Raw genomic sequence first — 57,671 nt, 5'->3', positions numbered from 1 at the left:
CCAGGATTAAATACCACAGAACAAAGCCAATTATTAGATTTTGGTATTAGTACAACTGGGGCATTATTTCAACACGGAAAAACGCCAGAAACAAGGTTAGCTTTGGCGAGTAAATTGCAGGTACATCTTCAATATGTGAATAAATGGATTGCTTTGGCAGATTTAGCACGTATTCCCAGCGTAGGTACACAATATTGTGGTTTATTACTTCATGCAGGTGTGATTTCTGTGGCACAATTAGCGCAAATTCCTACTCATAGATTACACCAACAAATTCTGCGTTTGCAGGTAGCAACTTTACAGCGACGTGATTTGTGTCCAGCTATAGAATTGGTAAAACAGTGGAGTCACCAAGCGCAACACCTGACTAGGGTTGATTAAATTTCTGTTTTTACGTTCTGCACTGCAATCTGATAAGTTAAATTTATTACAATATTATTGCCATCTAAGCTCATTCAGATTAATTTTATTATGTGTTTAGCAATGCTAAACCCTATTTTTCCTACAGTAAAACACCATACTTCGTTACCAGGTGCAAAAGTAATAACTATGTTGAACAATCTTTTGCTTAATCAAACCTCTAGCATTGTTTTTATTGATTACGCTGTTGATGACTACCAAACTCTACAGACAGGTGTTATTAAAGGTGTAGAAACAGTTATTCTGTCCCAAAATAAAGACGGAATTAAGGAAATTACCGAATTTTTACAACATAATCCCCACATTACCACTATTCACATCGTTTCCCACGGTTCTCCGGGATGTTTGTATTTAGGAAATGGTCAACTGAATTTAGATAATCTCAATAAATATACTGAGTTTTTGCAGCTTTGGCAAAGCAAAAGTATCTTACTCTATGGTTGTAACGTCGCTGCGGGAGATGCTGGGGAAGAATTTATTAGCAAGTTACATGAAATTACCAACGCAACCATTAGCGCAACCGCAACAAAAACGGGAAATGCAGCTTTAGGAGGAAATTGGGAGTTAGAAATTAATATTCCCGTTACAGATTTAGAGACGTTCCATGGAACGTCTCTACCTTATTTGTCGGAGACTATTTTTGATGCAGATACCCTCAACACCTATCAAGGAGTATTTTCACCCACATTAGTCGGTGTGTGGGATAGTTTAAGGTATGCCAATGATGTGACAATCGTCGGTAAGTACGCCTACGCAGTAGGGGATGAACTGAATATCATTGATATTAGTGACCCCAACAACCCTGTATTCAAGGGTAGCTATGATATTTCTAATGGTGAGAGTATACAAATAGTAGGCAGCTACGCTTATGTTGCTGATAGTGGTTCAGGACTCTCTATCATCAACATCAGCAACCCAGCCGCACCCACCCTCATCGGCAATTATGATACTATTTACCCTGCTTCCGATGTGGAAATAGTAGGCAGCTACGCTTATGTGGCTTATAATTTTTCAGGACTCTCTATCATCAACATCAGCAACCCAGCCGCACCCACACTCATCGGCAATTATGATACTTCTGGCTTGGCTAGGAATGTGCAAATAGTAGGCAACTACGCTTATGTAGCTGATGATTCTTCAGGACTCTCTATCATTAATATCAGCAACCCAGCAGCACCCACACTCATCGGCAATTATGATACTTCTGGCTCTGCTGTAGATGTACAAGTAGTAGGCAACTACGCTTATGTTGCTGATTGGGATAAAGGACTCTCTATCATCAATATCAGCAACCCAGCCGCACCCACACTCGTCAGCAATTATGATACTTCTGGCTTTGCTTTCGATGTGCAAATAGTAGGCAACTACGCTTATGTTGCTGATGGGGATTCAGGACTGCAAATCATCAATATCAGCAACCCAGCCGCACCCACACTCGTCGGCAATTATGATACTTCTGGCTTTGCTTACGATGTGGAAATAGTAAGCAACTACGCTTATGTTGCTGGTAGTTCAGGAGTCTCTACCATCAACGTCAGCAACCCATCCGCACCCACACTCATCAGCAATTATAATACTTCTGGCTATGCTCAGAATGTAGAAATAGTAGGCAACTACGCTTATGTGGCTGATGGGGATAAAGGACTGCAAATCATCAATATCAGCAACCCAGCCGCACCCACCCTCGTCGGCAATTATGATACTTCTCGCGATGCTTTAGATGTAGAAATAGTAGGCAACTACGCTTATGTGGCTAATAGTTTGTCAGGACTCTCTATCATCAATGTCAGCAACCCATCTGCACCCACCCTCGTCGGCAATTATGATACTTCTGGCTATGCTCAGAATGTAGAAATAGTAGGCAACTACGCTTATGTGGCTGATAGTTTTTCAGGACTGCAAATCATCAACATCAGCAACCCAGCCGCACCCACCCTCATTGGCAATTATGATACTTCTGGCTCTGCTTTGGATGTAGAAATAGTAGGCAACTACGCTTATGTGGCTGATAGTGGTTCAGGACTGCAAATCATCAACATTAGCAACCCAGCCGCACCCACACTCATCGGCAATTATGATACTTCTGGCGGGGCTGGTGATGTAACAATAGTAGGCAACTACGCTTATGTGGCTGATAGTGGTTCAGGACTCTCTATCATCAACATCAGCAACCCAGCCGCACCCACACTCATCGGCAATTATGATACTTCTGGCGGGGTTGGTGATGTAAAAATAGTAGGCAACTACGCTTATGTGGCTGATGGGAGTTCAGGACTGCAAATCATCAATATCAGCAACCCAGCCGCACCCACCCTCGTCGGTAATTATGATACTTCTGGCATTGCTTTCGATGTGGAAATAGTAGGCAACTATGCTTATGTGGCTGATTATGAGGGCGGCTTAAAGATTATTGATGTGAGTGAAATAGCACAGTACACTATCACAGGTACAGCAGCGAACGAAAACTTCACTACCACAGTCCAAATAGACATCATAGATGCTCAAGGTGGCAATGATAACATCACCAGCACGTTTGACAACCTCAAGCAAAACGACACCATAAAAGGTAACACAGGCACAGATACCCTCATCATTACCGGGGGAACTGCGGATGATACTATTGCCATTGATACCACTATCACCACCAATCAATTAAACATCCCTGGTACAACCATCACCGGATTTGAACGCTTTGATTTAAGTGCATTTGCAGGTACAGTCAGCTTTTTAGGTTCTGCTGCTAATGATTGGATTAAAGCAGGTGCAGGAGATGATGATTTAACTGGTGGAAATGGTAATGATTACTTGAATGGGGGAACAGGTGCAGACTTCTTAATTGGGGGAGCAGGTAATGATACGTTTGTAGTAGACAATATTGGCGATATCATCGGTGAAGGTTTGAATGGGGGAATTGATACTGTTGAATCTTCTATCACTTGGACATTAAAAACCAATCTGGAAAAGTTAACTTTAACCGGCACAGCGGCCATTAAAGGTACTGGTAACACTCTCAATAACACCCTCACTGGTAACAGTGGTAATAATATCCTGGATGGTAAAAATGGTGCGGATTCCATGATAGGTGGTTTAGGTAATGATTCCTACTATGTTGATAATGTAGGAGATATCATCACCGAGGCTGCTAATGCAGGAACTGATACTGTTTTCAGCACTGTTAGTTATACATTAGTCAATAATGTAGAAAACCTGACTTTACAAGGAACATCTGCGATTAATGGTACTGGGAATACCTTAAATAATGTCCTCACGGGTAATGCAGCAGCTAATATTCTCACAGGTGGTGCTGGTGTCGATACCCTGACTGGTAATGCAGGTGCAGATATTTTGATTGGTGGACTAGGTAACGATAAACTCAATTTGGGTTTAAATGATGGTGCTGTAGATATCGTCAATTATGCTTTGAATGATGGTGCAGATACTATTACTCAGTTTGTGCGTGGTTTCGGTAGTGATAAAATCCAGTTTACAGGTATTGCTAATATTGATGTAGTCACATCTGGTAGTAATACTTTACTACGTTTGAGTGATGGAACAATTGGTAATTCTGGTTTTGGAACTGGTACGTTATTAGTTACTTTATCGGGTACAACTGGTTTCAACAGTACAAATTTTAGTGATAACTTGTTTGGTGCTAATTTCTTGTTTAGTTAAGAGGATGTTTTAAAAGTCCCTCTTTAAAAGGGGGACTTTGAGAAAAATTTCCCCCCTTTTTAAGGGTAGAGTTGAGATTTTATTTTGTCTGAATCAGGATGTCCAGGATTACAGGATTTATGGCTAACGCCACGCTGCGCGAACAGGATGTTGTTGCAGGATTGTTTGTGATAGTTGAAATTTTATTTTGTCTGAATCAGGATGTCCAGGATTTAAGGATTTATGGCTAACGCCACGCTGCGCGAACAGGATGTTGTTGCAGGATTGTTTGTGATGGTTGAAATTTTATCTTGTCAGCATCAGGATTTTGTGTCCAGCGATAGAATTGGTAAAACAGTGGAGTCACCAAGCGCAAAATCTGGCTAGGGTTGATTAAATTTCTGTTTTTACGTTCTGCACTATCACCTTATAAGTTAAATCTATTACTAGATTATTGCCATTTAAGCTCATTTAGATTAATTTTATTAAGTGTTTAGCAATGCTAAACCCTATTTTTCATGCAATGAAACACCATACTTCGTTACCAGGTGCAAAAGTAACAACTATGTTGAACAATCTTTTACTCAATCAAACTTCTACCGTTGTTTTTATTGATGCTGCTGTTGATGACTACCAAACTCTACAGACAGGTGTTGTTGCAGGTGTAGAAACAGTTATTCTGTCCCAAAATAAAGACGGAATTGAAGAAATTACCGAATTTTTACGACAGCATACCCAAATTACCGCTATTCATATCGTTTCCCACGGTTCTCCGGGATGTTTGTATTTAGGAAATGGTCAACTGAATTTAGATAATATCAATAAATATACTGATTTCTTGCAGCTTTGGCAAAGCAAAAGTATCTTACTCTATGGTTGTAACGTCGCTGCGGGGGATGCTGGGGAAGAATTCATTCGCAAGTTGCATGAGATTACCAACGCAACCATTAGCGCAACCGCAACAAAAACGGGAAATGCAGCTTTAGGAGGAAATTGGGAGTTAGAAATTAATATTCCTGAAAATAATTGGACATCTCTTGTTTTTCATGCAGACACCCTCAACACCTATCAGGGAGTATTTACACCCACGTTAGTCGGAGAATGGGATCATTTAGCCTTTGCAAAATATGTAGTTGTTATTGGTAACTATGCTTATGCAGTTGGACCTGAACTAAATATCATTGATATCACCGACCCTAATAACCCTGTATTAAAGGGAAGTGGTTATTTTCCTACTAATCCTTTTGTCTCTGATCATACAACAGGGTTACAAGTAGTAGGCAACTACGCTTATGTAACTAATTACAATTCAGGACTAAAAATCTTTGATATCAGCAACCCTAATTCCCCTACCCTCAAAAGCATTTATTATCATACTTCAGGCTATACTTTTTCTGCTGGTTATTGGGGTATCAAAGTAGTTGGCAATTATGCTTATGCTTTGTTTGAACAAGGACTAGAAATCCTTGATATCAGTGATCCGACTAATCCCACTCTTATCTTTAAAAACAATTATTCTCAGTATCCAGATTATCATACTACTATTGGCTGGGGTGCTAGTAGTGTAGAAGTAGTAAATAATTACGCTTACCTACTTGGTTCTTCACGACTGCAAATTGTTGATGTTAGCAACCCTACTTCTCCAATCTTTAAGGGCGTTTATACTTCTAACTTTAATTATCGTATTGACATAACTGGTAATGTGCAAATAGTAGGCAACTACGCTTTCGTTGCTGCTGGTTCATCAGGTCTGCAAATCATTGACATTAGCAATCCCAGTAACCCCACTCTCAAGGGTAGTTATGATACTTCTGGCTATGCTAATCATGTGGAAATAGTAGGCAACTATGCTTATGTAGCTGATGATATCTCAGGATTACAAATCATTAACATTAGCAATCCTAGCGCACCCATATTTGTGGGTAATTATGACACTTCTGGTTATGCTTTAAATGTAAAAGTGGCAGGTAATTATGCTTATGTGGCTGATGGGGATTCAGGAGTAGAAATATTAGACATCAGCAACCCTATTGTTCCTACTTTAAAAAGCAACTATGCTGCTTCTGGTCGTTCTTATAGTGTGGAAGTAGTAGGTAACTACGCTTATTTGGCTGATGAGAATTTAGGTCTGCAAATTATTGACATCCGTACCCCCACTAATCCCATCCTCACTGGCAGTTATGATACTCGTGGATATGCTTATGGTGTACAAATAGTGGGCAACTACGCTTATGTAGCAGATTCGTCTAAAGGACTGCAAATAATCAACATCAGTAATCCTAACACTCCCATCCTCACTGGCAGTTATGATACTCCTGGATCTGCTTATGGTGTACAAGTAGTGGGCAACTACGCTTATGTAGCTGATTGGGATAAGGGACTGCAAATAATCAACATCAGCAATCCTAACACTCCCGTCCTCACTGGTAATTATGATACTGCTGGTCTAGCTTGGGATGTAGAAATATTAAACAATTATGCTTACCTGGCTAATGGTGGTTCAGGACTGCAAATAATAGATATCAGCAATCCTAGTAATCCCACTCTCAAAGGCAGTTATGATACTTCTGGTAATGCTTTCAGTGTGCAAGTAGTAGGAAATTACGCTTATGTGGCTGATGCGGATAAAGGACTGCAAATAATAGATATCAGCAATCCCAGTAATCCCACTCTCAAAGGCAGTTATGATACTTCGGGTGAGGCTTATGGCCTAAATGTAGTAGGAAATCACGCTTACCTCGCTGATGGGATTTCAGGACTACAAATCATAGATATCACTAATTCTAGTACCCCTATCCTTGTAGGTAATTATGATACAAATGGTAGTGCTTGGGATGTACAAGTAATAGGCAACTACGCTTATGTGGCTGATGAAACTGGTGGTTTAAAGATTATTGATGTGAGTGAAATAGCACAGTACACTATCACAGGTACAGCAGCGAACGAAAACTTCATTACCACACCCCAAAAAGATATCATAGACGCTCAAGGGGGTCATGATACCATCACCAGCACCTTTGACAACCTCAAGCAAAATGACATCCTTAACGGTAACACAGGCACAGATACCCTAATCATTACCGGAGGAACTACAACCGATACCATTACCATCAATACCACTAACGCGACTAATCAATTAAATATCCCTGGTACAACCATCACCAGCTTTGAACGCTTTGATTTAAGTGGGTTTACTGGTACTGTCAGCTTTTTAGGTAACGCTGCTAATGATTGGATCATAGCAGGTGCAGGAAAAGATAATTTAGATGGTGGAAGTGGTGATGATACTCTCAATGGTGGTATAGGTGCAGATTCATCAAGTGGTGGTGCTGGCAATGATACTTATGTGGTAGATAATGTTGGTGATGTCATTGTTGAAGCTTTAAATCAAGGTATTGATACCGTTGAATCTTCTGTTACTTGGACATTAAAAGCCAACTTAGAAAACCTGATTTTAACTGGTACATCTGCCCTTAAAGGTACAGGTAACACTCTCAATAATACGCTCACTGGTAACACTGGTAACAACGTCCTCGATGGTAAACAAGGTACAGATACCATGATTGGTGGTGCTGGTAACGATTCCTACTATGTTGATAATGCAGGAGATAGCATTACCGAAGTTTCTGGTCAAGGAACTGATACAGTGTTCAGCACTCTTAGTTATACATTAGGAAGCAACCTAGAAAATCTGACCTTACAAGGTACATCTGCCATTAATGGTACTGGTAACGACCTGATTAATAAAATCACAGGTAACGCCGCAGCTAATATCCTAATAGGTTTTGCTGGCAATGATATCCTTGATGGTAAAGCAGGTGCTGATACTTTTATTGGTGGACTAGGTAACGATAAACTCAATTTGGGTTTAAATGATGGTGCTGTAGATATCGTTAATTATGCCTCTGGAGATGGTGCGGATACTATTACTCAGTTTGTCCGTGGTTTGGGTGGTGATAAAATCCAGTTTACAGGCATTACTAATATTGATGTGGTGACATCAGGTAGTAATACTTTACTGCGTTTGAGTGATGGTATTGCTGGTAATACTGGTTTTGGCACTGGTACGTTATTAGTTACTATATCCGGTACAGTTGGATTCACCAGTACAAATTTCAGTGATAACTTGTTTGGTGCTAATTTCTTGTTTAGTTAAGAGGATGTTTTAAAAGTTCCTCTTTAAAAGGGGGACTTTGAGAAAAATTCCCCCCCTTTTTAAGGGTAGAGTTGAGATTTTATTTTGTCTGAATCATTATCCTGTAAATCCTTAAATCCTGGACATCCTAATTCAGACTTGATTATTGATGATGTTAGTGGGTTAAGCTAGATTTAACCCATCTTATGGTTTAGCAATTACCACTAAAAAATCTACCATGCAAACAGTAGCTGTTACTGACACTATTAGCACCATTGCTGAAGCTGAAAAAAGATTTGGGTTAACCCGCACTGCGGCTCAAGATTTTTTTACAGAATGGTATGATCAATTACCAGAAGTTAATTCTCATGATATCTCTAACTTAGAAATTTTATGGCAACGTTATATTTATCATCGTTCCGGTGGACATTTATTAGAAAGTACAGTAATTTTATTACTTGTTTCTCCATTACTCACCATTGCTGGTTTATATGATCCACCTTTTAGAATTAAAGCAGAAGAATCTGTACAGATCATAGTAGCCGATAGTGAAGAAACTTTACAGGGTAGGATAGATATTTTAGTATTACGGGAACGACTATGGATAATAGTTGTAGAGTCTAAAAAAACTATGTTATCAGTTTGGTCAGCATTACCACAAACTCTAGCTTATTTAATGGCTAACCCGAATCAAAATTATCCTACTTTTGCTATGTTAACTAATGGCGATGATATTGTTTTTGTAAAAGTAGAAAATCAAAAATATGCAATATCCAGAGTTTTTGCACCTTTAACTAATAAAAGTGAATTAGCAGTTGCTTGTCAAGTTTTGCGGAAGATAGCGGAAAGATGTAAAGAAAATTAGGTAGTACAAAGACATGAAAACTGCTGTAAAAATCCTAATTAAAGCTGGTGAGTACACACAAAAATAGAGCTTCAGTCCACTCGACTACTGCGCCATAGGTATCTCCTGTATGTCCACCTAGTTTATGATTAAACCACGCTGGCGTTAAAGTTGCGATCGCACTCCCAGCTAAAATCATCCCCACAGATAACACTAGATTTTGGGGATTGATGAACCATATCACACTACTCAACCCCAGTAGTAGCAATAAACTTGGGAATAAATCTCCCACAGAACGAATAGCCTGTTTATGAAATGCACCTTTACCTGTAGGTTTCAGGTAAGGATATCGACAAATAGCCACCTGTTGTCCCCACCTTCCCCAGCCACAAGCAGCCATTAATACCAAATAGCGGTTCTCTGGCATATCTGTTAAAGCAGTTATTTTTAATATTACTATAGCGATCGCACTCATCGCTCCAAACGCACCCGTAGCACTATCAGCCATTACCTGTAACCGTCGTTCAGGATTCGTCACCGCTAACCCATCAGCAGTATCCATTGCTCCATCTAAATGGAGTCCACCCGTAATAAAGATCCAAATAATTACTACCAGCGCACTACGAGTTAATACTGGTAAGCTCAGATAATTAAATGTCGTATCCAATAAACCTAAAATCCCTCCCATCATCAATCCTACAAGTGGCGCAAAACAGGCAACTCTGGCAAATTCCAGGTTTTTGATATACGGTAGAGGAATAGCCGTATAGAATACTATAGTTGCCATCAAATCTAACAGTTGCTGTTTGCACCAGTGCAACATTTTAGTCATTTTACTTAAGAGTATAATTACGATAATTTTTATGTAAACACTAAGTAATATTTACATTAAGAAGATCCACATATATTTCAGATTTTTGTAAAGCTTCAGCGATAATTAGAGACTTACACCACAAAGTTTGTTATGCTAATTTAGTTAGTATACAAAAAATAATGTCAAACTTAATACAAAGTTATTACTGGCAAAACCAGCCAACATTAATCATAGGTAGATGCGGATGCTGTACCTGTACCTATCTAAATTAAATAGTTGACTTCGGATTGTTGGACGATCGCCCTACTAAGTTGATATTTTGGAAATGTAGGGGTCAAAAAGCTAGGCAATTGACTTTTTAGCTGTGTTGTCATTCACCTTCCCTCAATAGCCATTTCTCTATGAGTCATCATCTACCCGACACCAGGATACCCGCTCCGTGTATTGTTAACACTGGCATTATAGTCAATAAGCTCGACATCAGACGATTACTGACTGATTTAGGTCGAGTCCACTACATCTACACCCAAGACAACAAGCTACTGAGCGAAGGTAACGGGGATGTAATGGAAGTATTTGTTCATCATCAAAGGTCTACAATCGTTGCTAATAATGCCTTGTATCTGAACATTAATAGTTTTGACTACCTGGAATTAAAGCAGCCATCCGAAAAAGAATCTTTCTTCGATTTAATCCAAGAAGATATCTGTTTGCGTTTAATTCCCCTGTCTACACCATTACAAGAACGATGCGATCGCCACTTTCACGCTACCACCATAGAAGCAATGATGGATCAAGTGCTATCAGCAAGATGGGACGCAGAAATTGATGATGATTGTTCGGATTGCTTTTAAGAAACAAGAAGTTCAGGAGTATGGCTTGCGCCACGCTGCGCTATCTGGAGGTAGAAGGTAGAAGGTAGGAAGGAAGCTTTATATTAATTACTCTTCCCATATTTCCATCTCCTTGCTCTATCCCCTACACCCCACATACACCCTTCTTACTAATCTAATGCCCAATTTTTCTTTTGAACTTCTATCTACCTGTAGTCAGACGAAAGCTAGAGCCGGAGTATTTTCCACTCCTCACGGACTTGTAGAAACTCCCAGATTTATGCCTGTGGGAACACTGGCAAATGTTAAAACCATTACCCCTGCTCAACTCAAGGATACTGGGGCGCAAATGGTTTTATCTAATACCTATCATTTGCATCTTCAACCAGGAGAAGCAATTGTCGCCGCAGGTGGTGGACTGCACAAGTTTATGGGCTGGAATGGTCCCATGCTCACCGATTCCGGTGGTTTTCAAGTTTTCAGTCTCAGCGAAATGCGGAAAATTACAGAAGAAGGTGTAACTTTTCGCTCCCCCCATGACGGGCAAATTATTAAATTAACACCAGAACGCTCCATAGAAATTCAAAATATTTTAGGGGCAGATGTCATCATGGCTTTTGATGAATGTCCTCCCTATCCCGCAACTCGTCAAGAGGTGGAAGCAGCCACAGACCGCACTTACCGCTGGTTAGAACGTTGTATAGTGGCACATCAGCGCACTGATCAAGCATTGTTTCCCATCGTTCAAGGTGGTGTGTATTTGGATTTACGCGCCCGTGCAGCGTCAGCTTTAGCAAAATTAGATATGCCAGGATACGCTATTGGTGGGGTAAGCGTGGGTGAACCAACGGAATTAATGGCAGAAATTGTCAAGACCACAGCTCCACTTTTACCACATAATAAACCCCGTTATTTGATGGGTGTGGGTACCTATCGAGAAATGGCCATTGCGATCGCTTCTGGTGTAGATTTATTTGATTGCGTCATCCCTACCAGATGGGCGCGACACGGAACAGCAATCGTCTCAGGTGAAAGATGGAACTTAAAAAATGCTAAGTTTCGTGAAGATTTTACACCATTAGATGAAACTTGCCCTTGTTATGCTTGTCAAAATTTCAGTCGTGCTTATATATCTCATTTAGTGCGATCGCAGGAAATATTAGCTTATACCTTATTGAGTATTCACAACATTACCGAACTAGTTCGCTTTACCCAAAAGATTAGAGAGTCAATTTTGAGCGATCGTTTTGTGACAGACTTCGGCCACTGGCTCAAAGAGGATGGGGAGCAGGGGAGCAGGGGAGCAGGGGAGCAGGGGAGCAGAGGAGCAGAGGAGCAGGGGAGCAGGGGAGCAGGGGAGCAGAGGAGCAGAGGAGAAATATAATCTTTCTTTTGCCTATTGCTTTTTCCCAATCACCAATCACCAATCACCAATCACCAATCACCAATCACCAATCCCCAATTACCAATTACCAATTACCAAACCATGTTAAGATACTTCTCAATTATGAAAGATGTGTTGGATTAGTTGGATTTAAACAAACATGGAAGCCGCACTATTATTAGCAAAACTGCCTGAAGCTTACCAAATCTTCGACCCCTTGGTAGATGTACTCCCTGTAATTCCTGTTTTCTTCTTGTTACTTGCTTTTGTTTGGCAAGCAGCCGTTGGTTTCAGGTAAATTAATTTATCATCAATTTTGTGGACAGGTGTATTGTTGTACCTGTCCTATTTTTTGTCGCGTCATCTTCTATAAACTTGATAATTCTTAATCTTTTGCAATAAATTATTTAGAATTTAAGTAAAATATTGTAACGAGCTTGACCAAGAATTCAGCCACAAACCACACTTATCACTCAGAGAGGAATTAGCTATGGGAAACATCAAATTTGTCAAAGAAAATAAAGAAATAGTAGCAGCAGATGGTGCCAACCTCCGACTCAAAGCCGTGGAGAATGGTATTGATATCTATAAATTCTTGGGAAAAATGACAAACTGCGGTGGTTACGGCCAGTGTGCTACCTGCATTGTCGAAGTTGTCGAAGGACTAGAAAACCTCTCACCCCGTACCGATTTTGAAAACCGCAAATTCAAGAACAAGCCTGATAACTATCGTTTAGCCTGTCAAACCATGGTTAATGGACCTGTCAGCGTTATTACCAAACCTTAAATTTCTCTATTAACTGGAGAGTAGTATTTGCAGAAACAGAAAATTTGGGATAACTCTGTCATCTAAGGTGCTATTCTAAAATTACTGACTGAAAATTAATTTAAAGAGAGGCTATCTTGCTATGCAAGTTAATGACCTGGGGTTTGTAGCAAGCATTTTGTTTGTGCTTGTTCCCTCCGTTTTTTTAATCATTCTTTACATCCAAACTGCCAGCCGTGAAGGTGGAAAAAACTAAGAGTTTGGAGAAAAAATAAAAACCTCTGCACCATTGGTGGAGAGGGTTTTTAATTTTGAGGAGACAGAAGGTAGAAATTAAGTTTTTACCCTACAGTTCTCGCCAACAATACCGGACAAGCGGCATTAACTCGCACATAATCAGATAAAGAAGCGCCAATAAGCCGATCTAAATCGACAAAATTCTTAGCAATAGATGGACGACGGTCTGGAGAACCCAGCAGCAATAAGTCCACATTCAGTTCTTCAGCCAAACGGCAAATTTCTTCACCAGGTTTACCACTACTGGTTACACAACGGACAGGAATATTTTGTTTTTCAGCTTCTGCAACAGCATTTCCCAAAACTGAATTTCTTTCTGGCTTGATATCAGTAATTCCTGACAATTTCCCGCCTAAATCTGTATTGATATGGGACAGAATCAACTGACCACCTTCAACACCTTGCAACAAAAATAAAGCTATTTTTAAGCAATTTGTTGATGCTTCTGAGTTATCTGAAGCAACCATGATGCGTTTAATTCTTTTGACATAAATGTCATCTTTAACCAACAACATGGGACGAGAAGACAACTGGAATACATACTGGCTGACAGAGTTAGCTAAAATTGATTGTAGTCGCTTCAGTCCTCTAGAACCCATAATTATCAAGTCAGCATCCATTTCTTCAGCTACTTGACAAACCACATCTTTAGGATCACCTTGTCTCAAAATAGAAGAAACCTGACTAGGGTCTAAATTCAAAGACTGTATCGCATTAGCCAGAATCTTGCCACCTTCTTCCCATTTATCCGTCATTGCAGCCGCAGTGCTTTGTGGGGGTACAACGTGCAGAACTGTGACTTTTGCAGATTGGATAGATGGCATTTCTTTCAATGTCTTCATCATTTCTTCTGCGTGTCCCAGTCCAGAGACAGCTAGCAAAATTTTTTGTATCATCTTCCGTAATTGTTCTTAAGGGTTCTTTGGGTTTCGCTGCTAGTACTGAGCATCAGAACTGATGTTCTCCACTTCGCTCAAAAACCTAGTCAGTAAATAGGCGCAAATAAAGCTTAGTCTTTAGTTATTGGTCATTGGTAATCAGTCTTTAATCATAAAAAATGAAACTGACCAATGAGCAAAAAACTAATAAAATGTTAAGTTTGTTTACGCTTAGTTACTTAAAATTGCAACTAGACTTTCGATAGATTAAGCATACTCTCAATTTAGCCTAATAAATTTTACGAAATATGATGTTAGTTATTATTTTTAATCTAAATTAATCTTTTTTAATTAGAATTGGTTAAGTTTCTATAAGAAAAATCATCAAAAAATTAAAACAATCTATATTCTGTCCTGTAATTCTTTGATGCTACAAGCTTCTGGGTTACGGTTGGGTATAGCAGCAATTTGTACTACTTCCTCTAAGATACAACCCTACAAAAATTCTTAACCGAACAGTATAGCGTCGCTGTCTACGTAACCAAGATATAGAACTCTTATTTGATTTTTGATAGCTTGCGTGGCGTAGCCATACAAACTCAGTACACCTTTATTCCTTCTTTTCCCTGTTCCCTACCTATCGCATTTTGTCGAGATACAGAGATTCCTTGATATATTGCTGCCATTACCCTAACCCTTAATAGTCTTTTTACCAAAATGATAAGCATAAAACTTCCTTTAACTGCTGCAACTATATTGATTTCTTTAGCTTCTCCATATTTGATTTTTTCTCATTCCCAACCGATTCTAGCACAAGCACTAAAAACAACATCTGAAGAAGAAATTGTCAAAGCAGTCAATCTCAATGTGAGAGGGCAAGAAATAGTTTATACAGACTTAGTTTCCATAGAGGGATTAAACACTAGTTTAGAAATGTTCCAACAGGCATTAGCTATTTTTAGAAAATACAAAGCCACAGATGGAGAAGCCAGCAGTCTGGTCAATATTGGTTATGTGTATTTGCAAAAAGGAGAATATCAAAAAGCCTTAGAATTTTTCCAACCTGCTTTAGATATTTATCGTAAAAACCGTAATCGAGAAAATGAATGGATACCTCTCTCTTACATGGGAAAAACTTACGTTAATTTGAGCAATTATGCAAAAGCATTGGCAGTATATCAACCAGCTTTAGTTATTCTCCAAGAACTAAAAACTGCAAATCCCAAAACATACAGCTATGGTAACAGTGAAAAAAATATGCTGTCTGATATTGGTGCGGTTTATTTTCGGTTAGGACAGTATCAAAAGGCGCTGGGATTTTATCAACAGCATTTAGCAATGGAGAAAGCAGATAATAATCGCATTAATAGCGCCGAAATTACTAATAATATTGGTGTTATTTACCTAAATTTGGGTAATTATGCTCAAGCAATAGATAATTATCAACAAGCATTAAATACTGTTCAAGACTATTGTTACAAAGAAAAATTGACTTGCTTTTATGGTTTAGAAGCAGCAATTTGGAATAACTTAGGAAGTGTTTATTTTAGCTTGGGTCAATATCAAAAAGCCTTAGAATCATCGGAAAAGTCTTCAGCTATTTATACAAGACTTAACAGCAGTGAATATAAAAATGCAACTAAAAGAGATATAGAATTACTTTATAGTGCTTTAGGAAATAATCCCCAAGCCATCCAACAAATTACCAGTCGTGCCAATGTTGGCGATGCCTTTGGTAATGATTCTTTTCAGTTTCAAGGTAAAGCTTTAAATCTTAATAATATTGGGCAAATCTATTTAAGTTTAGGTAAATATAATCAAGCTTTAAATGTATATCAACAAGCTTTAAATATATACAAAGACAATAACTATAAATCAGGAATTGCTTTCACCTTAAATAATATAGGACGTATTTATCAAAATCAAGGGAAATATGACCAAGCCAAAGAATTAAATCAACAGGCTTTAAAAAATTATCAAGAACTTGGGGATAGAACAGGTGAAGGTGTAACAATTAGTAATTTAGGACAAATATATCAACAACAAAATCAGGATCAAAAAGCTTTTGAATTGTATCAACAAGCATTAATAATACATCGAGAAATTGGGGATAAAGTAAGTGAATCTGCAACTCTGAAATTTCTCGGTGATGTTCTATTTAATCAAAAACAATCACAACTGGCGATCGCATTCTATAAACAATCAGTAAATCTCACAGAAAACATCCGTCAAAACTTGCGTTTTATTCCTATAAATATCCAGAAATCTTATACAGAAACTGTCTCAGAAAGATATCGCCGACTTGCGGATGTATTACTGCAACAAAATCGTCCCGCAGAAGCACAAGAAGTTTTAGATTTACTGAAAATCCAAGAAGTAGTAGATTTTATTGGTGACAGCCAAAGGAGTCCTACAAAAACCAATATTACCTCTAATAACAACCAAAGAAGTCCCGATAAAATCACAACTTCTTCTACAGCAATAGTCCCCTTCCAACCTCAAGAACAAGAAATTACTCAAAAATATAGTGCTATTCAAGATAAAGCCATATCTTTGGGTAAAGAACTAACAGACCTGCGGAAAATTCCTCAAAAAAATCGTACTGCGACCCAAGCGAAACGCATTGCTGAATTAGTAAAATCAGAACAACAAATTACAGCCGAATTTAATAAATTTATCAAAAGTCCTGCTGTAGTTTCTCTAGTACAACAATTATCTGTCACCACCAGACAGGAAAATCTTAATTTACGTCAACTTAATTCTATTCGGGATAATTTAAAGCAATTAAATCAAAAAGCCGTATTACTTTATCCCTTAGTTTTGGATGATAGACTAGAATTAGTGATAGTCAGTGCTGACGCACCACCTATACATCGGACAGTACAAATTAAAAAAACAGAATTAGATCAACTAGTTACACAATTTAGACAAGAACTAACTAGACTCAATCCTCCAAAGGATGTGAAAGGAATAGCAAATAAATTATATAATTATCTGATTAAGCCCATTGAAAATGACCTCAAACAAGCTGATGCAAAAGCGATCATTTATGCACCTGATGACCGACTCAGATATATTCCTTTAGCAGCATTATATGATGGACAGAATTGGTTAGTACAGAGATTTATTATCAATAATATCACGGCTGCAAGTTTGACCAAATTAGATAATAAACCTCAAAAAAATCTGCAAACCTTAGCAGCAGCTTTTACCAAAGGCAAATATACAGTCAAGTTAAACAATGAACGTCAAGCAGAATTTAGTGGTTTAGAATACGCCAAAGTAGAAGTAGAAAACATAGCTAAAACAATTCCAGGGACAAAAATACTATTAGATAATCAATTTACTCCGCAAATGACAATTCCCCAAATGAATGATTATAAAATTGTGCATTTGGCAACTCATGGATTACTTGTTAGTGGTGAACCAGAAAATTCATTTATTCTTTTTGGAAATGGAGAAAAAGTAACTCTGGGAGATATTGAAAATTGGTCTTTACCAAATGTAGATTTAGTAGTTTTGAGTGCTTGTGAAACAGGTTTAGGTGAAAAGTTAGGTAATGGACAAGAAATTTTGGGTTTAGGATATCAAATCCAACTTACAGGTGCAAAAGCTTCTATAGCTTCTTTATGGAGTGTTTATGATGGAGGAACACAAGCTTTAATGAATGAATTTTATAAAGTCTTAAAAGTAGGAAATGTTACTAAAGCAGAAGCATTACATAAAGCGCAAATTACCTTATTAACTGACAAAAATAATAATGAATTTCAGCGTCCTTATTATTGGGCAGCATTTATTTTGATTGGTAATGGGTTGTAAGTTAGTTTTGCTATTTTGCTCTAAAAAGTTGCAATAATTACCTTATTAACGCAATTTATCAGGCTGATATTGGTATAATGATGAGAAAATTTGCAATAAAAGCCTGGTGGTATGTCGGACGCATCCAACTTAAAGATTACCATTGCCTTCACTGATACAGACTTAGACGACGAAGACAAGAATCAGGAAGTGCAGAAGCTACTGAGTCAAATGCAGAAGCTAGATGAAATAGAAGACGTTAACCGCGTTGTTGACCCCAACCCCCCAGAACTCAACAAAGCAGGAGGAGGTTTTTTACCCGGACTGCTAACAGCGCAAGTGAACCCAGCCAACTTTTTGAAATTATTTGGATTTTTGACAGAACGTTTGGGTAACAAACCAATTAAACTCAATGTTAAAGCCCCAGATGGTCGAGAAATCAACGTCGAAGCCAGCAGTAAAGAAGAATTTGAATTTGCTTGGCAAAAAGCCCAAGATTTTATTAATAACAAATAATATGAAAAATGGCGAGAATTGCACTATTGATAGGGGTAAGTGAATATCAACCAGGCTTAAATAAACTGGCTGGGGCTGTAAAAGATATCGAAGCAATGCGTCGAGTTCTACAGCATCCAGAAATGGGCGGTTTTTCTGAAAGTGAAATTATAGTTATGCCAAATCCTCAAAGACAGGATATGGAAAATGCGATTGAAAAGCTTTTTGATAACCGGAAAAAAGATGATTTATTATTGCTTTATTTCTCCGGTCATGGGATTACAGATGATACTGGGAAGTTATATCTAACTAATAGCCAAACTCGCAAATATGACAATGGCAATTTAATCAAAACCACTGCTACTCCTGCCAGTTTAATACATGAATTCATGGAAAATAGTCGTTCTCAGCGACAGGTAATTATTCTGGATGCTTGCTTTAGTGGTGCTTTTGCCGAAGGGATGAAAGCAAAAGATGATAGTAATGTAGATATTAATCGGCAATTAGGAGGAAAAGGTCGGGTAGTTTTGACTTCTTCTTCTTCTAGTCAATATTCCTTTGAACAAACAGGAGAAGAACTATCAGTTTATACCCGTTACATTGTTAATGGTATTGAAACTGGGGCGGCTGACACTGATAATGATGGTGTGATTTCTGTTGATGAATTGCATGAATTTGCACGAAAAAAAGTGCAGGAAGCAGCACCAGCAATGAGTCCAAAGATTTATGCTGTAGAAGAAGGATTCAAAATCACGGTAGCAAAAGCACCTGTTGGCAATCCCAAATTAAAATATCGCAAGGAATTAGAAAAATATTTACGAGATGGTAAAATTTCACCTATTGGTAATCGAATTTTAAAACGTTATCAAAATGAATTGGGTTTATCAGATGATGAAGTTAAGCAAATACAGGATGAAGTTTTAGAACCTATTCGTAGATATCAAGCTAATCTCAAAGAGTATGAAGAAGCTTTGCGAGAGGCTTTAGAATATGAAAAAAGTCTTAGCCAAGAGACACAAAATGAGTTAAAACACTTTCAGCAACTTTTACAACTTAGAGATGAAGATGTAGAACCAATTAACAAGAAATTAATATCATTTTCATCACTTCTTGGTGAGGAAGTTAAGGAAAGTGAAAATAAATTCTCCCAAGAAAAGCAAACATTAATTGTAGAAAATACAATTATTCCCAGTAGTGAAGATGACCTTAGTTCAGAAAAAGGCATAGACTATACTAAACTGCGTGACTTACTCAAGGCAGGTAACTGGAAAGATGCAGACTATGAAACATATCTGGTAATGTTAAAGGCTATAGGGCGTGAGAACGGTGACTGGATTAGGCACGAAGAACTATTAAACTTTCCTTGTACTGATCTTCGCACAATTGACAAACTATGGGTAAAATATAGCAATGGTCAATTTGGCTTCAGCGTCCAAAAGGAAATTTACTTAAGCGTCGGTGGTATAGCTGACGGCAAGTATTACGAAGAAGCCTGGATAAAATTTAAAGAAAAGGTGGGATGGACAGTGAAAGGAAAGTGGGTAGATATAGTTTATACAAAGAAGTCACCCAAAGGTCACTTACCCGAATGTCGTAGAGGGTGGGGAGGTTTAGTAGTATTTAAAGTAATAAAAGAGTAGGATGTCTTCTCTCGCATCGAGACTTGTAAACTGTAACATTTAAAGCTTTCCAAGATTTATAAACATTTATTACAGACTCTTTTCCCACGCTAGAATCAACATTTGCGAATTTCGTTACCTGGCGCTGCGGCAAAAAAGCCATTTGCGTGGATAAATTTTTCTGCTACCTCCTGTACCTCCGTACTTTCCGTTACCTTTTGCTTATCCCACGGTAAACTTATCTGTCCCGGTGACTTCTTACCTTTACCGCTTTTCTTCATAGACGGCAAAAACCGACTTCCCCAATAGTCCGCCTGGGAATGAATTCCCAGTCTAATAGCTGAAGTCATCTAAAGATGACTAAATCAAGAGAAAGTTTTTTAGTAAACTTTAGTTTACTTTGATTATTAGCCCGGAAATTCATTTCTGGGCGGGTGTGGAAACCAACAGATAAGAAATTTATGGTTCAAGTTTCGACAAATTTGACATATTCATGTTTATCACCATCAAGCATGGTTTTTTGTAGTGTATTTCGAGTTGATTACCTTTAAAATAAGTAGATACAGGAAAACTATCTAAAAATATGAGTAACCAAATCACAATTACTCTACCAGATGACGTTTATCAAAAAGCTGAACACTTTGCACGTTTAGCAAACCGTGATTTAGCCAGCGTCCTAGTTGATACTATCCAGTTTTCTATCCCACCTATTAGCCAAGAAGCAGCAATCCTTGAACCCATATCAAAACTTTCTGATCAGCAAGTTTTAGAGTTGACAGAATTACAAATAGAATCTGAAGAAGATAGTCGTTTGAGTGAGTTGTTAGACAGACAACAAGCTGGTATTCTCACAGAGTCAGAACATTCTGAATTGCAAGCACTAATGCAAATTTACCAGGAAGGTTTATTGCGAAAAGCGACTGCATTAAGTGAAGCTGTAAAACGTGGATTAATTAATAAGCTAATTTATAGCATTTCCTAGTCTAATGAAATGTAAGTATTCAGCATAAACAATACTGCAAGTCAGGAGAATAAAGGCTTTTTTAGTCAAGTTTGATGATATTGAGAAAATCTCACTACTCTCTATTCTTGATTTCATAAGCATTCTGACTCCTGACTCCTGACTCCTGAATTCTTACAATGAAATAGGGCTTGCTTAATAAACTATAAACCTAGATAAATCAAGTGTTTCAGGTGGGAAAAAGGTAAATCAGGTGCAAGGAATTAGCCTACAAACCATCAAAAACCGCTCACTTTCTCAGCTTCGAGATTATTCTTTCTTCTTTCTTCTTTCTTCTTCCTCCTGAACTCCTGAACTCCTGAACTCCTGAACTCCTAGCCCTTACAAATAACTTTTTCAGCAAACCCGAAATACAAAATTATCTGCGTTTATCTGCGTCCATCTGCGTTTAATTTATTGCGTAAATCCTAGATTTTAAAGATTTTGTTGGGTTAGCAACAGTGTAACCCAACCTCTTAATTCTACACAGTAGCTAACAAACCATTATGTTTGAGTAAAGCTGTGGTACTTGGTTCTCGATGTCGGAAGGCTTGAAACACTTCCATTGGGTGCATACTACCACCCAGTGCTAATACTGTATCTCTGTAGCGCCTACCAGTATCGTGAATTGCTTCTTCATCTTCTAGTCCAGCTTCTTCAAAAGCGGCGAAAGCATCAGCACTAAGAACTTCAGCCCACTTGTAGCTGTAGTATCCTGCTGCATAACCACCTTCAAAAATGTGACCGAATGCACATAAAAATCCGTCTTCAGGTAGTGGTGGTAAAACGGTAGTTGTTTTAGCGATGCGTTGACGTACATCTATGGGTGTTTCGTCACCACTAGGATGATAGCGGTAGTGTAGTTCTAAATCCACGCTGCTGAGGTGAATTTGGCGTAACATTGCCGAACCACTCATATAATTACGTGATGCTAAGAGCTTTTGATAATAATGTTCTGGTAGAGGTTCTCCTGTTTCATAGTGTTTAGCCATACCAAATAAAGTGGGACGGTCATAACACCAGTTTTCCATAAATTGGCTAGGTAATTCTACTGCATCCCATTCAACATTATTAATACCTGCCGCTCCAGTATAATCAACCTTGGTGAGCATATGGTGTAAACCATGTCCAAATTCGTGGAATAAGGTTTCAACTTCATCAAAAGTCATTAAACTGGGCTTGTCATCAACTGGAGGAGTTTGGTTGCAAATCAAATAAGCTACAGGTAAGCGGATACTTGTTATACCGCGTTCTGTGATTTTGCGGCGATGAATACAGGCATCCATCCAAGCACCACCACGTTTTTCAGCGGGACGGCTGTAGGGGTCTAGATAAAAGTAGGCGATCGCATTACTGTATTTATCAGAGATTTTAAAATAGCGGACATCTTCATGCCAAACAGGGGCTTGACCATCAGCTGGTGTCACAGTTACACCAAACAGGCGTTTAATTAGCCCAAATAAACCATCTAGCACCTGGGGAAGAGGGAAATAAGGACGTAATTCCTCTTCAGTAAAAGCAAATTTTTCTTCTCTTTGACGTTCAGCCCAAAAGCTAATATCCCAATGTTGTAAGTTATCTGCTTCTGCTGCTTCCTTAGATTGAGCAAAAGCTTTAAGTGCTTCTAAATCTTTAACAGCCGCATCATAACTAGCTTGGCGTAATTCTTCTAACAGCTTTTCCACTGCTGGGACATTCTTCGCCATCTTACTAGCCAAACTCAATTCAGCAAAATTATCAAAGCCAAGTAACTCTGACAATTCTTGCCGCAGTTCTAAAATACGTTCAATCAAAGGATTATTATCCAATTCCCCAGAAGAAGCACGGGTAATATAAGCCTTGTAAAGTTTTTCGCGCAAATCCCGCCTGGTACTGTGCTGCATAAACGGGAAATAACTGGGAAAATCTAATGTAATATGCCAAGGACCCTTTTCAGGAGTCGCATATTCTTCTCCAGCAATCCGAGCAGCTTGGGCAGCTAAACTGAGTAAGCTACTGGGTAAACCCTCTATTTCAGCTTTGGTAGTGAGAATTAAGCTAAAAGCTGTAGTCGCATCCAAAAGATGGTTAGAAAACTTGGTAGCCAATTCCGCTAACTCCATCTGAATAGCATTAAAACGCTCTCTTGCTTCTCCTTCTAAACCCACACCAGACAATTTTGCATCTCGAATCGCTGCTTCAACAATGCGCTGCTGGGCTGATTCTAAAGTTTCCCAAGTATCGCTAGCGCGGAGTGATTTAAAAGCTTTATATATAGGCTTGCTTTGTCCAAGCGTGTTAATAAACTGTACTACTAGTGGCTGAACCTTTTGATAAGCTATCCGTAGCTCTGGGCTATTTTTAACACCCATCAGATGATTCAGGATGCCCCAACTCCAATGCAGCCTTTCTGTGAGCCTTTCTAGAGGTTCTACTAAACCATCCCAAGTAGGTTGGACATTAGCTTCTAAAATATTTAGCTGCTGTTCCAAATCTGCTAACAGATGTCTGAAGGCAGGTTCTACTTGTTCTGGTGTAATCTCTGCAAATGCAGGTAAACCAAAGCCTTGGAGTAGAGGATTTTGAGAAATAATAGCAGTTGCACTCATGGTTTTGTGTTAGTAGCCGATTAATAAGCGGAACAATGATTTTTATTTATATAACTAATAATGTACCGCTACTAAACAATTTAACCTTGCTAGAATGGCAGTCTTATGAATTGATGAAAATCAGCCATAAAGCAGAAGTAAAATTTTTGAAGTAGGAGGTATGAGATTGCGGCCGTTTTGGTAGGCTTTACGGGGATAATCAAGGGTAATGAGTGTCTTAGTATTTACAGCATCATGAAAATTCTGCTTTCTGTTTTGTTTACACCTGTGGTTATATTATTTACCACAATTGATGTATTAGCAGCTATTAAAACCAAGACAATTGAATACAAGCAAGGTGATACAGTATTAGAAGGGTATTTGGCTTATGATGACGCGATCAAGGGAAAGCGTCCTGGTGTGTTAGTGGTTCACGACTGGACTGGCTTACAGTCTTTTGCAAAAAAAAGAACTGAGCAACTAGCCAAACTGGGTTATGTTGCCTTTGCGGCTGATATTTATGGTAAAGGGATCAGACCAAAAAATATCCAAGAATCAGGAGCGCAATCAAAAATTTACCGTGATAATAGATCATTAATGCGCGATCGCGTCAATGCTGGAGTACAAGTTTTAAAAAAATATCAACTAACTGATCCCAAACGGATTGCTGCCATTGGTTACTGTTTCGGTGGTGGTACAGTCTTAGAATTAGCACGTAGCGGTGCCAATATTCAAGGTGTAGTCAGTTTTCATGGCAACCTCGATACCCCAAACCCTGAAGATGCCAAAAATATCAAATCCAAGGTTTTAGTATTACATGGAGCCGATGATCCCTTTGTCCCACAAGAACAAGTCCAAGGCTTTGAAAGAGAAATGCGACAAGCCAATGTAGATTGGCAATTAATATCCTATGGTGGTGCGGTTCATTCCTTTACTAATCCAGAAGCAAAAAACGATCCCAAAGGCGCACTTTATAACCCAACCGTAGAACAGCGTTCTTGGAAAGCAATGCGACAATTTTTTGCAGAAATATTTCGTTAACGAGACAGCAAAATGTAAGGAGTCAGGAGTCAGGAGTCAGAATTCTGATGAAATGTAAGTATTCATCTGTAGAACTCTTTCATACCCAGATCCCCGACTTCTTTTGTTTATTGTGTCCACAAATTATCAATTGATGTCATAGGATATTTGATATTTATGAAAATCTCCTGGGCTTTGATTGAAAAACTCCCTACACCCCTACCTCTTCTCTTCCCACGCCAGCTATCAAAAATCACATCAAATTGCTATAATAAAAACCCCTTAGTAAAAACTCATCCAAAAACCAATAAAATGCACAAAAATTTATCAGACTGTGAAAAAGTCTTACTTGGCAATTTTGAAGTGCGCCAATATTTGGTAAAAATGTCAGAAATTGTCAGCAAGTATTTCCCGGAAAATACAAGTGAAGCAGAAATATGGTGCGAAAAAATGTTTGAAGGATTTAAAATATTCATACCTAATGCAGAGTCATTGATAGATGGGATGTTGAAAGTATGTTTTTGGCAACAATCATCTGAAGATGGCACCTTTAGTTTTAGCGCCCCCTACAAATTAGACCACATCGAATTTCATTCAATTTGGGACGAAGCAACTCAAGTAGATGCTTATTATAGCTATTGTGGAAATTGGGCTTACAGCGGCTGGGCAACAGAATATAAAATAGCGCCTGATCTAGTCAAAGATATTTGTGTAGAGCTTTTTACTTTGTTTCAGGATTTAACGATATCTGTATAGGCTAAAATCTATTCTTATCAGCCTATTTTATACACCATTCATACCAATAGGTTATAAAAGAGTTAAATATTGAAAATATTACAATCAAAATAGCCAATCTTTGCACTGGTGTCATCCCATCTCCAGACCATTGAGGAATTGCAATCATGTTGAAAATTTTTGCAGACAGAGGTGGCACATTTACAGACATAGTTGCTGTCACCAATAATCAGACAATCATAGACAGACTTTCCAATTGTACAGAACGTTTTTTAATTGTCCCTCTGCCTAACCAGGAATGGGTAATAGTCTATAAATTATTATCAGAAAATCCTGAACAATATGAAGATGCCGTTATTCAAGGAATTCGGGATATTATCGGAATTTCAGGTAATGAACCTATTCCCTATCAAACCATAGAAGTAGTAAAAATGGGAACAACAGTAGCTACCAATGCGCTGTTAGAAAGACATGGAGACAGAGTTGTTTTGCTCATTACTAAAGGCTTTAAAGATGCCTTGAGAATTGGCTATCAAAATCGCCCCAACATATTTGCCAGACAGATTATTTTACCTACCATGCTTTATGAACAAGTAATAGAGGTAGATGAGAGATATGATGCTCATGGCAATGAATTAATTTCAGTAAATACCGAACAAACTAAACAGGATTTACAAACAGTTTACAACACAGGAATTAGAAGTTGTGCCATTGTATTGATGCACAGCGATCGCTATCCTAAACATGAACAACAAATATCTAAAATTGCCCAAGAAATCGGATTTACACAAATCTCCATATCCCATCAAATAAGTCCATTAATGAAACTCATCAGCAGAGGAGATACAACCGTTGTCGATGCTTATTTAACTCCTATACTCCATCGCTATGTTAACCAAGTAGCTAATCACTTACCCAACGTCAAATTAATGTTTATGAAATCAGATGGAGGGTTGACTGATGCAGAAAAATTTCAAGGTAAAGATAGCATTTTAAGTGGTCCTGCTGGTGGTATTGTCGGTGCAGTTCAAACCAGTAAAAGAGCAGGTTTTGATTTAGTTATTACCTTTGATATGGGAGGAACAAGTACAGATGTTGCTCACTTTAAAGGAGAATATGAAAGACAAATAGATTCAGAAATTGCAGGCGTGCGGATGCGAGTTCCCGTATTAGCAATTAACACCATTGCAGCGGGTGGCGGTTCAATTTTACATTTTGATGGTTCTAGTTATCGTGTCGGACCAGAATCTGCTGGTTCAAATCCTGGACCAGCTTCCTATCGACGTGGTGGCAAATTAACCGTCACAGATGCTAATGTCATGTTAGGCAAAATTCAGCCTCAATATTTCCCCGCAGTTTTTGGTATTGAAGGTAATTTACCCCTAGATAAAGAAATTGTTATTCACAAATTTACCCAATTAGCTGAAGATATCGCATCTGCGACAGGCAATTATCGTACTCCCGAACAAGTAGCATCAGGTTTTATTAGCATTGCTGTTGAAAATATGGCAAATGCTATTAAAAAAATCAGCCTTCAACGTGGTTATGATGTCAGTCAATATGTACTGTGTTGTTTTGGTGGTGCAGGTGGACAAGTTGCTTGTTTAATTGCTGATACTCTAGGAATAAAAAAGATATTTCTGCACCCTTTTGCTGGGGTTCTTTCTGCCTATGGAATGGGGTTAGCTGACGTGAGATCTACCAGATTAATCGGAGTAGAACAGCCTTTAAAGCCAGCAATAATTCCTCAATTACAGCAATTAATGGCATCTTTACAAATCCAAGCTCAAAGCGAATTAAACCACCAAGAAGAAATCAAATTCCAAGAAGAAGTAATTAAAAAAATTAATTTAAAATATGAGGGTACTAATTCAATTATTACAGTTGATTTTACCTCAGATGTGACATTAATGCAACATCTGTTTGAAACAGAACATAAATCAAGATATGGTTTTATTCAAACTGAAAAACTATTAATTATTGAATCTATTTCTGTAGAAGTAATCCAAAAAATGGATACGCCTGAAGAACCAGTCATTATTCGCAAACTTCCTGGAGAAGAAACGCCTCAGCCTGTTGAAATTGTCAAAATGTTTACTGGTGAAAAATGGCATGATACACCAATTTATCTCCGAGAAAATTTACAACCAGAAGATTCTATAAAAGGTGCTGCAATCATTGTTGAAAAAATCAGCACCATTGTAATTGAACCTAACTGGCAAGCCATATTAACTAAGCGTAATCATTTAATTTTGCAACGTATTATTTAATTAGATTTATAGCTCCTGTAATTAATGCTAAAATCAACACATAACTACTTGGTATCATATCATGATGATTACTCAATAATTAGTAGATGAACAAAGCTTTTATGGAGTGAATAACTGAGTTTATATTTAGGAATATATGAGGGTTTATTACGTTATTTCACACCAGAAGGAAATTTAGTACCCACACCAGAGGAAACCGCAGAACATGAAACTCAAAGAGCAGAACGTTTAGCAGCAAAATTACGGGAATTAAATATTAACCCAGATACGATTTAAAAAATCCCTGAAAATGTAGATTGGGTTTCATTGAATTAACCCAATCTTATTTATTTTGAACTTAATAATAGATAAAAAATGTACATCACATCTCAACCAGATCCAGTCCGTTTAGAAATATTTAAAAATCTCTATCAATTCATCGCCGAACAAATGGGAATTATTCTGCAAAATACAGCAGCATCAGTCAATATTAAAGAACGGCTAGATTTTTCCTGTGCTATTTTTGATGCTTCTGGTTTATTAGTTGCTAATGCTCCTCATATTCCTGTACACTTAGGCTCAATGAGTGAAAGTGTACGCAGTTTAATAAATGCTCAAAGCGATCATATCAAACCAGGAAATGTCTACTTATCAAATAACCCTTATAACGGTGGAACACATTTACCTGATGTCACAGCCATTACTCCTGTCTTTCTAGAGAGTAGCAACAATCTTTCTAGTCCCTTATTTTTCGTTGCTTCCCGTGGACACCAAGCAGATATTGGTGGTATTACTCCCGGTTCTATGCCTCCTCACAGTACCACAATTGAAGAAGAAGGAATTATTTTTGATAATTTCCTCTTAGTTGCACAGGGAGATTTTCAAGAAGCAACAGTAAAAGAATTTTTATTAAATCATCCTTATCCTAGTCGTAATCCTGACCAAAACATTGCCGATTTTAAAGCTCAAATTGCTGCTAATGAAAGGGGTGTTCAAGAACTGCTTAAAATGGTCAATCAATATGGACTAGAAACAGTTAAAGTTTATATGCAATTTGTCCAAAATAATGCGGAGGAATCAGTCAGACGAGCAATTAATGTTTTGAAAGATGGTTCATTTATTTATGAAATGGATAGCGGTGCAAAAATCCAAGTATCAGTAACAATTGATCGGGATAATCGTCGTGCCAAAATTGATTTTACAGGCACGTCTGCACAATTAAATAGTAACTTTAACGCTCCCAAAGCTGTAACTCAAGCTGCGGTTTTATATGTATTTCGGACTTTAGTTGATGATAATATTCCTCTCAACGCAGGTTGTCTCAAGCCTTTAGAAATTATTATTCCTGAAGGTTGTATGTTAAACCCAATTTATCCAGCAGCAGTAGTAGCAGGTAATGTAGAAACTTCGCAAACTATTGTTGATGCTTTATATGGTGCTTTGGGTGTGATGGCTGCTTCCCAAGGAACAATGAATAATTTTACTTTTGGTAATCAACAATATCAATATTATGAAACTATTTGTGGGGGTTCTGGTGCAGGAATTAATTTTGATGGTACTGATGCGGTTCATACCCACATGACTAATTCTCGTTTGACTGATCCTGAAGTTTTAGAAACCCGTTATCCTGTGCAGGTGGAAAGTTTTAGTTTACGTCCTCATAGTGGAGGAAAAGGAAAATATTCGGGTGGAAATGGGGTAATTCGTCGTATTAAATTTTTAGAAAAGATGACTGCAAATATTCTCTCTAGCCATCGTTTAGTTCCTCCCTTTGGATTAAATGGTGCAGCAGGGGGACAGGTAGGACGCAACTGGGTACAACGTCAAAATGGTACTAAGGAAATTTTAGGTAGTACAGCAACTGTAGAGATGCAACCAGGGGATATTTTTGTGATTGAAACTCCAGGAGGTGGTGGTTGTGATTGATTAGTGGAAAAAAAGCAAAGTTTAGCTTTTTCTGGTTCTGTTTTTTCTATTGGTTGTAACCAATAAATCTTTTAGCATATTTCTAAAACGATACAATCAAGCCTGTCTTTATAAATCTATCTAGGGTGTAAAATTGTTTTTTGCTTTTATGCAATTAGTTAACAACTGATCACTGACAAACTTTAACTTGCTTATGTCTAACCTACCACCACTCAACACAGAAACAATTTGGGCTATCATCAATGATACAATTGATGACTCTACTGTCAACCAATTAGTATGGCATTACTTAGGCTATCGCTACGATTCCGTATCTGAAAGATGGGATACTAGTTCCGTAGCGGTAGAATGGCAAGATGAATACCCAGAACCACCTAATTTTCTAGAATCTCGACCTGCAACCATGAAATTAACTCGCTCCATTCCTCAAGAAAATAAACAAATGCTCAAACAAAAGTTAGGTTTTAAAGGTTACAAAATTGGTGAATTTGGACCTCGACAAACTCGCAGAGCAACAGCAGCAAATTGGTTATTAAGTTATATGCAATTAAATTCATTATTCAGCTAATAACTTAGATTGCTAGTTACAGCAGATCAATGAGGTACAGGAGCTAAATTGAAACCTAGACAGCAAGAAAATTTTACTCCTGAATACTGTATATACCCAGTTCATAAGAGGTTGCACAGAATCATGAAATTAATTCATCTATCTTAATCTGCATTTATCTGCGGTAATTGTCATGAAAATATGATTTTATGATTCTATGCAACTTCATCTAAATTTTGAATTTACGATGTTACTAAAAATGGAGGCTAATAATTTATATCCAATGATAAATTTACTAGCGTGACCGATTAATTTTATTATTTAAATACACTGATTATTGGCTTACTGGTATTTTTCCTTTATACTGTATATAGTATTCATCTACACACAAAATAAGATTACACAAGACTAGAGATTTACACCATGATCAACAAATTAATTAACACTAACATTAAAAGTTCGCACGTTCTCTTAACTCCCAATGAAGTCAAAGCAAAATTACCTTTAACGAAATCTGCTGAAAACACAATTTTGCAATTTAGACAAGAAATAGAAAATATTCTTGATTTTCAAGACAGTAGAAAATTTATTGTAGTTGGGCCTTGTTCAATCCACGATCCCAAAGCTGCTATAGAATATGCTGAAAAATTGAAAGTTCTAGCAGAAAAAGTTCAAGATAAACTGCTGCTGATTATGCGGGTTTATTTTGAAAAACCAAGAACAACTGTTGGCTGGAAGGGTTTAATTAATGATCCAGAGATGGATGATTCTTTCCATGTAGAACGCGGTATATTAATCGCCAGAAATCTGTTATTAAAATTAGCAGAATTAGGTTTACCAACTGCGACAGAAGCACTTGATCCCATCATCCCTCAATATATTAGTGAATTGGTTGCTTGGTCAGCAATTGGAGCTAGGACAACTGAATCACAAACTCACAGAGAAATGGCTAGTGGTCTTTCTATGCCAGTGGGGTTTAAAAATGGTACTGATGGGAATATTCATGTAGCTTTGAATGCTTTAAAATCAGCCAAAACTCCACATAATTTTTTAGGAATTAATCAAAAAGGACAGGTAAGTGTATTTCAAACTAGAGGAAATGCTCACGGTCATGTAATTTTGCGTGGTGGAAATCAGCCTAACTTTGATCCAGAAAATATCAGACTAGTTGAGGAACAATTAAAAGCGGCAAATTTACCACCAAGAATAGTGATTGATTGTAGTCATGGTAATACAAATAAAGACTATAGATTACAATCTCTTGTGTTAGAAAATGTAATTCAGCAAATCGTCGATGGTAATACTTCAATTGTAGGAATGATGCTGGAATCAAATTTATATGAGGGTAGTCAACCAATTACAGGGAAACGTGAAGAATTACAATATGGTGTTTCAGTAACTGACAAATGTATTAGTTGGGAGGAAACAGAAAAAATTATTTTGGCTGCTCATTCCCAACTCCAGTAAATTTAATAATGTAGCAGAGATACAGGCTAATTTTTCTGCAAAACTCTTTCTTGAAAAGTTGAGTGACTGCGGTGGACGGGTTTCACCGCTTCAAGGATTTTTTTTGGTTTCTTCAGTACCTGTTATGCTAAACTATGAATTAAATAATACAAGTTCGTCCAAAAATAAAGACAAAAAGCCAGAATTCATGGACAATCTCTAAAGTGTTAATAAATAATGTCTTTAGACCGGGGAGTGTCAAGACATGATCAGGTCTTTACTATTTTTGTGAACGAAATTTAGCATAATATGTAACGAGGAGTGACTTTTTGCTGCGTCTTGGTGTTTCAGCATTTCTGGGTTCGGATTCGATTATCTTTTTTTCTTGCGTTCTTGTATTTGGCGAAATCGTTGAAAAACTGCGATCGCATATTCAATCCCAATAATAACACCTTATCTACCGCCCGAACTGGGTTTGAGCTTCCATTTTTGCACCCGTTCTAAATTTTGTGCATCCAATTTTTCATTAACACTGGATCTCAAGTTATTGCTAGATAATTTCATTAATTCTGGAAGAATATCAGAGATGAGATAAAAATGTCAATCAATCACTTTCAGCATTGGTATTTGTGAATTTTAGCCAAAATTGCTTACCAGCAAGTAATTACAGCGATTTTGACCACAGGATAGAATGTATTTATTTCCTTAGATGTAGTAAAAGATTGACATAAATTCTCATTTGTTCTAATTTGAATTGAGAACTTATATCAGCTACATTTGCTGAACTAGTTAGGAAATCTAATACTAAGGGCTTAAACATCGCAAATGGATATCAAAAATCTGTTTACAGCAGGTGGTGTGGTAATGTGGCCGCTGCTGCTGTCTTCTGTATTGGCAGTAGGGTTGATTATAGAACGGATCAAATTTTGGGTAACAATCAGTACCCGTCAGCAACGGGTAGTCAGAAATGTGTTGAATCTTTATCGTCAGCATGATGTAGTCAGTACAATTGATACATTACGAAAGAATGCAGATTTACCCATTGCCCGGATTTTTTTAACAGCTTTGGAGTTAGAAGAACCAAATCCAGAAGAATTTCGTTTGGCTTTGGAGAGTGAAGCCCAGGCAGAAATACCTTTATTCAAACGGTTTAATACAATTTTTGATACTATTATTGCCCTTGCACCACTGCTAGGATTACTCGGAACTGTTTTAGGTTTAATTGGTTCTTTTGCTTCTCTCAATATTGGTGATGTTGGGGGAACAAAAGCGGCTGGGGTCACTAGTGGTATTAGTGAAGCCTTGGTTTCTACCGCTACTGGGTTAATTGTGGCAATTTTTACCCTTGTTTTTGCTAATACCTTTCGAGGATTTTATCAACGACAATTGGCTTCGATTCAAGAATATGGTGGACAGTTAGAACTTTTATATCGTCGTCGTTACGAAAGAGGAGAAAAAGCGTATGCGTCTACAAGATGAACCGGAATTACCTGCACAGATTAATATTGTGCCGATGATTGATGTCATATTTGCAATTTTGACGTTTTTTATTATGTCAACCTTGTATTTAACTCGTTCCGAGGGTTTACCAGTTAATTTACCTCAAGCTGCTACGGGAAAAACAGATCGTCCTGCACAGGTAACATTAACTATTAATAATACTGGCAAGATTTTCTTGAATAAAGAAGCAGTTAGCTTAGATCAATTAGCCACCCTAGTAAAAGAAAAAGTAGAACCATCACAGCCGTTAATGGTGATACTCAATGCAGATGCAGCCGTTACTCATGGACAGGTGGTAGCAGTGATGGATAAAGTACGACAGGTAGAAGGGGTGAAATTAGGTATAGCCACTCATAAATAGTCAAGGTGAATCAATCATATTTTCATGACCCCTAATATTTTGATCAAAACTGCTGCTAAACCTGTATTCAGCTTGGCTGGGTGTTTGATACTGCTGCTCATTTGTTTGGTATTTAATATCACACTAGGAGCAGCAGAAATACCAATAGCTCAAATTCTGACATCCTTTGTTAGCTTTGACGGTTCATATCAGCATTTGGTGATTCAAACAGTCAGATTACCGCGATCGCTCATTGCCATTTTAGTCGGTGCAGCCTTGGCAGTATCTGGAGCATTAATGCAAGGTTTAACACGCAATCCCTTAGCAGATCCAGGTATTTTGGGTATCGAGTCCGGGGCAGCACTGTCCGTAGTTATAGTAATTTTTGTGTTTGGTACTTCATCCATTGGTATTTTGACTGTTGCAGCCTTTTTGGGTGCGGGAATCACAGCGATTTTAGTCTATTTCTTGGGTTCACTGGGAAAGGGAGGCGCTACTCCACTGAATATCACAGTAGCAGGTGCAGCCATAACGGCATTGATTTCTTCCCTTACCACAGCTATCTTGATTATTAGTCAACGCACATTAGAAGAAATTAGATTTTGGTTGGCTGGTTCATTAGCTGGTAGAGATGCCAGTATCCTCTTTTCTGCACTACCTTTTGTTACCATTGGACTAGTAATTGCCCTAGCTTTGGGTAGACAAATTACCACCATGAGTCTAGGTGATGATATAGCTAAAGGTCTAGGTCAAAAAACAGCCTGGATAAAAATTCTGACTGCCATCAGTGTAGTTTTACTCGCAGGAAGTTCAGTGGCCTTAGTCGGTCCTATCGGTTTTATTGGTTTAGTTGTTCCTCACATAGTCCGATTTTTTATTAAAACGGATTATCGCTGGATTTTGCCTTATTCCGCCGTTGTTGGGGCAACTTTACTCTTAGTAGCAGATATTTCTGCCCGTGTCCTCCTCAAACCCCAGGAATTACCTGTAGGTGTAATGACAGCACTAGTGGGCGCTCCCTTTTTTATCTACTTGGCTAAATCAAAGGTGAAAAAATGAAGGCTGATTGGTTGGTTATTCCTATCATGGGATATTCCCCATTCTGACTATAAATAATACAAACATTACCAATAAATTTTTTTGTTTGCACACAACCTCTAGGCAGCGTTGCTACCATAAATAGAGATGATGGAATCAATCAGATAATTTTTAAAATGTCAACAGCTTTAATTACAGGTGCGTCAGGTGGAATTGGCAAAGCTTTTGCAGAGGAATTAGCGGCACGTAAAACAAATCTGGTTCTTGTTGCACGATCTTCTGAGAAACTCAACCAAATAGCTACAAGATTACAACACAAACATCAAATAAAAATCGAAGTTATAGCCAAAGATTTGACAGAAAATAATGCCACAAATGAGGTATTTGATGTCATTCAAAACAAGGGCTTAACAATTGATTTGTTAATCAATAATGCTGGTTTTGGTGATTATGGAGATTTTGCTGAACGGGACGGAGAACGGCAATTAAAGATGATTCAATTAAATATTATGGCATTGGTAGATTTAACTCACAAATTTCTACCTTTAATGCGTCAACGTCGTTCTGGCAACATTATTAATGTTTCTTCAATTGCTGGCTTTCAACCAATGCCATATATTTCTATTTATGCTGCCACTAAAGCCTTTGTCCTGAGTTTTAGTGAAGCATTGTGGGCAGAAAATCGAGATTATGGTGTGAAAGTTTTAGTAGTTTGTCCAGGTCCGACAGAAACTGACTTTTTTACAGAAGCGAAGTTTCCTGAAACTTTAGCAGGTGCAAATAATAAAATAGCGACTCCTGAAGAAGTTGTACATGATGCTTTACAAGGTTTAGAAAAAGGTGTTTCGACAGTAGTTAGCGGTGGTTTAGGTAATCAACTCATCGTCAATATGCATCGTTTTTTACCACGAGAATCCTTAGTAAGTGCGATCGCAAAACAGTTTAAAAATGGATAATTATAATTGGTAATTGGGTTATTTATCTCCCCTGCTCCCCTGCTCCCCTGCTCCCCTGCTCCCCTGCTCCCCTGCTCCCCTGCTCCCCTGCCTCCTGCCTTCTGCCTTCTGCCTTCTGCCTCCTGCCTTCTGCCTCCTACATATATCTAGTTAATTGCACGCGGTAGCGGTCTTTTTTTGTAACTGCTATTTCACCAACTTCTAAACGGCCTTTACCGCGAATGGCAATTAAATCTCCGGTTTTCAGGTGGGAACTAGCTTGAGTGATTTCTTTCCAATTCACACGCACATCACCGGAGTCAATTAAATCAACCATTTTGCTACGAGACATCCCAAAACCGGCTGATGCGATCGCATCTAATCTTAAGGAAGCTTCTACAGTCGTCAATTCTTTCTTTTTCGGTTCGCGGATTTTTAACTCATTGATATCAATGGGTTGTGTTTTCACAGGAACAGAACGCACCTGTTTTAAACTCATCTCCAAAAATTCTGTCAGTTCCGGGACTACAATTACTTGCGCTCCCCGTTCTCCCAAAACAATAATATCTCCTGTTTTTTCCCGCACAATTCCCGTCCCCAACATTGCACCTAAAAAGTCGCGGTGGGTTGCAGTATCAAACAGAAAATTACCAGCCATTTCTAAAGCAGTGATAGCGACTTGAGATTGATCTAAGGGTAATTCAGACCGGGCGATCGCCACTCTTTGACGTTCAGCTTGAGGATATCCACCCCAAGCTACTAAATGCACGTCTGTTAATCGACTAAAAACCCGTTGAATTTCCGCCAACTCTGGCGGAGACAAAAAATCAGTAAAAACCACTTCCCAGGTCTTTATAGCTTGCTCTGCCTGGTCAATCACGCGAGCTATACTATCACGATTTTCAACACCTTTTAAAAGTTCTTCTCTGGGTAACATTATGGTAAGAATTCAGGAGTCAGGAGTCAGGAGGCAGGAGGCAGAAGGCAGGGGGCAGGAGGCAGGAGGCAGGAGGCAGGAGGCAGGGGGCAGGGGGAAAATTACCAACTATCAACTATCAACTATCAACTATCACCAAACATTAGTTTGTTTCTGCATAACCTTGAATATTTTCTGGGTCAAACTGCCGTAAGATGCGAGTAGCTTGGCGAGTCAGAGTTTCTGAACCCTGAACCACAATTATGTATTTACCAGCATCCAAGCGATTGCGGTAGGGTAGGGCATCTCCACCACCGGACACTAAACCTACACCACCACCAACAAACACACTACCCATAGCACCGCTACCAGCACCAAGTAGCCCACCAATTACATGATTGCCAATTTCTCCAGCCCAAGCAAAGGTATCTAAGCCAGTGATGAAACTGAAGGTAAAACCAGCAAAAAAGCCAAATGGTACCAACCAGAATGCCATCAATCGCGCTTGTTTTTTAGCTTCTTCCTTGGGATCAATCAAACCAAACTCATCAGCGGTTTTGTATCCTCTACCCAGGATAGAGCTATTTATACCTACTTTTTCTAAGTCTAAGTAAGCAGCTTCAGCTTGGATGCGATCGGATAATACGGCAACAAGGTAATTCATTAGTCTAAAAATTGTGATCTGAAAAAAATTGTCCTTAATTAACAGGGTATCAGCACTAGTACCGCAAGGCGGAAGTCAAAAGTCAAAAGTCAAAAGTCAAAATGAATACAGCGTAAGTTTTTCAGAGATTTGGAATAGTTGGTTTATTTACGCCGTTCTGTACTAGTTACACCCTACATTCAGGACTAAATATTATTTTAGACAATCCAAAGGCGCACAAAAATTATTTACGCCTTGCTTGAGGACATATATTAAAACCGGGGTTGCTAAAATATTAGGAAACTCTGGAATACTTTGCAGGTGTGACATCATCCCAGCAACTGAGTTATTGAGTAAATATTCCCGATATTCTTGTTCACAAACGACTGCACGCCATTTTTTTGCTAAAGCGTCTAACCACTCAGAATTTGTCTGACCTGGTTCTTGTCCGGCTTTGATCGCAAGTGTCATGGCTGCATCTTCTAAGTCTCCATCGCAATCCTCAATTAAGTCTAATGCTTCCATTGCTTGTAGATCATCTGCTAATTGAGAGCGAAACTGGGCAATTTCTTGTGATGTGATTTTAGTCATGAGAAGAAAGAGTTCAGGAGTTAGGAGTTCAGGAGAGATTATTCTTCCCCTACACCCCACACCCTACACCCTACACCGAATTTTGACTAAAAAGCCTCATTTGCTAGTAATTACACTGCTAAATGAGGCTTTTGGCTCTTTTAAAAAAGTTTTGTTGATCTACTTCTTAAAAGCTCTAGATGTCACATAGCGTTGTAACTCGGTTAAAGCACGGTTGTAGTTCAAGATGGCGCGAACGCGATTACCTTCGGATCTAGTAAGTTCATTTTCCGCGTTAATCACATCTGTTTGAGTGCCTACACCAGCTTGGAATCGCAAACGAGCTAAACGTAGAGACTCTTTGGCTTGCTCTAGAGCCGCGTTGGAGGTTTGGACGTTTTCCAAGTTGGCGATTTGGGTAGAATAAGCCTGTTCTACTTGAAAACGGATTTGGTTACGTTGTTCTGCGAAATTAGTTTCAGCGATCGCCATATTAGTTTTAGCCTGGGCTGCTCTTGCTTTTGCTGCACCACCATCATATAAATTGAGGCTGGCTCGCACTCCCACGGAATAACCATCGCTAACGTTGATACTATCATTAAACACATCTAGCAGGTCATAGCTGGCAACTAAACTAATTTGCGGTCCTAAAGATGCTAGAGCTTGTCTTCGTTGTTGTTCGCTAATATTCCGCTGTGCCAACTGCTGTTGTAGTTCGGGGCGGTTTTGATAAGCTAAGACAATGCTATCTTCTAAACCACGTTCCCAAAGACCAGCTAGCTGTACAGGGTCAGCAGCAGTGATATTGATCGACTGGGGCAGATTCAAGCGAGTAGCTAACCGCCGACGAGCGATCGCTTGCTGAGAACGAGCATCAGTTAACTCTTGTTGGGCATTGGCTAAATTCACCTGCGATCGCAACACATCAAATCTTGTACCCACTCCAGCCCTTTCCAAAGCCTGTGCATCTCGCAAACTAGCCTCAGAATTCTGTACTGCTGACTGAGAAATACGTACATTTTCATCTGCCTGTTGCAAATTATAGTAATCTGTAGCAACATTCAGGCGAATTTCCTCAGATTGTCTTTCTACATCTAATTCCTGAAATCGTACCTGTTCCTCAGCCTCTGTAATTGCAGCATTTCGTCTCCCAGACGTATAAAGATTATACGTAAGTTCTGCTTGACTACCGAAGCTAGTATTAGACTCCGCATCAGGAGCTAGAGGATTTAACCTCTGTTGCTGTTTAGCTTGCAGCGTGCTGCTAGCACTCCGGCTATTAGTGACGTTACCGTTCACTCCCAAAGTAGGCAACAAAGCAGCCTGAGCTTCTCGGAGAGCAGATTTACTGCGTCCTAACTGCAATATCGACACCTGTAATTCGTTGTTATTCCGCTTTGCCAGTTCCAGCGCCTCGGCCAAAGTAATGGGCTGATTTGTCTGAAGCCTGACTTCCTCTGGTTTGGTGGGAAATAGCAGAGGATTAGGATGAGAATTCAGGTGTTCCAGAGGTGTCCCTGTAGAACCTGTTGGTGTAGGTGTGGCAGTTTCTGCATTGGGAACAGATGGCTCTGAAGAATTAGGCGTTTGTGAATCAACAGGATTAGTAACTTGAGCTACCTTCTTGGTTTCCACATTTTTTTGTGAACAAGCCTCTAAAGCCAGAAGCATAGCAGCTTGGCTTTTTTGCTTGGCCTGTAAACATTTTTGCCCTGTCGGTAACTGTGCTAATGTGCTACTCGTCACTGTATTTGACAAAAGTGTTTTCGGGCTGTTTTCTTTGGTCACACTGCCATCATGAACCACAGAGGCTTCTGTAACATCATGATTAGCCACAGGCTTCACACTCAGGTTACTAAAATCCAAAGTAGGTACTAAAGCTGGAGAATTATCAACTGTGGTATTGTGCTGCTGTCTGTTGATGTCGTCCACAACTGAGGGTTTCCCATCGGTTGCAGTCAAGACACTAGGAGTAGACACCAGTTTGACTTCACCAACTTTGGGGGTATTAGCCCAAGCCGATTGAGTCGTTAATACTGCTGCTGTTACACCAGGCAAGAAACTATGAAATAAGTGCTGTCCTTTCACCGCATCCCCTCACACGAAAATCAATCTATGTAGCGGCAGAAAACTTGTCTTCACACAGAATATAGCACGATACTAAATGAAGCAAATAATATACTACTATACCGAATTAAAAAATCAGAAAATTACTTTTCTTCAAAACGTTTGACAATGCGAGAAAGTTCCGCCTTTTCATCCATGATAACGCGGGTGGGCGCTCCACTGACAATTCGTTCATAATTACGGAATGAATCTTTAATATTCGGACCATCAGCCGTAATATTGTACTCCCTAATCCCCTTATCGTGCCACGAACCCCTCATCTTGAAGACGTTGATTGCCCGTGACATCTCACCATGTATTTCCACATACTGCAACATAAGAATTGTATCAGTAATAGTGGAAATATGAGAATCAGTGATTGAATGTGACCCCATAAATTGGTCACTTGTGTTGGTAAAGAAGCCTGTTATCTCTTCTTGTTTGGCATAGCCTGTAACGCCAATTACAAACTGACGAAAAGCATTATTGCTTACGCCTCTAGCCAGGGCTGAGAGGGAATCAATGGCAATTCTAGCTGGCTTAAAATCAGCAATTTCTGATTTAATAATTTGCAAGTGGTCTTCTAACCCAGTTGATTCGGGATAGGTACAAATTATTTTTAATAAACCTTGGTGTTCTAATTCTTCAAAATCAATTCCCCAAGAATAGGCATTTCGAGACAGTTGAGCGCGGGATTCTTCATAAGCAAATAAAATTGCTCGCTCACCGCTCACACAGCCATCTTGAATAAATTTGCTGACTAACAGAGTTTTACCAGTACCTGTGGCTCCTGTGGCTAAAATAATTGAATCTTTAAAGAAACCACCACCACACATTTCATCTAGAGTTTTGACTCCCGAAGATACGCGGACATTTGAAGACCTTTGTGTTAAACGCATTGCGCCTAATGGGAAAATGTTAACTCCTGCATTAGTAATGGTGAATGGATATTCACCTTTCATGTGAGTTGTTCCGCGTAATTTGAGAATTTCGATTGTCCGTCGTCGGCGTTCTCCTTCTAAAACGTTGCGAACAATGACTACATTGTCGGAAACAAATTCTTCTACTCCAAAAGAAGCTACTGGCCCATATTCTTCTCCACGTTCTGTGGTAATGATAGTAGTGACATATAATTGTTTGAGACGTGCTACTAGGCGGAATATTTCTCTTCGCACTACTCCCACTGCTTCATATTGTTGGAATACTGCTGTGATTGAGTCAATGGAAACCCGATGAGCTTTGTATTTGCGAATAGCATACTGTAAGCGTTCAATTAAGGCTGATAGATCAAAATTACCAACAATATCTTGACCTTCAGGATCGGGAGAGGCATCGAGAATAAATAATTTTCCTTCTTCAATCAGTTTTTGCAAATTCCACCCAAAAATATGGGCATTTTTAATAATGTCGCTTGGTGATTCTTCAAAGGTAACAAATACTCCTGGTTCATCAAAGTAAGTGATGCCATTATACAAAAATTGTAGGGATAATAAGGTTTTACCTGTACCAGAAGTACCGCTAACTAAGGTTGTTCTCCCAACTGGTAACCCGCCATGACTAATATCGTCAAAGCCCTCGATCATCGTGCGGATTTTCTCTACACCCCCAATAGGTGGATTTTGTTGCTCTTGTTGCGCTTTGTCACTCATTGCTGATCAAATATGGGTATTTAACCCGGTTTTTAAAATTACTAAAGTTGGAACTCAATTTTTATGAATTTTATGAATCAGTATTTTATACCAATTTGAAAAATGAATGGGACAGATGGAAAGATGAAAAGCTGATATATCAATAATTTCACAATCCAAAATCTAAAATCCAAAATCCAAAATGGTATTACTATTCCCAGTCTTCTTCACTCAATTCTTCATAAAGTAAGTCTAATCCTATCAAAACTCTCTCTCTATCAGAAAGATCGCCAATGATTTTGCGAACTGGGGGTGGCAAAATTTTCGATAATGTCGGTGTGGCTAGTATTTTATCTTCTTCCGCTAATTGTGGATTTTTGAGAACGTCGATTACTTTTAGGGCATATACTCCTTGAAACTCCTGTTCTAATATGTTTTTAAGTGTGCTTAATGCTCGCACGGAGTTGGGTGTGTTCCCTGCTACATACAGCTTGAGAACATAGGTTTTTCTGGCTTTATTCATAAATTTACTAGATAGACTCTGAGTATAGGTATACAATATACAGTGTACTATAAGTACACAAGGTGCATTTAGTTACTTTCGCTATGTACAAAGGCTTGTTTGCGGCTGTCCGGGTAAAGCGCAGTGCTAAATACTTACTGCCCGAAAACAGCCTGTGGGGTTTAGGGTGTAGAGAAAATCATACCCATTCAACAAATTCAATTGATTTTAGAACTGGAAACTCTATAGACTTCACACAGATGTGCCAGAATATCTATCAATGTCAGCCTGTAATCTAATAATGTTTCATCGCTCCTCCCTTCTAATTTTAGTTGTTTGGAAAATTCGTCAATCAGTTCCATGTGAATTTCTATAATTTGTGGCACAGGAATATTAGCATAAAATAATGCATTGATGAATTTATCAATCGCTATTTTTAATGTTTTGTCTGTTGTAAAGTAATCTATCAAAATATGCCGATAATCTGATTTCAGTTGTGCTAATAGTTCCTGCTTTTCGGCTAGACTCATTTTCTGAAACCATTGCTGGTTTTTTTGGTAATTACAGGCTAAGACGTAGGCATATTGAGTATTGTCATCTCTTGTTTGATTGGTATTTAACTGTTTACTGTTATGTAGTTGGTGGATTTTTGCAGCACTAGTAGCAGTCAATGGTAAACCAAAAAATAGGTTAATGATGTCATCTATGACATTATTTAACCCCTCTATGAAACCTTGCTGCTGATTGGAAACAGCAATGTTATATAAAGATTTTTTAACATCTGGTAGCCAAATCAATAATATGGGTAGTATCATTTATTTTTTATAAATCTTAGACGATCGCCTCAATTATGATATTAAGGCTGAATTAAATTTGAGCGCGGTAAAACTTTTTCCGTAAACTTTGAGTAAAGAACGCTTTATGTAAACCAATTGTTGAGGAATTATGTATATATTACCTATTTTTGCAGATGTGTAATATAACTTAATATCCAATTGTTCAAGAGAGGAGGATATAGTGACCAAATTTTATGATCTGGGTATGTATATCTATCTGAATATAGATTTATTCATTTCACTCCTTGATAAGATACATAAACGAAGTTAAAGTATTGTCTCATTCTAAATCATTATAATTCCTCAAGGTTCTAAAGCGAATCTTTGGAGCGATAATTGTTTTAGCTGTAACTATAGATAAGGAGTTTCAATACCAACAAGATACGGGTAAGGATAGCGCGTTGTTGGCGAGAGTGGCAACCGGAAGCATAGCTGCTCTGGAAATTGTGGGAGGCAAGCAATTGTCTAGCAAAGTGGATTTAATTGCTTCTATAACATTTAAGTTTCCACCAAGAACGCTTGTATGAATTTTCTTGGAGGATATATTTTCATGCATGAAAACCCTCAGCACTTTGGCAGATAATGGATGCCAAAGGCGGACAGAGGAAGAATGACCCCTTAAGTCTTATGTTAATGTTACATTACCCGCTTTATGACTTTCTATCAACCGTACCCAGCTGCCCGGAAACAAGCACTTTGGGAGTGGTGCTGGAGATTTTGGAGAAAGAGCAGTGCGATCGCTTGGTAGTGGTGAATCAACAACAGTACCCGATAGGATTGTTATACTCTGCCCGTTTAATCCCGAAATTATTAGCAGCAGCCAGTGGCGAAACGTTTTTAAATCTACAGCAGTCAATCTCTAATTTGAGTCCTAGTCTGATTTCACCAATACAGACAATATCAGCTTCTGAGCAGCTGGAAAAATTTAATTTGTTTTTGCGTTATCAACAAAACCAAAAAAATAAAATATTAGATTGGGCGTTGACTGATTCAGATGGTAAATTTGTGGGTCTGGTGGATAACTCACGCTTACTCAGTTTTTTGGCGAGGAAAAGATCAACAATAGGTCTGGGCTTCCCAGGCATAGGAACGGAAAATCAGGGTGTGTCCAAAAATCGCTCATACAACCAAATTGAGCATCAACCATTCAAGCACAAGCCTTTGGTGAAGTTGCTAGAAAGACTGCCTTGGCCTTTGATGTTACAAACTGGTAATGGTGAGGTTTTAACGCAAAATCCTGCCTGGTGGCAACAATTAGGAGTTTTAAAAGACCCAGAAGGAATTAGACAACAAGTAGAAACTATTCTTGCGCCTGTCCGGCCTCAAGACCTAGAATACGCTAATCAACAAGCAGTTAGGATTCATCCCCATCCCAGAGGTGGTGAAACTGAAGAAAGATCCACGTCGATGAAATGGCCTGCTGATGGTAATCACTTTTCTACCAGAAATGAAGCCCTTCACTCACCATCAAATCCACCAATCATTGACGAGTCAAAATTACCTGCAAATAGTACCTCTGGTAGTCACTGCTATTTGGATGCTCAACAGGGGACTTGTACTTGTGTTGTAGAAGTGCAGAATGGTCAGGAGCGAATTTGGCAGTTTGCCAAAATCCCGTTAGATAGTCATGAGTTAAAAGTTTTGAGTGGTGATTCAAAAGTTACACTCACAACTGAGAACCCAGACCTTTTAACTGAGGATTTATGGTTAGTTTTAGCCACTGACGTTACCGAACAACAACAACTTTTCAAAGAATTGGCAGCGAAAAATGCCGATCTGATTCAACTGAACCGGTTAAAAGATGAGTTTTTAGCTTGTATTAGTCATGAACTGAAAACACCGCTGACAGCCGTTTTGGGTTTGTCACGCTTGTTGGTAGATCAACAATTAGGAGAATTAAACGAGCGACAAGCCCGTTATGCGAGTTTAATTCATCAAAGTGGCCGCCATTTGATGAGTGTGATTAATGATATTTTGGATTTGACTCGGATGGAAACTGGACAGATGGAACTTACTCCGTCCCCAGTGCAAATTAGGGAAGTGTGCGATCGCGCTTTATCAGAAGTTAAAACCCTCCACAATCAACCTAGCAAATTTCCTCATTCCTCTCAATCTGAAAGCAAGCATTCACAGGATCATCAATTCAGCTTAACTATTGAACCAGGCTTAGAGCAGATAGTTGCAGATGAATTACGATTGCGGCAAATGCTGGTACACTTGCTTTCTAATGCCTTTAAATTCACCGAAACCTCTGGAGAAATTGGGTTACGGGTGAATCGCTGGGAAGGTTGGATTGCTTTTACAGTTTGGGATACAGGTATTGGTATTCCTGAACACCAACAACATTTAATCTTTCAAAAATTCCAACAATTAGAAAATCCCCTGACTCGACAATTTGAAGGTACTGGTTTAGGACTAGTATTAACAAGGGCTTTGGCTCGTCTACATGGGGGAGATGTTAGCTTTTTGTCTCAGGAAGGCAAGGGTAGCCAGTTTACCCTGCTATTACCACCCACTCCTCCCAAAACCAGCTTTGGGGAATCCGAAGGGGGAAATTCGGAATCACATCAACCTATTTCTTCTCAACGATTAGTGTTAGTTGTTGAAGCAGTAGCTCGATATATTGAAGACTTAACCCAACATCTGAAAAGTTTAGGCTATCGGGTGGTGATTGCGCGATCGGGAACAGAAGCACTGGAAAAAGCCCGTCGTTTGCAACCAAAAGCTATATTTTTGAACCCCTTACTACCCCTACTGTCTGGTTGGGATGTGCTGACTTTACTAAAATCCGATAGTGCAACTCGCCATATTCCTGTGATTGTCACAGCGACGGGAGCAGAAAAAGAACACGCTTATGCTCACCGTGCTGATAGTTTCTTGAGTTTACCAGTTGAACATCAGGCTTTAGTCCCGATTTTGGAAAGATTGTGTACTACACCAGAAGCTGAACAAATAGGTTTAGAAAATAACAACAACCCCATAAAAACGCCTTTGCGGATTCTGAGGTTGGTGAATCCCGAATTAGAATTTGTTAATCCCCAACCTTCTTTGCGAGAACATCGAGTCATTGAAGTAGATGATTTAGATCAAGCAGAACTTTTAGCCAGGGTTTGGCAGTTTGATGTCATTTTACTAGATGTGGAAACTTCTACAGCCCAAATTTATCTGCAAAAGTTGACTAAGTATCCACGTTTAGCGGCTATACCGTTGGTGACTTGCGATGTTGCTACTACTTTGAGTGCTTCCCAAATACCAGAATTGTCTGTGTTTCCTTACTTAACTCCTTTGGGTAAAGAAAATGTTCATGCTAAAGGAAAACCAGATGCTTTATTATCAGTGCTGCAAATTGCTTCTGGTATTTGCTGTCCTCCCAATATTTTAGTGGTAGATATTACCATGATGCTTGATTTGCCACAGGTAAAATCTAAGCAGGTTAAGGGTGAACAACTAGAAAAAAAATCTGCGCTCAAAAGTGAGTTTGGACAGGGTGAATCTTCCGCCAATACAGAACGGGGATCAGAATGGTTTCAAGCTTTAATTCAGTATTTACAAACTGCTGGTTTTAAAGCGGCTATGGGAAACTCTTGGGCAGAGATGCTGCAACAAATTCGCCATCAAAGTGTTGATTTAATCCTAATTTGTTTGGGTGAATCTGCTCTTCATCAAGAAGTGCAGAAAGCATTAAAAGCTCTACCGAATTTACAGTTAAATTTACCACCTATTTTGATGATTGATCAAAGATTAAATCAGGTGACAAATGCAGAAATTTCACAACCAAACAAGCAAGGATATCAGCTATTAAAAAATAATAATGGGGTTGGTGATTTGGCCGATATTGCTGGTCGTATTGCTACCCAGATATTACCTCGTTCTATCTCCATGGAAGATTTATTAAACCAAATTAATCAGGCTTTGGTAAATGGTAAAAAGTGTTGATTGGGCAATTACGAGATGTTTGGTTTTTCTGGTTTGTTTTGTTTGATTCTCTGTAAGGGAATGCGAATGAGATTATAAGCTCCTTTGGTGGCGATGTTTTTGTAATTATCCGGTGGTAGGTTCATGTCAATCAATTTTTTCTGCTCGGTCAGAAGTAGCAGTGATGCTGGATGTGTTTTGTTGGCTGCTTGATTGTGAATATGGTCTAAAGCTTGTTGGGAAAATTTCAGGTAATTAACGTTGCTTTGGGTGTAGAAGGTGACAGTGGGTTTTTTGAAACCGACCATGACTAATTCTTCGTTGGGTTGTCTTTCTTTGACAGCGATCGCAGATAATTGTCTTAAAGGTTCCTGACGTTGTTGATCCATCAAGAATAAAGCAGGCATTAAAACCAATGATAAAAAGGCGATAAAACCTACCAGATTAATAGTGATGATGGCACGCCAACGGTAAGTGAGGATCAAAATAGCGATAATGACAGCACCAGTCAGCCAAATTATCCCACCCACATTAGCGATTCCTGAATTTTGCATTTGTTCGTACAATTCAGGTGCAGCGGGGTCTGTGCCGATGATGTGGGATATGTTGAATAATGCCACTCCCAATGTGGAAAGAAAAGCCACATTCACCCAACTACTGATGCGGAAAGCTTGATCAGTTTGTGTGTTTGGGTACAGGTTACTCCACGATAAGGCCACAAGAATGGCTGCTGCTGGCATTAAAGGTAATACGTAACTGGGGAGTTTGGTAACGGAGATGGTGAAAAAGCAAAATACTCCCAGAAACCAGAAACAGGCAAATAAACCCAATTGTTGAGAACGTTCCTGAGTTTTCCACTGCGATCGCTGCCAAAATCTTAACCTGGTCATGGATACAGGTATAAAAACTGAATATGGTGCAAAACCCAACAATACTACCAAAAAATAAAAATACCAAGGGGCTGAGTGACCATTCACAACCTCTGTAAAGCGTTCTATGTTGTGATAAACAAAAAAGGCATTAATAAAATTCCAGCCATTGCGCCAAGTCACCAAGATGTACCAGGGAGCAGATATAGCGAAGACTATTCCCATGCCCAAAATCGGGCGCATTTCTCGCCACAGTTCCCAGAATTTGCCTAAGTATAGGGCAAAGGCAATCATGATTAATCCTGGTAAAACTATTCCCACTGGGCCTTTAGTTAAAATTGCGCCGGCAATCAACACATAACAAGCCAGATACCATTTATTGGGGAAGGGAGAAGGGGCAGAATTTTGAGCGTATCCCAAAAAGAAGCAAAGCAAAGTTGAGGCTATACAACCGGTGAGTAACATATCGGAAACACCGACTCTCCCCCAAACAATCATTTCGGGATTGAGTGCCATTAAAGCTGATGCGATCGCCGCTGTTAAGTAACGACGAGTAGGATTTGCAGTTTGCTCTAATTGATCTTTTTTGGCAAAATGCCACTGGACAGCGTAGAATGCCAAAGCCGTGACTGCTGCTGCTGCTAATGCTGAGGGTATGCGGGCTGCCCATTCATTTACGCCCATAATAGAGTAGGCGATCGCTTGACACCAATAAATTAACGCTGGTTTATCAAAACGAGTTTCACCATTAAAAAAGGGTGTAATCCAATCACCTGTAACTAGCATTTGTCGGGAAGCTTCTGCAAACAGCGGCTCAGTTTCGTCAATTAAGCCAATATTGCCCAAATTCCAGACAAAAGCTATGAAATTAATCAACAGCAACCAGACAATGGAAATAGTCACAGCCAGGGCTGGACGCTGTTCTATCTTATTAAACCATTGGTCAACAGAGGTGCGATCGCTCAATTTTAGCCTCATAAATCCATACTCACAGACACGGTAAATTGTGTCTTTCCCTTAAACACAATAATTCAAAAGTCGTTCATTGGTGCGATTTTGTTCTCACATCACAGAAGGCAGGAGGCAGGAGGCATAGTTAAGGCTGGTAATGGGTAATGAGTAATAAAATCCCAAATTTAATCCTGTTCATCCTTAAATCCTGGAAATCCTGATTCTGACAATTGCTCTAACCATAATTGCACAGCAGACTGTAATCTTGCTCTTTCCGCATCTTCAATACCCTGGGGATCAAAACGATAGCGATAATGAATTTCAATCAATGATGATAACTCCTCAATCAAATCAGATGCGGAAATTTCCTTTTTTAATCTTTCCATCCAATTCTTTAAAGACTCGGAAGGCTGTCTTGTAAATCCTAATTCATTTAATGCCTTCTCAATTAAATAAAATTCCGAATCCTTGCTAATTTCCCCTTGATTGTTATAAGTTACTGTAGATAATAGCCGCTTCTTAAATACACGCTGCACCTTTTTTTGAGGAGCAGATTTAGCTATCATCATTAAAATTAATGGCAGCAACAACCACCAAATATATTTAAATAAACCACTACTGCTAATACTTCTTAACCAACTGGCAAGTTTAAAACCCCAGAATGACCATAAATCAGAAATAATTGATAATTTAGAAACACCTCCATCTTCAATACTTGTCCAATCAGAAGGTGTAGTATCAAAAGCTTGCCATTTATCATCTATATATACCATTGTCCAAGCATGAGCATGACGACTACGGACAACATATTGCTGTTCTAAATTACTAAATTCGTGAACCGAATAACCTACGGTATAACGGGCTGGAATACCTAAAGCACGCAAAATTAAAGCTGTTGCACTAGCAAAATATTCACAATGTCCAGCACGAGTTGTGAGCAAAAATGTTGATAAAGATGTAGAAGTAGAATCTTTACCTGTAAGTTGGAGTGAATAACGATAATTTTTTAATAAAAATGCGTCTACAATTGGCAAAATTTCTTGAGCAGATTTTCCTTGAATATCCAACTTATTAACAATCTCATTTATAGCTGATGCTTCTGCTGTAGGAACTTGTAAATCATCCATTGTGGGAGGACTATCTAAAGAAACTTGGTCATTAAATTGAACTTTGTAAGCGAGATCATTAACTTTCCCTACTACTTTTATCGTTCCATATTTATTCTTCTCCATCTCAATAACTGGTAAATCATCAATTGCTACCGTGCCATTAGCTAATCTCAAGATACCTTTACCATGATTGAGTGTCCCATAAATAGTGAGTGTAGAAATATTATCCGTTTTCGTTCCTAAACGCCAACTTGTATTATTAGCCTCTGGCTTAACAGGAACAAATCCAGGATTTAATGCTATCCATAAAGCAGATTGATATTTATTATAAGTTGCTTCTCTTAAGAGAATGGGGAAATTATTCTTGTTTTCAGAAGCCACCCTAAAAACAATATCATTGGACTGTTTTAAAACTCCAATTTCTCCCATGCTTGTTTCTTTTTTAAAAGCATTAACCTCTTGTCCAATAGCATCACTAAACCATGATACTAACTGGTCTTCTACTTTCAAATGAAGTTGGTGTAGTCCTATTTGTCCAACAAAACCAATACTTCCCGCAGTGAGGAATAAACAAAGCCAGATAATAGGTGAAAATCTAGGAGAACGAACAAACCACAACGCAATAGCTACAAGAATAAACATCCCCATATAAAAAGATATATTTTCCGTATTAGCATTACTAGCAGCTAAAATACAAAGGGCAACATACGGGTAAGTTAAATTAATCCTAAAACTGTTGCTTTGTTCTCCTGTTTTTTCATCGTTAAATATTAAAAACAGCGTAGTTAGGGAAACACTGTCATTGACAGCATAAATCTGAGCAGCTATCAACGGAAAAAATACAATAGGTAACCACTGTAAGAGAGTGTAGACTATATAAAAAGAACGGTTAGCAATTAATAGATAAATACTCACAGAAACCAGAATAACCAAGCATAAATTAGCAATCTGCTTGATATCATCACTGGAAAAATCCCAGCGAGACTGCACAAAACGAGAACATTCAAGAAGTATAGCTATTGGTATAGCAAAAATCCATATTCCAGTTTGCCAACCCCAAAACATTATAGTCGCACCAAGTAGTAACGGTGGTGTTTTCATATTTGCATCAATTCCTGTTGTATATTGTTGATATTTAAAATATGAAAAGTTGCTAATTCATACTGCATCAATTCAGTTTTATTTAAGTTATCATGGTCATTAGTGAGAATTAAAACTAATGTATGTACATCCATATTATTGAGATATTGTATTAACTTCTTTCTCTCTTCATCCCAAGAGATAAATATGCAGATACAACCACTTAACATAGAAATTTTTTCTAACACAACTGGGATGATAGAATCAAAATATTTATCCCGACAAGAACCCACAGAAGCCAGAATTTCTAACATCTTTTCTGTATGACTGATTCCTCTCCCAAAGGTAAAACAGTAGGCTTCATTTCCGACGAACATCAAGTCTAATAAAGATTCTTGAGTTTGCACTTCCGATGCTAATGAAGCTGCTATTGAGATGGCTTCTTCTAAAATGGGACTATATTTTTCAGTTTGAAATGTATCTAAAATTAATGCGTGACGGACAAAGAATTCATCTTGTTCTTCTTTAACGATGGGTTTACCGACTTTTGCCCAACTTTTCCAATGAATTTTGCGGATAGAGTCCCCAGGACGATATTCTCGTAAAGAGCGAAATTCTTCAGCATCTCCCACAGAAGAAGCTAATGATATACCACCAGATTGATATTTTTTTAACCCTGGTAATTGAATAGGTGGTAGTTTATATAATTTAGGCAGAATTAATAAAGATTGGGGTAATAAGATAGTATGACAAGCATTAAAAAGACCAAATGGATCTGGTCTTGCTATGGTCATACTTACAAGCCGCATTACTCCCCTATGGGTGGGTGTAATTTCGCCAATGATTTCTGTTTTGCTATTGGATTGAAGCGGTGGTAATTCTATAGTTTTTGCTGTTCCGCACTGTTTACGGGAAACTAACCACAACCACCGATAAGAACCTAATTTTATATCTAAAGGAGTGCGTTTATGTTCTTCTGGTTCTGGTGTTTCTAGAAATTCTTTCCAGGTTGGACGAGGATCAGCAAAATTTTCAAATAATTTTAAGTTTGTTTGCTTTTGATTGGTTTTATTATGAATGATAATTCTGTATTTTAGTTTAACACCAACTGTTGCAAACCGTGGTAAGGTACGGATTGCACTAAAACGGAAGCGAAATAATAGACTACAAACAGTAGCAATAATGAGGATAGATAATAGGAACGTGAATATTTGATAGGTCAGATTTTGGGTTGTATCTAAACCTAAAGCAGCTGCAAAAATTAAGCATAAAATTACTGCAAAGCCACTAATAGTAATTCGTTTTGTAAGTCTGTGTTGAATGGCTGAACTAAAATGATATATTTGATATATAAATTTTGGCATTTTTATAACTTTGCTAAATAGTCTTGATATTTAACTATTTCAGTACCTGCAAAGTAAGAATTCAGGAGTCAGGAGTCAGGAGTCAGGAGTCAGAATGCTTATGAAATAAAGAATAGAGGGAAGTGAAATTTTATCAAAATCATCAAAGTTGACTAAAAAATCCTTTATTCTCCTGATTTGGAGTATTCTCCATCCTGAATACTTACCCTGCAAATTTCCCAATTACCAATAACCCTTGATTTCCTGTAACTAAAAAACCAATCCATAAATTAGTATCAATAACTATTTTACTCCCTTACCAGCATAAGATTACATATCTTCTTCCTTCTTCCTTCGCGTCCTATCCCTACGGGACACTTCGTGAACGCGTCTTTGCGGTTCATTTAATCCATATTCTTTTAGTGGGAAGGGAGTAAGTGCTTTCATCAAGTAGGAACGGTAACAGATTTAAGAACGTCTTCAACTACACCTGATGCGGTTTTTCCAGAGAAACGTGCTTGTGGTTCCATGATTAAACGATGAGCAATTACTGATACCGCAAGTTCTTGAATATGTTCTGGTGTGACAAATTCATAATCATCAAATAAAGCCAATGTTTGAGCTATTTTCATTAATGTAATAGATGCTCTAGGACTAGCTCCTAATTGTACACCTTCGGCTGTGCGAGTAGCATTAACAATATCAACAATATAACGTTTTAATTCAGCACTGATTCTGATTTGTTTAACTTGCTGTTTTAAGGTGATTATGTCTTCTAGGTCAACGCATGGTTGAATTGTATCTATGGGATGTTGTTGAATTTGATCTGATAGCAGGTTAACTTCTTCTGCTGCTGAGATATATCCTAAACTAAATTGCAGTGCAAACCGATCCATTTGCGCTTCTGGTAGGGGATAAGTTCCACGAGATTCAACTGGGTTTTGTGTGGCAATTACAAAAAATGGATCTTTTAGTTTTCGTAAGTTTCCATCCACAGTAACTTGAAATTCTGCCATTGCTTCTAATAGTGCTGATTGGGTGCGGGGTGAAGCACGGTTGATTTCGTCAGCTAAAACTATGTGAGCAAAAATCGGTCCTTCATGGAAATTAAAGGTTTGTGCGTTGGGGTTTAAAATCGAAACTCCTAAGATATCTGATGGTAATAAATCAGGTGTAAATTGAATGCGTTTGAAGCTGACATCAACAGAAAATGCTAAGGCTTTAGCTAAAGTGGTTTTACCAGTTCCGGGAGAATCTTCTAATAAGATGTGTCCACCACTAGCAAAGGCAGCTAACAATTTTCTAATTGCTGCTGATTGACCTTTCATCACTTTTTGAATGTTGTTACCAATTTTTTGATAAATTTCTCGACCAGACAGTTGAATGTTTGAATCTGCCATAGGTTTGATCAATTTAATTTTTCACCACACCCTCAACTTTACACCTTTTATGGAGTTAGTAGTAATTGCCATTCTTTGGTTTGGGAATTCCATTTTGGTGAGGAGGTTTCGCCAACAACATAGGGTCCCCAATAGCGTCGGGTGCCATCTTGGGCAAAGGCTACTAAAATATCTCCTGTTTCTAGTTTTAAGTTACCCTCTGGGAGGGATAAAATTAAACCTTTTTGACTACCTTCTTGGGGATCAAAATCCCAATGAGCGGGAAGATTATATTTTGTTTTGCTGGCTGCGGAGTTTTTGACGGCTGAATGTCGCGCTAATAGGGCTAGACGTACAGGTTGATTTGTTTGATTGCTCATTCGCAAACTACCTAAGCCTTTGCTTTTATTAGCTGGGGTTTCTGGAGTGGGTTTTGCTAATTGTTTATGTGTTGCACTTGTGACATTGGCTGCACTAGCAGATATCACTTTTTCTGATGAGGTTGGTGGGGCTATCTTTTCTTCTAATGCAGGAGTTTGATCCGTAAGTGTTGATAAAACGTCTGGCTGGTCAGGCTCAAAGGATACACTCAGTCCTAAGCATCCGGCTAGGAGTCCTAGTAGTCCCAATGCACAAGTTATAACTGCCAAGTTGCGATACATGGAAGATTTCATAATCATACTTTTTAGAGATAAGATTTTTCTTAGTTGTCAGTTTTGAGGGAATAGATACAAGGCAAGAGAAGAAATTTCTCTCCAGTTCCAAATCCCAAATTCCCAGTCCCCAATGTCCAGTTAATTTCATGCAAAATACTCGTCTTAATAACCTATTAGATACTATTGCTAGTAGCTTGGGGCAATGGTTTGTTAATCCTTGGCGGCGATTTTCGCTGCTGTTAATTTCTTGGTTGTTTGGTTTTTTTCTGGGTTCGGCAGTGTCTACTACTGCTGGACAAAAGGCAGAGTTGGATATTGTTGTAGCTGCTTTTTTAGTTCTACTGACGGAGATTACCAGCAGGATATTTTATAGTCGCAGCTTTTTTGCTAGACAAGCAATTTGGGTAGAATCTCTGAATTTACTCAAGATTGGTTTTATCTACAGTCTATTTTTAGAGGCTTTCAAGTTAGGTTCTTGATTTGTTTGGGGGTGCTGATTATGACCGATGAGTGGCTAAATGAATTTTTTACTAAAGGTGTTATGGATGCCTATTGGCAAGTTTCTGCACAAGAGGCAGCATTGGCAGATTCTGTGAGGGCAAAGATTTTTGGCATTACCCCGGAGAATGTAGCTCAAGTTATTTTAGAGCGATCGCTCCTACTTAAATCTGTTTTACCTACTTTTAGCCAATTTTGCCAAACTAACCTGCAAATACCGTCTCAAGCCATGTTACAGGTTTTGTGGGATTTATGGCTACCGCTGGCGAGCAGAATTGTCTCAAGTCGTCAAAATTTGGGTAGACCTTTTATCCAGGGGATTTTAGGTGGACAAGGTACTGGTAAAACCACCCTGTGCCAGATTCTGAGTTTGATTATCCAGCAGTTGGGATACTGTACTTTGTGTTTATCTTTGGATGACTTGTACAAGACTTATAGCGATCGCCTGGCTTTAACTCAGCAAGATCCCCGTTTAATTTGGCGCGGCCCACCAGGAACCCACGATCTCGACTTAGCTTTAATTTTACTCGATCAGATTCGTGAAGGCAATAGTCCTGTCAGCGTTCCCCGTTTTGATAAATCCGCTTACTCTGGTGCAGGCGATCGCACCACTCCAGAAATTTTTACCAACGTTGATATAGTCCTATTTGAAGGCTGGTTTGTTGGTGTGCGCCCCATTGATCCCCAAACTTTTGATACTGCACCGCCACCTATAGTCACAGATGAAGACCGGGCTTTTGCTCGTGACATGAATCATCAACTCCAAGCTTATTTACCATTATGGTCACGCTTAGATAGCTTAATAGCACTTGATCCCAGCGATTATCGTTGTTCTTTACAATGGCGTAAACAAGCAGAACAAAAAATGATTGCTACTGGCAAATCAGGTATGAATGACGCAGAAATAGAAGAATTTGTCAATTACTTTTGGCGATCGTTACACCCAGAATTATTGATCAAGCCGTTACTGAAATCCGCCAAAGTTGATTTAATCGTGAAAGTTGATACAGACCACTCTTTTGGTGCAATATATAGTCATTACTCTTGACATTCCTAAATATATCCACCCAATTAGCTGTAAAACGTTTACAAAATACAGCAAAATATGGCTTACGCCACGCTACGCTATCAGGAGTCAGGAATAAAACTGGCTTTGTGTATAGGTTCGAATTTAGATGTTGTACCTCCTAACTACGCAAACTGCTGTGACTCACCGAATTCTAAAAAAGCCGGAGATATATATGGGTATTACATTTATTTTCACCCACTAACTATAAAATATATAACAAACATAAATCATATATGAATAATCAATACTTTAACATACCGGAAAATCTCAATTATAGTCATTATGAACAACAACCAATTCACACCCCTGGTTATATACAGGCACATGGTGTACTCCTAGCTTTACAACAACCAGATTTAACAATTTTACAAATAAGTGACAACACAAATTATTTTTTTGGAATCCCCGCAGAATCTTTACTTGGGCAAAACTTAAACTGCCTCTTATCTTCAGAACAAATAGAATCCATTACTAATTCCTTACAAGAGGATAAACCCGTAGTTGTCCATACATTAGAAATTATAAATTACCACAAAAAAAAATCTTTCACATTATTAGGGATACTGCATCGTTCTAATGGAGTTTTAATCCTAGAATTAGAGCCTCATACAGCTATCATAGCAAATTCATTAATAGGATATACTTATCTTTTAGAAACAGCAATTTCCAACATCCGTAACGCCTTCAATTTATCCGATATTCATCAAATAATTGCCCAAGAAGTGAGAAAAATAACTCACTTTGATCGAGTAATGATCTACAGTTTTACAGCAGACTACAGTGGAGTCGTTATTGCCGAAGATAAACAAAGTCATTTAGAAAGTTATTTAGGGTTACATTATCCTGCTTTTGACATTCCCAATCAAGCCAGACAACTTTACTACAAAAATCGGCTACGAATCATTCCTGATGTTAATTTTCAACCTGTAAAAATTATTCCCAGCAATCATCCTCTTAGCAATGAACCCCTTGACTTAAGTTGTGCAATATTAAGAAATATCTCACCCTGTCATATAGAATACTTACAAAATATGGGTGTGACTGCTACAATGTGCATTTCTCTCATTTATGAAAATAGGCTTTGGGGTTTAATTGCTTGTCACCATTATTCCCCCAAATATATTGATTATGAAATTCGCAAAATTTGTGAAGTAATTGGTCAATTTGCATCTATTGAATTAGTTAATCATCGTGAACGAGCCTTGAATTTTTATCGTCACAAAGTAAAATTAATTCAACAGGAGCTAAATCAAAATTTAACCAATGAATTAGATTATATTGGCAACGTCTTTCAGCGGAATAAAACAAATTTATTAAAATTATTAAAAGCCAATGGCACAGCAGTTTTATTACAAGGACAATTAATATTAATTGGTAATACTCCATCGGCAGAAGATACGCGGGAGCTAGTAGACTGGATCTTAAATCAAAAAAATCAAAAAAATCAACAAGAGATTTTTTACACAGATTCCCTTCCACAAATATATCCAAAAGCTAGTAAATTTCAAGATATAGCAACTGGGATTTTAGCAATTTCAATATTTCTTCATCAGCAGTCTTATCATATTATCTGGTTCAGACCAGAGCAAATTCAAACTGTAAATTGGGCAGGTAATCCCCATGAAGCAATATCTGTCAACTTGGATCAGGAATATTACCTCACCCCACGTAAATCATTTGAACTATGGAAACAGACAGTTAAAAACAAATCACTTCCTTGGCAAATATTTGAAATTGAAGTGGCACAAGAGATGAGAAATAGTCTCATGCTTGCAGCACTAGAGTTTTCACAACTAGCATTACAACAAGCAGCTGAACAAGCAGAAATTGCCAACCGTGCGAAAAGTCAATTCTTGGCCAAGATGAGTCATGAATTACGAACTCCACTCAATGCCATCTTAGGTTTCACTCAAATATTAACCCGTAATAGCTCATTATCTCAAGAAGATCAAGAAAATTTAGACATCATTAGTCGCAGTGGTGAGCATTTGCTGTCATTAATTAATGATGTATTGGAAATGTCCAAGATTGAAGCTGGTAAACTCACCCTAAATGAAACCTATTTTGACTTGTATCGTCTCATTTACTCAATTCAAGAAATGTTTGCCCTCAAAGCAGCAGATAAGGGAATAAATTTAATTACTGAATTTGGTGTCCAGGTAAATAAATATGTATTTGGAGATGAAGGAAAACTCAAACAAATACTCATTAATTTAATAGGTAATGCTATCAAATTTACCGTTATTGGTCACGTTGCTATCAAGGTATCCTGTCCTCAAAATTATACATCTTTAGCTGTAACAAATGGCAAAGTAATAATTGAATTAGAAATAGAAGATACAGGTGCAGGTATTGCTCTTGAAG

General features: G+C 38.4%; 44 protein-coding genes and 1 pseudogene (2 of these 45 cut by a window edge). 29 read left to right on the top strand and 16 right to left on the bottom strand.

All coding sequences use genetic code 11. From position 1 onward, the window contains the following. The 5 genes from ACLLO5_RS18980 to ACLLO5_RS18960 form a co-directional block, all read left to right on the top strand. Positions 1-381, top strand: the 3' portion of a protein-coding gene (locus ACLLO5_RS18980) for a DUF4332 domain-containing protein (protein ID WP_413172035.1). The gene continues 42 nt to the left of window position 1, outside the view; only the last 381 of its 423 coding nucleotides appear in the window; its start codon lies beyond the left edge, outside the window; it ends in the stop codon at positions 379-381. Positions 382-549: 168 nt separating this feature from the next. Further along, positions 550-4,092: a DUF4347 domain-containing protein gene (locus ACLLO5_RS18975; protein WP_413172034.1), complete on the top strand. Its 3,543-nt coding sequence runs from the start codon at positions 550-552 to the stop codon at positions 4,090-4,092. Positions 4,093-4,314: 222 nt separating this feature from the next. Then, the gene (locus ACLLO5_RS18970) at positions 4,315-4,458 is read left to right on the top strand and encodes a hypothetical protein (protein ID WP_413172033.1); all 144 of its coding nucleotides are present in this window, start codon (positions 4,315-4,317) and stop codon (positions 4,456-4,458) included. A gap of 178 nt (positions 4,459-4,636) precedes the next feature. Next, positions 4,637-8,227, top strand: coding sequence for a DUF4347 domain-containing protein (locus ACLLO5_RS18965; protein ID WP_413172032.1), 3,591 nt, complete (start codon positions 4,637-4,639; stop codon positions 8,225-8,227). A gap of 217 nt (positions 8,228-8,444) precedes the next feature. Next, the gene (locus ACLLO5_RS18960; protein ID WP_413172031.1) at positions 8,445-9,071 is read left to right on the top strand and encodes a type I restriction endonuclease; all 627 of its coding nucleotides are present in this window, start codon (positions 8,445-8,447) and stop codon (positions 9,069-9,071) included. Positions 9,072-9,105: 34 nt separating this feature from the next. Here ACLLO5_RS18960 and cobS read toward each other — a convergent pair whose 3' ends face one another. After that, positions 9,106-9,882: an adenosylcobinamide-GDP ribazoletransferase gene (gene cobS / locus ACLLO5_RS18955; protein ID WP_413172029.1), complete on the bottom strand. Its 777-nt coding sequence runs from the start codon at positions 9,880-9,882 to the stop codon at positions 9,106-9,108. 383 nt (positions 9,883-10,265) lie between these two features. Here cobS and ACLLO5_RS18950 point away from each other — a divergent pair, with 383 nt between their 5' ends. From ACLLO5_RS18950 to psbM, 5 genes are all read left to right on the top strand, one after another. Next, positions 10,266-10,718 carry a hypothetical protein gene (locus tag ACLLO5_RS18950; RefSeq protein ID WP_413172028.1) on the top strand — a complete coding sequence of 151 codons (453 nt, stop codon included), beginning with the start codon at positions 10,266-10,268 and terminating at the stop codon, positions 10,716-10,718. A 157-nt stretch (positions 10,719-10,875) separates the two neighbouring features. Beyond that, entirely contained in the window at positions 10,876-12,081 is a 1,206-nt protein-coding gene (tgt, locus tag ACLLO5_RS18945; protein WP_413172027.1) for a tRNA guanosine(34) transglycosylase Tgt, read from the top strand. A gap of 160 nt (positions 12,082-12,241) precedes the next feature. After that, positions 12,242-12,379, top strand: a complete 138-nt coding sequence (locus ACLLO5_RS18940; protein WP_006195022.1) for a photosystem II reaction center protein K — start codon at positions 12,242-12,244, stop codon at positions 12,377-12,379. 192 nt (positions 12,380-12,571) lie between these two features. Beyond that, entirely contained in the window at positions 12,572-12,868 is a 297-nt protein-coding gene (locus tag ACLLO5_RS18935) for a 2Fe-2S iron-sulfur cluster-binding protein (protein ID WP_413172026.1), read from the top strand. A gap of 121 nt (positions 12,869-12,989) precedes the next feature. Then, the gene (gene psbM / locus ACLLO5_RS18930) at positions 12,990-13,103 is read left to right on the top strand and encodes a photosystem II reaction center protein PsbM (protein ID WP_013190040.1); all 114 of its coding nucleotides are present in this window, start codon (positions 12,990-12,992) and stop codon (positions 13,101-13,103) included. Positions 13,104-13,188: 85 nt separating this feature from the next. Here psbM and ACLLO5_RS18925 read toward each other — a convergent pair whose 3' ends face one another. Continuing rightward, positions 13,189-14,040, bottom strand: coding sequence for a universal stress protein (locus ACLLO5_RS18925; protein WP_413172025.1), 852 nt, complete (start codon positions 14,038-14,040; stop codon positions 13,189-13,191). A gap of 699 nt (positions 14,041-14,739) precedes the next feature. On the opposite strand from ACLLO5_RS18925, the gene ACLLO5_RS18920 reads away from it, so the two are divergent. From ACLLO5_RS18920 to ACLLO5_RS18910, 3 genes are all read left to right on the top strand, one after another. Next, positions 14,740-17,841, top strand: a complete 3,102-nt coding sequence (locus ACLLO5_RS18920) for a CHAT domain-containing protein (protein ID WP_413172024.1) — start codon at positions 14,740-14,742, stop codon at positions 17,839-17,841. A 111-nt stretch (positions 17,842-17,952) separates the two neighbouring features. Then, complete coding sequence (locus ACLLO5_RS18915; protein WP_413172023.1) at positions 17,953-18,336, top strand: hypothetical protein; 384 nt, start codon at positions 17,953-17,955, stop codon at positions 18,334-18,336. A gap of 8 nt (positions 18,337-18,344) precedes the next feature. Then, a complete protein-coding gene (locus ACLLO5_RS18910; RefSeq protein ID WP_413172022.1) occupies positions 18,345-19,955 on the top strand; it encodes a caspase, EACC1-associated type in 1,611 nt (536 codons plus the stop codon). A 95-nt stretch (positions 19,956-20,050) separates the two neighbouring features. Here the strand turns inward: ACLLO5_RS18910 and ACLLO5_RS18905 are convergent, their stop codons facing one another. Further along, positions 20,051-20,284 (bottom strand): hypothetical protein, encoded by a 234-nt coding sequence (locus tag ACLLO5_RS18905; RefSeq protein WP_413172021.1) that lies wholly within the window; start codon positions 20,282-20,284, stop codon positions 20,051-20,053. 233 nt (positions 20,285-20,517) lie between these two features. Here ACLLO5_RS18905 and ACLLO5_RS18900 point away from each other — a divergent pair, with 233 nt between their 5' ends. After that, a complete protein-coding gene (locus tag ACLLO5_RS18900) occupies positions 20,518-20,916 on the top strand; it encodes a hypothetical protein (protein ID WP_413172019.1) in 399 nt (132 codons plus the stop codon). 500 nt (positions 20,917-21,416) lie between these two features. Here the strand turns inward: ACLLO5_RS18900 and ACLLO5_RS18895 are convergent, their stop codons facing one another. Then, complete coding sequence (locus ACLLO5_RS18895; protein WP_413172018.1) at positions 21,417-23,522, bottom strand: M3 family metallopeptidase; 2,106 nt, start codon at positions 23,520-23,522, stop codon at positions 21,417-21,419. Between the two features lie 234 nt (positions 23,523-23,756). On the opposite strand from ACLLO5_RS18895, the gene ACLLO5_RS18890 reads away from it, so the two are divergent. The 11 genes and pseudogenes from ACLLO5_RS18890 to ACLLO5_RS18840 all read left to right on the top strand — a co-directional run bounded on the left by ACLLO5_RS18890 (position 23,757) and on the right by ACLLO5_RS18840 (position 35,258). Then, positions 23,757-24,542, top strand: coding sequence for a dienelactone hydrolase family protein (locus ACLLO5_RS18890; RefSeq protein WP_413172017.1), 786 nt, complete (start codon positions 23,757-23,759; stop codon positions 24,540-24,542). A gap of 156 nt (positions 24,543-24,698) precedes the next feature. After that, a complete protein-coding gene (locus ACLLO5_RS18885) occupies positions 24,699-25,277 on the top strand; it encodes a hypothetical protein (protein WP_413172016.1) in 579 nt (192 codons plus the stop codon). 146 nt (positions 25,278-25,423) lie between these two features. Further along, a complete protein-coding gene (locus tag ACLLO5_RS18880; protein ID WP_413172015.1) occupies positions 25,424-27,526 on the top strand; it encodes a hydantoinase/oxoprolinase family protein in 2,103 nt (700 codons plus the stop codon). Positions 27,527-27,640: 114 nt separating this feature from the next. After that, a pseudogene (locus ACLLO5_RS18875) lies at positions 27,641-27,802 on the top strand (Uma2 family endonuclease); the annotation flags it as partial. A gap of 78 nt (positions 27,803-27,880) precedes the next feature. Continuing rightward, complete coding sequence (locus tag ACLLO5_RS18870; protein ID WP_413172014.1) at positions 27,881-29,431, top strand: hydantoinase B/oxoprolinase family protein; 1,551 nt, start codon at positions 27,881-27,883, stop codon at positions 29,429-29,431. A 193-nt stretch (positions 29,432-29,624) separates the two neighbouring features. Further along, positions 29,625-29,999, top strand: a complete 375-nt coding sequence (locus ACLLO5_RS18865) for a DUF1823 family protein (RefSeq protein ID WP_413172013.1) — start codon at positions 29,625-29,627, stop codon at positions 29,997-29,999. A 402-nt stretch (positions 30,000-30,401) separates the two neighbouring features. Further along, positions 30,402-31,445 (top strand): 3-deoxy-7-phosphoheptulonate synthase, encoded by a 1,044-nt coding sequence (locus ACLLO5_RS18860; RefSeq protein WP_413172012.1) that lies wholly within the window; start codon positions 30,402-30,404, stop codon positions 31,443-31,445. A gap of 804 nt (positions 31,446-32,249) precedes the next feature. Beyond that, positions 32,250-32,903, top strand: coding sequence for a MotA/TolQ/ExbB proton channel family protein (locus ACLLO5_RS18855; RefSeq protein WP_413172011.1), 654 nt, complete (start codon positions 32,250-32,252; stop codon positions 32,901-32,903). After that, positions 32,887-33,285 carry an ExbD/TolR family protein gene (locus tag ACLLO5_RS18850; protein WP_413172010.1) on the top strand — a complete coding sequence of 133 codons (399 nt, stop codon included), beginning with the start codon at positions 32,887-32,889 and terminating at the stop codon, positions 33,283-33,285. Before ACLLO5_RS18855 ends, ACLLO5_RS18850 begins: the two co-directional genes overlap by 17 nt. A 24-nt stretch (positions 33,286-33,309) precedes the next feature. Further along, the gene (locus ACLLO5_RS18845; RefSeq protein ID WP_413172009.1) at positions 33,310-34,323 is read left to right on the top strand and encodes a FecCD family ABC transporter permease; all 1,014 of its coding nucleotides are present in this window, start codon (positions 33,310-33,312) and stop codon (positions 34,321-34,323) included. Between the two features lie 155 nt (positions 34,324-34,478). Next, a complete protein-coding gene (locus ACLLO5_RS18840; RefSeq protein WP_413172008.1) occupies positions 34,479-35,258 on the top strand; it encodes an SDR family NAD(P)-dependent oxidoreductase in 780 nt (259 codons plus the stop codon). A 136-nt stretch (positions 35,259-35,394) separates the two neighbouring features. On the opposite strand, the gene ACLLO5_RS18835 is transcribed toward ACLLO5_RS18840, so the two are convergent. The 7 genes from ACLLO5_RS18835 to ACLLO5_RS18805 form a co-directional block, all read right to left on the bottom strand. Next, positions 35,395-36,174 carry a photosystem II S4 domain protein gene (locus ACLLO5_RS18835; RefSeq protein ID WP_413172006.1) on the bottom strand — a complete coding sequence of 260 codons (780 nt, stop codon included), beginning with the start codon at positions 36,172-36,174 and terminating at the stop codon, positions 35,395-35,397. A gap of 142 nt (positions 36,175-36,316) precedes the next feature. Then, a complete protein-coding gene (locus tag ACLLO5_RS18830; protein ID WP_413172005.1) occupies positions 36,317-36,817 on the bottom strand; it encodes a hypothetical protein in 501 nt (166 codons plus the stop codon). 192 nt (positions 36,818-37,009) lie between these two features. Then, entirely contained in the window at positions 37,010-37,387 is a 378-nt protein-coding gene (locus ACLLO5_RS18825; protein WP_413172004.1) for a hypothetical protein, read from the bottom strand. A 159-nt stretch (positions 37,388-37,546) separates the two neighbouring features. Beyond that, the gene (locus ACLLO5_RS18820) at positions 37,547-39,454 is read right to left on the bottom strand and encodes a TolC family protein (RefSeq protein WP_413172003.1); all 1,908 of its coding nucleotides are present in this window, start codon (positions 39,452-39,454) and stop codon (positions 37,547-37,549) included. 122 nt (positions 39,455-39,576) lie between these two features. Then, the gene (kaiC, locus tag ACLLO5_RS18815) at positions 39,577-41,121 is read right to left on the bottom strand and encodes a circadian clock protein KaiC (protein WP_013193181.1); all 1,545 of its coding nucleotides are present in this window, start codon (positions 41,119-41,121) and stop codon (positions 39,577-39,579) included. A gap of 190 nt (positions 41,122-41,311) precedes the next feature. Then, entirely contained in the window at positions 41,312-41,623 is a 312-nt protein-coding gene (gene kaiB / locus ACLLO5_RS18810) for a circadian clock protein KaiB (RefSeq protein WP_013193180.1), read from the bottom strand. 197 nt (positions 41,624-41,820) lie between these two features. Further along, complete coding sequence (locus tag ACLLO5_RS18805; protein ID WP_413172002.1) at positions 41,821-42,417, bottom strand: KaiA family protein; 597 nt, start codon at positions 42,415-42,417, stop codon at positions 41,821-41,823. 603 nt (positions 42,418-43,020) lie between these two features. On the opposite strand from ACLLO5_RS18805, the gene ACLLO5_RS18800 reads away from it, so the two are divergent. Further along, positions 43,021-46,374: an ATP-binding protein gene (locus ACLLO5_RS18800; protein WP_413172001.1), complete on the top strand. Its 3,354-nt coding sequence runs from the start codon at positions 43,021-43,023 to the stop codon at positions 46,372-46,374. A gap of 8 nt (positions 46,375-46,382) precedes the next feature. Here ACLLO5_RS18800 and ACLLO5_RS18795 read toward each other — a convergent pair whose 3' ends face one another. The 5 genes from ACLLO5_RS18795 to ACLLO5_RS18775 form a co-directional block, all read right to left on the bottom strand. Continuing rightward, positions 46,383-48,200: an ArnT family glycosyltransferase gene (locus ACLLO5_RS18795; protein WP_413172000.1), complete on the bottom strand. Its 1,818-nt coding sequence runs from the start codon at positions 48,198-48,200 to the stop codon at positions 46,383-46,385. A gap of 158 nt (positions 48,201-48,358) precedes the next feature. After that, positions 48,359-50,383, bottom strand: coding sequence for a transglutaminase-like domain-containing protein (locus ACLLO5_RS18790; RefSeq protein ID WP_413171999.1), 2,025 nt, complete (start codon positions 50,381-50,383; stop codon positions 48,359-48,361). Then, the gene (locus tag ACLLO5_RS18785) at positions 50,380-51,726 is read right to left on the bottom strand and encodes a DUF58 domain-containing protein (protein ID WP_413171998.1); all 1,347 of its coding nucleotides are present in this window, start codon (positions 51,724-51,726) and stop codon (positions 50,380-50,382) included. Before ACLLO5_RS18785 ends, ACLLO5_RS18790 begins: the two co-directional genes overlap by 4 nt. Positions 51,727-52,151: 425 nt before the next feature. Continuing rightward, positions 52,152-53,105, bottom strand: coding sequence for an AAA family ATPase (locus ACLLO5_RS18780; protein WP_413171997.1), 954 nt, complete (start codon positions 53,103-53,105; stop codon positions 52,152-52,154). A 47-nt stretch (positions 53,106-53,152) separates the two neighbouring features. Further along, positions 53,153-53,758: a hypothetical protein gene (locus ACLLO5_RS18775; protein WP_413171996.1), complete on the bottom strand. Its 606-nt coding sequence runs from the start codon at positions 53,756-53,758 to the stop codon at positions 53,153-53,155. Between the two features lie 128 nt (positions 53,759-53,886). Here ACLLO5_RS18775 and ACLLO5_RS18770 point away from each other — a divergent pair, with 128 nt between their 5' ends. From ACLLO5_RS18770 to ACLLO5_RS18760, 3 genes are all read left to right on the top strand, one after another. After that, positions 53,887-54,219 (top strand): DUF565 domain-containing protein, encoded by a 333-nt coding sequence (locus tag ACLLO5_RS18770; protein ID WP_413171995.1) that lies wholly within the window; start codon positions 53,887-53,889, stop codon positions 54,217-54,219. Positions 54,220-54,239: 20 nt separating this feature from the next. Next, positions 54,240-55,286 carry a glycerate kinase gene (locus ACLLO5_RS18765; RefSeq protein ID WP_413171994.1) on the top strand — a complete coding sequence of 349 codons (1,047 nt, stop codon included), beginning with the start codon at positions 54,240-54,242 and terminating at the stop codon, positions 55,284-55,286. A 254-nt stretch (positions 55,287-55,540) separates the two neighbouring features. Beyond that, on the top strand, positions 55,541-57,671 hold the 5' portion of the coding sequence (locus ACLLO5_RS18760) for an ATP-binding protein (RefSeq protein ID WP_413171993.1). 908 nt of this gene lie beyond the right edge of the window; only the first 2,131 of its 3,039 coding nucleotides appear in the window; its start codon is at positions 55,541-55,543; the stop codon falls past the right edge of the window.

The sequence above is a fragment of the Anabaena azotica SJ-1 genome (assembly GCF_047275885.1).
GTDB lineage: Bacteria > Cyanobacteriota > Cyanobacteriia > Cyanobacteriales > Nostocaceae > Trichormus_B > Trichormus_B azotica_A.
The sequence above is the reverse complement of the archived record's forward strand: the minus strand, read 5'-3'. Positions and strand labels throughout refer to the sequence as shown.

What these genes read in the sequence shown, in the direction of transcription:
- ACLLO5_RS18785 (WP_413171998.1), bottom strand. Translation starts at nt 51,726, where the DNA reads ATGCCAAAATTTATATATCAAATATATCATTTTAGTTCAGCCATTCAA.
- ACLLO5_RS18895 (WP_413172018.1), bottom strand. Translation starts at nt 23,522, where the DNA reads ATGAGTGCAACTGCTATTATTTCTCAAAATCCTCTACTCCAAGGCTTT.
- ACLLO5_RS18835 (WP_413172006.1), bottom strand. Translation starts at nt 36,174, where the DNA reads ATGTTACCCAGAGAAGAACTTTTAAAAGGTGTTGAAAATCGTGATAGT.
- ACLLO5_RS18880 (WP_413172015.1), top strand. Translation starts at nt 25,424, where the DNA reads ATGTTGAAAATTTTTGCAGACAGAGGTGGCACATTTACAGACATAGTT.
- ACLLO5_RS18965 (WP_413172032.1), top strand. Translation starts at nt 4,637, where the DNA reads ATGTTGAACAATCTTTTACTCAATCAAACTTCTACCGTTGTTTTTATT.
- ACLLO5_RS18770 (WP_413171995.1), top strand. Translation starts at nt 53,887, where the DNA reads ATGCAAAATACTCGTCTTAATAACCTATTAGATACTATTGCTAGTAGC.
- ACLLO5_RS18865 (WP_413172013.1), top strand. Translation starts at nt 29,625, where the DNA reads ATGTCTAACCTACCACCACTCAACACAGAAACAATTTGGGCTATCATC.
- ACLLO5_RS18855 (WP_413172011.1), top strand. Translation starts at nt 32,250, where the DNA reads ATGGATATCAAAAATCTGTTTACAGCAGGTGGTGTGGTAATGTGGCCG.
- cobS (WP_413172029.1), bottom strand. Translation starts at nt 9,882, where the DNA reads ATGACTAAAATGTTGCACTGGTGCAAACAGCAACTGTTAGATTTGATG.
- ACLLO5_RS18790 (WP_413171999.1), bottom strand. Translation starts at nt 50,383, where the DNA reads ATGAAAACACCACCGTTACTACTTGGTGCGACTATAATGTTTTGGGGT.
- ACLLO5_RS18960 (WP_413172031.1), top strand. Translation starts at nt 8,445, where the DNA reads ATGCAAACAGTAGCTGTTACTGACACTATTAGCACCATTGCTGAAGCT.
- ACLLO5_RS18900 (WP_413172019.1), top strand. Translation starts at nt 20,518, where the DNA reads ATGAGTAACCAAATCACAATTACTCTACCAGATGACGTTTATCAAAAA.
- ACLLO5_RS18845 (WP_413172009.1), top strand. Translation starts at nt 33,310, where the DNA reads ATGACCCCTAATATTTTGATCAAAACTGCTGCTAAACCTGTATTCAGC.
- ACLLO5_RS18905 (WP_413172021.1), bottom strand. Translation starts at nt 20,284, where the DNA reads ATGACTTCAGCTATTAGACTGGGAATTCATTCCCAGGCGGACTATTGG.
- tgt (WP_413172027.1), top strand. Translation starts at nt 10,876, where the DNA reads ATGCCCAATTTTTCTTTTGAACTTCTATCTACCTGTAGTCAGACGAAA.
- ACLLO5_RS18825 (WP_413172004.1), bottom strand. Translation starts at nt 37,387, where the DNA reads ATGACTAAAATCACATCACAAGAAATTGCCCAGTTTCGCTCTCAATTA.
- ACLLO5_RS18830 (WP_413172005.1), bottom strand. Translation starts at nt 36,817, where the DNA reads ATGAATTACCTTGTTGCCGTATTATCCGATCGCATCCAAGCTGAAGCT.
- ACLLO5_RS18950 (WP_413172028.1), top strand. Translation starts at nt 10,266, where the DNA reads ATGAGTCATCATCTACCCGACACCAGGATACCCGCTCCGTGTATTGTT.
- kaiB (WP_013193180.1), bottom strand. Translation starts at nt 41,623, where the DNA reads ATGAATAAAGCCAGAAAAACCTATGTTCTCAAGCTGTATGTAGCAGGG.
- ACLLO5_RS18940 (WP_006195022.1), top strand. Translation starts at nt 12,242, where the DNA reads ATGGAAGCCGCACTATTATTAGCAAAACTGCCTGAAGCTTACCAAATC.
- ACLLO5_RS18805 (WP_413172002.1), bottom strand. Translation starts at nt 42,417, where the DNA reads ATGATACTACCCATATTATTGATTTGGCTACCAGATGTTAAAAAATCT.
- ACLLO5_RS18800 (WP_413172001.1), top strand. Translation starts at nt 43,021, where the DNA reads ATGGATGCCAAAGGCGGACAGAGGAAGAATGACCCCTTAAGTCTTATG.
- ACLLO5_RS18915 (WP_413172023.1), top strand. Translation starts at nt 17,953, where the DNA reads ATGTCGGACGCATCCAACTTAAAGATTACCATTGCCTTCACTGATACA.
- ACLLO5_RS18910 (WP_413172022.1), top strand. Translation starts at nt 18,345, where the DNA reads ATGGCGAGAATTGCACTATTGATAGGGGTAAGTGAATATCAACCAGGC.
- ACLLO5_RS18780 (WP_413171997.1), bottom strand. Translation starts at nt 53,105, where the DNA reads ATGGCAGATTCAAACATTCAACTGTCTGGTCGAGAAATTTATCAAAAA.
- ACLLO5_RS18870 (WP_413172014.1), top strand. Translation starts at nt 27,881, where the DNA reads ATGTACATCACATCTCAACCAGATCCAGTCCGTTTAGAAATATTTAAA.
- psbM (WP_013190040.1), top strand. Translation starts at nt 12,990, where the DNA reads ATGCAAGTTAATGACCTGGGGTTTGTAGCAAGCATTTTGTTTGTGCTT.
- ACLLO5_RS18920 (WP_413172024.1), top strand. Translation starts at nt 14,740, where the DNA reads ATGATAAGCATAAAACTTCCTTTAACTGCTGCAACTATATTGATTTCT.
- ACLLO5_RS18885 (WP_413172016.1), top strand. Translation starts at nt 24,699, where the DNA reads ATGAAAATCTCCTGGGCTTTGATTGAAAAACTCCCTACACCCCTACCT.
- ACLLO5_RS18765 (WP_413171994.1), top strand. Translation starts at nt 54,240, where the DNA reads ATGACCGATGAGTGGCTAAATGAATTTTTTACTAAAGGTGTTATGGAT.
- ACLLO5_RS18850 (WP_413172010.1), top strand. Translation starts at nt 32,887, where the DNA reads ATGCGTCTACAAGATGAACCGGAATTACCTGCACAGATTAATATTGTG.
- ACLLO5_RS18975 (WP_413172034.1), top strand. Translation starts at nt 550, where the DNA reads ATGTTGAACAATCTTTTGCTTAATCAAACCTCTAGCATTGTTTTTATT.
- ACLLO5_RS18935 (WP_413172026.1), top strand. Translation starts at nt 12,572, where the DNA reads ATGGGAAACATCAAATTTGTCAAAGAAAATAAAGAAATAGTAGCAGCA.
- ACLLO5_RS18795 (WP_413172000.1), bottom strand. Translation starts at nt 48,200, where the DNA reads ATGAGGCTAAAATTGAGCGATCGCACCTCTGTTGACCAATGGTTTAAT.
- ACLLO5_RS18860 (WP_413172012.1), top strand. Translation starts at nt 30,402, where the DNA reads ATGATCAACAAATTAATTAACACTAACATTAAAAGTTCGCACGTTCTC.
- ACLLO5_RS18775 (WP_413171996.1), bottom strand. Translation starts at nt 53,758, where the DNA reads ATGAAATCTTCCATGTATCGCAACTTGGCAGTTATAACTTGTGCATTG.
- ACLLO5_RS18890 (WP_413172017.1), top strand. Translation starts at nt 23,757, where the DNA reads ATGAAAATTCTGCTTTCTGTTTTGTTTACACCTGTGGTTATATTATTT.
- ACLLO5_RS18970 (WP_413172033.1), top strand. Translation starts at nt 4,315, where the DNA reads ATGGCTAACGCCACGCTGCGCGAACAGGATGTTGTTGCAGGATTGTTT.
- ACLLO5_RS18925 (WP_413172025.1), bottom strand. Translation starts at nt 14,040, where the DNA reads ATGATACAAAAAATTTTGCTAGCTGTCTCTGGACTGGGACACGCAGAA.
- ACLLO5_RS18840 (WP_413172008.1), top strand. Translation starts at nt 34,479, where the DNA reads ATGTCAACAGCTTTAATTACAGGTGCGTCAGGTGGAATTGGCAAAGCT.
- kaiC (WP_013193181.1), bottom strand. Translation starts at nt 41,121, where the DNA reads ATGAGTGACAAAGCGCAACAAGAGCAACAAAATCCACCTATTGGGGGT.